Below are 57671 nucleotides of genomic sequence, written 5' to 3'. Positions count from 1 at the left end.
AGTGAACCCACTGTCAGGGCTCGCCCCCGGCATGTTCCGCGAGATTTTCCGTGGCCCGGCCCCAACCCTGCCAGGTGAGGAACCTGCGCCGCCCCCCACGCCACGATCCGAACGGGACCGGCCGGCCTATTCGCGCTCTCCGGGGGAGGATCGCTGAGCGCGGCGGGCGCGGTGCTGCACTCTGGCAGACCTCGGACGTGAAAACCTGTTGGCCAATTGTGCGATGACACCCTATATGGCGGCGCATGAAACTCAGTGATTTTGACTTTGATCTCCCCGATGAGCTGATCGCCACCCGACCGGCGGTTCCCCGCACCTCCGCCCGTCTGCTCGTCGCGCAAGGCGCGCAGATCACCGATGCCACTGTGGCCGATCTGGGCCAATGGCTGCGTCCGGGGGACCGGTTGGTGCTGAACGACACCAAGGTGATCCCCGCAAGGCTCAGCGGTTTGCGCCATCGCGACACCGCCCAGGGACCAATGGCCGCCAAGGTGGAGGTGACCCTGCTGGAGCCCGCCGCCAATGGCAGCTGGAGCGCGCTGTTGAAGCCGCTGAAAAAGGTCAAGATCGGCGAGGAGATCGTCTTCTCCGATCAGCTGTCTGCTCGGCTGGAACGCGTTGAGGACGGGCAGGGCCATTTGGTGTTCAATTGTGTGGGCGCAGATTTCGATGCCGCCCTGGCAGAGGCGGGCGCGATGCCGCTGCCACCTTATATCGCGGCCAAACGGCCTGCAGATGATCAGGACAAAACGGATTACCAGACGGTCTGGGCGGAAAACTCCGGAGCGGTGGCGGCGCCTACAGCGTCGTTGCATTTTGACGAACCGCTGCTGGCCGCGTTGCAGGCGCAGGGGGTCAGCTTCAGCTTTGTGACCCTGCATGTTGGCGCGGGCACCTTTCTGCCCGTAAAGGTCGATGACGTCACCCAACACAAGATGCACTCCGAATGGGGCCGGGTCAGCGCAACGGCGGCGGCCGAGATTGCGGCGACCAAAGCCGCCGGGGGACGGGTGATCCCGGTGGGCACAACCGCCCTGCGCCTGATTGAAAGCGCAGCCGCCGAAACAGGGGCCATCGCCCCCTGGGAGGGTGATACTGATATTTTCATCTATCCAGGCTTCCACTTTCATGTGGCGGATGGGTTGATGACCAATTTCCACCTGCCGAAATCGACCCTGATGATGCTGGTGTCGGCACTGATGGGCGCGGACTGCATTCGCAGCATCTATGCCCATGCGGTGCAGGAAAAATATCGGTTCTTCTCTTATGGGGATGCGTCGCTTTTGATCCCTCCTTTGGCGGAAGTTTGACAGAATCCACCTGGCACATCTGTCAGGTCTGAGAAACCGGATGGTGTCCGGGTCCGGTCCGGCCGCAGTTTCTGCGTGCTGGGCCCTTTGGTCTTTGGGCTGTTGGTTTTTGGGCTGTGCGATTTGGCTTGTGTGCCGGTACGCTGTTTGGGTTCGGGCCAGAGTTGAGTTGATATTCGGTCCGCATAAGACTGGGATTAGGCCGATGTACACGGATTGAGCGGCACCATCGGATTGACATAACAGGCGTTGGCCAGACCCAGAGCGGCAACCAGCGTCACCGAGGCATTGAGACAAACACATAGGAGACACGCGCAATGTGGCAGGTTCTTTCAAGCGCATGGGCGCTGTTGCTGGGCATGGGCATGCTGATGGTGGGCAATGGCCTGCAGGGCACGCTGCTGGGGGTGCGCGGCGATCTGGAAGGGTTCAGCACCTTTGAGATGTCCTGTGTGATGTCGGCCTATTTCATCGGCTTTCTGGGGGGATCGAAACTGGCCCCGGAGATGATCCGCCGGGTCGGCCATGTGCGGGTTTTTGCGGCGCTGGCCTCTTTCATTTCGGCGGTGATGATCCTCTATCCGGCGGTGGCCAGCCCCTGGGCCTGGGTGCTGGGACGTATTGTCATCGGGTTCTGTTTCTCGGGCGTGTATGTCACCGCGGAAAGCTGGCTGAACAACGCTTCTGACAATGCCAACCGCGGCAAAGCGCTGTCGCTCTATATGATTGTGCAGATGGTGGGGATCGTCTCCGCCCAGGGCCTGTTTCTGGTGGCGGATCCCGGTGGTTATGAAACCTTCGTCATTGCCTCGGTCGTGGTGTCTGTCTCCTTTGCTCCGATTTTGCTGTCGATTTCGCCAACGCCTGCGTTTGACACGACCAAGCCGATGCCTCTGGGCAATCTGTTGCAGGCCTCGCCATTGGGCTGTGTGGGGATGTTCCTGCTGGGCGGCGTGTTCTCTGCACAATTTGGCATGAGCGCGGTTTATGCGGCTTCTGCCGGGCTGAGCCTGACCCAGATTTCGATCTTTGTGGCGACCTTCTATGTGGGCGCTTTGGTCCTGCAATATCCGCTGGGCTGGTTTTCCGACCGGATGGACCGCCGGATCCTGATCCTGTTTGGTGCCACCAGTGGTGGTGCCGCGGCGGTTGTTGCCATGCTGATGGGCGGCAATTTCCTGCTGTTGCTGGTTGCGGCCTTTGTGATCGGTGGCATGACCAACCCGCTTTATTCGCTGCTGATTGCCCACACCAATGACTATCTCGAACATGATGATATGCCGGCCGCATCGGGTGGTCTGGTGTTCATCAACGGGCTTGGTGCGGTTGCAGGGCCGCTGATCACTGGCTGGATGATGAGCGACTCGGTCTTTGGCGCGCCTGGCTTCTTCTTGTTCATGGCGATCCTGCTGCTGGCACTGGGGGCTTACGCGGCCTACCGCACCACGCAGCGTCCGGCGATTCCCAGCGAAGAGACCGGAATCATGTCGCCCATGTTGCCCACCTCTTCGCCGGTTGCGGTGGAGTTTGCGCAGGAATATGCGATCGAGACCGACATCGAAGAGCAGGAAGCTGCCAATGAAGCGACCACAGATGCTGCCTGATTGCGCTAACCCGGTGGTTTTATGACCAAAAGCTCACGAAAATGTCGGGACTGACGTAAAACGTGACGGGCTTGCCCTTGTCACGCGGCGCCAAAAATTGCCTCACTTGACCTGTGGAAGGACAAATGGAGACAGACCTATGGCGGGTCCCGACGACATCCTGAATTTCTGGCTCAATGAGGTGGGCGAGAAAGGGTGGTATCTGCAAGACGAGGCCCTGGATGCAGACATCCGGGCGCGGTTTGAGACAACCTGGCAATTGGCGCGCGAGGGCGGCTGTGATTACTGGCGCACGGGGCCGCGTGGCGTGCTGGCGTTCATCATTCTGACCGATCAGCTGCCGCGCAATATGTTCCGCAATGCGGCAGAGGCCTTCGCCAGCGACGGGCAGGCACTGTCGGCGGCAAAATGCGCGATCAACAAATCCTGGGATCTGAAGATCGACGAGCCTCAGCGGCAGTTTTTCTATCTGCCGTTGATGCATTCGGAAAACCTCTGCGATCAGGAGCGTTGCGTGCGCCTGATGCTGGAGCGGATGCCAAAGAACGGTGCCTCAAACCTGCTGCACGCGCGTGCCCATCGCGAAGTGATCCGCCAGTTTGGGCGTTTCCCCTATCGCAACGAGGCACTGGCGCGCAACAGCACTGCGCCCGAGTTGGATTACGTGATGGCCGGTGGTTATGGCAGCACTGTGCGGCAGTTGGAAGTGGTCGCCTAAGCGCTGCAATCGGGTCTTTTGACCAGACGTGATAAAGAGAACCGCACGGGGCCGGATGCGCTCTGTGCGGTTCTTTTGATTTTGTTGACGGGTTTGGCGCTAGGGTGCGGTCGCGGTGAAGACGCCTGCAGATGGGGGATGCGTGGCTTGTCAGATCGGTCCTTGATTGTGCCTATGATGTGATCAAGGATCAGGCCTGTGAGCGGCGTCATGAGCAAAACCAGGGGCAGGGCGCTGTGCCGCAGCACTGTAAGATTGCAGTGCAGATAAAAATAGTTTAACGGTGAACTAATTTTCAGAGATCCTGTTGAAGGCGAGGAAACAGCATGGCCGCACAAACCTATGACCTGATCGTAATCGGCGCCGGACCCGGCGGCTATGTGGCGGCGATCCGCGCCGCTCAGCTGGGTCTGAAGACCTGCATCGTCGAGCGCGAACATATGGGGGGCATCTGCCTCAACTGGGGCTGCATCCCGACGAAAGCGATGCTGCGCTCCTCCGAGGTGTTCCACCTGATGGAACGCGCCAAGGAGTTCGGTCTCAAGGCTGACAACATCAGCTATGATCTGGATGCGGTGGTGAAACGCTCGCGCGGGGTGGCCAAGCAGCTGTCGTCCGGCATTGGTCATCTGATGAAGAAGAACAAGATCGATGTGGTGATGGGGGAGGCAACGATCCCCGCCAAGGGCCAGGTCAGCGTCAAGACCGACAAGGGCACCACCGAGCTGAGCGCCAAGAACATCGTTCTGGCCACCGGCGCACGGGCACGCGAACTGCCCGGCCTGGAGGCAGACGGCAATCTGGTCTGGACCTATAAACATGCGCTGCAACCGGTGCGGATGCCAAAGCGCTTGCTGGTCATTGGATCGGGCGCCATCGGTATCGAATTTGCCAGCTTCTACAACACGTTGGGCGCGGACACGACCGTTGTTGAGGTTATGGACCGGGTGCTGCCTGTTGAGGACGCGGAAATCTCCGCCTTCGCCAAGAAGCAATTCGTCAAACAGGGCATGAAGATCATGGAAAAAGCCATGGTCAAACAGTTGGACCGTGCGCCCACCGCCGATGGTGGCACTGTCACCGCCCATATCGAGGTTGGCGGCAAGATCCAGAAACAGGAATTCGACACCGTGATTTCTGCCGTTGGGATCGTCGGCAATGTCGAAGGACTGGGGCTGGAGGCGCTTGGCGTCACTATTGATCGGACCCATGTGGTCACAGATGCCTACTGTCGCACGGGCGTTGATGGGCTCTATGCGATTGGCGATATCGCCGGGGCACCTTGGCTTGCGCACAAGGCTTCGCACGAAGGGGTCATGGTGGCCGAGCTGATCGCGGGCAAATCGGTGCATCCCGTCAAACCGGAAAGCATCGCAGGCTGCACTTACTGCCATCCGCAGGTGGCTTCGGTCGGCTATAGCGAAGCAAAAGCCAAAGAGCTGGGCTATGACATCAAAGTGGGCCGCTTCCCGTTCATCGGCAACGGCAAGGCGATTGCCCTTGGCGAGCAGGAAGGGATGGTGAAGACCGTGTTTGACGCCAAGACCGGCGAGCTGCTGGGGGCCCATATGGTCGGCGCAGAAGTGACCGAGATGATCCAGGGCTATGTGGTTGGCCGTCAGCTGGAAACCACCGAAGAGGATCTGATGCACACCGTGTTCCCGCATCCGACCCTGTCGGAAATGATGCATGAAAGCGTGTTGGACGCCTTTGACCGCGTGATCCACATGTAAGCCTGCCAGACTGGTAGATCATTCAGACAGTCAGACAGATATGCCCGGGGCCAAAAGCTCCGGGCTTTTTTGTGCCTCGCCGAAATTGCAGCTGGTCGCGCTTGCATACGTCCCTGATCTCACAAGACCTCGGTTTTACATGACCCAGATCCGTGTAGGGCCAGATCCGCATCAGGCCAGATCCGCATCAGGCCAGGTCCACATCGGGCCAGTCACTGGGCCTGCTGCGCTGTCTGGTGAATTTTGCTGCGCAGGCACTGGCGCTTTGTGACGCGCCGCAGTATGAAGCGCGCTTGCGCCGCAGCGCAGAGGGCAGGTGCCTTGGGTCGCCGCTGTTTCAGCCCCAATGACCAACGCTGACACTTAGGTTCAGACATGTGCGTTCAGATATGCGGGTTTTATAAGAGCCCGCAGTTTGGGGTTTGACACCACAGTGGGCTTTGGAAATGGGGAGGCGGGTGAGCCGAGCGATGCCTCTGTCTTCCCTGCTGCGGAGTTGCAAAGACTGCGAAAGAATGAGGATCGCATCTATGACGTCTCAGCCTATCACCCGTTGGAGCGTGGTTCTGATCATCTGGGCCGCTGGCCTTGGCGCGGGGGCGCAATACGGCAAGATCAGCATTGTGTTTGATCAACTCGCTGCGCTCTATCCGCAGGCGGGCAACAGTCTCAGCCTGACGATGTCGATGGTTGGCCTTTTGGGTATCCTGATGGGCGTTGTGGCCGGTGGTTTTGTGGCCTCTTTCGGCTATCGGCGCAGCCTGGTCTGGGCGCTGTGGATTGGCGCGGCGATGTCGCTGCTGCAGGCGTTGCATTTGCCTTACGGCGTGTTCCTGGCCACCCGCCTGATCGAAGGACTGTCGCATCTGGGTATCGTTGTGGCCGCACCGACGTTGATCCCGCAGATCTGCAGCCCGAACCACCGTGGCACGGCGCTGTCGATGTGGAGCACATTCTTTGGCGTCTCTTTTGCGTTGTTGGCCTGGTTGGGCTTGCCGCTGGTTGGAGTGGTGGGCGTCACTGGTCTGTTTGCCGCCCACGGCGTGATCATGGGCGTGCTGGCGCTGGTGCTGGGTCACGTGCTGAAATCGGTGCAGGTGCCGCCGCGCTTGCCGTTGCCACCGCTGGCGGAGCTGCCTGCGCTGCATCTGCAGATTTATTCCTCCGCGGCGAAGATTGCGCCTGCTGCAGGTTGGATTTTCTACACCAGCTGTTTTGTGGCCCTGTTGACCGTGCTGCCGCCCTTCCTGGATGAGACCGTGCGCGTCGCGGTGATCGGTGCGATGCCCCTGATCAGCATTGCGACCTCGATGACCATCGGTGTTTGGCTGCTGCGCAAGGTGACAGCGGTGCAGGTGGTGCAGCTGGGCTTTGCCCTGTCGGCGCTGGCGGGGCTGTGGCTCTGGATGATGCCGAGTGCACCGCTGGCGTGTTTTGCTTTGGCTGCGGCCTTCGGTCTGGTACAGGGTGCGAGCTTTGCCGCCGTGCCGCAGCTGAATGATGCAGCCGCAGATCAGGCGCAATCCAATGGCGCCATGAGCCAGGCAGGCAATCTGGGCAACTCCGCCGGGACGCCACTGATGGTCGCGGCCATCGCACTGGCGGGTTATGACGGTCTGATGGCGGTGATGTTGGTGCTGTTTTTCGGCGGCTTTGCAGCCCATGCGGTGCTGGGTCGCCTGCGGCTGCGTCAGCAACAGACCGCCAATTGAGCGCGTTCCCTTTACGTTCTCATTTTTCTGTTGGAGACTCGGGCGGGACTGCCTATTTGTAGAGGCGAGTAGCGCCAATTGGCGCCGCTAGGACGTTTGGGGGCATTATGGCTGAACTGAAATCAATCGAGGTGCGCGGCGCGCGTGAGCACAACCTGAAGGGCATCGACGTGGATATTCCGCGCGATCAGCTGGTGGTGATCACTGGCCTGTCCGGTTCGGGCAAATCCTCCCTCGCTTTTGACACCATCTATGCCGAAGGGCAGCGCCGCTATGTGGAGAGCCTGTCGGCCTATGCCCGCCAGTTCCTCGACATGATGGAAAAGCCGGATGTGGATCACATCAGCGGTCTGTCCCCGGCGATTTCCATCGAACAGAAAACCACGTCGAAAAACCCACGCTCGACGGTTGGCACGGTCACCGAGATTTACGATTACCTGCGCCTGTTGTTTGCCCGCGCAGGCACGCCCTATTCACCCACCACAGGCCTGCCCATCGAAGCCCAGCAAGTGCAGGATATGGTCGACCGTGTGATGACCCTGGAGGAGGGCACCCGCGGCTACCTGCTGGCGCCAATCGTGCGCGACCGCAAAGGCGAATACCGCAAGGAATTCCTGGAGCTGCGCAAACAAGGCTTCCAGCGGGTCAAGGTCGATGGTGAATTCTACGAGCTGGACGAGCCGCCAACATTGGACAAGAAGTTCCGCCATGACATCGATGTCGTGGTCGACCGCATCGTGGTGCGCGAAGGCCTGGAAACCCGTCTGGCCGACAGTTTGCGCACTGCGCTGGACCTCGCCGATGGCATTGCAATTCTGGAAACCGCCCCACGCGAAGGCGATCCGGAGCGCATCACCTTCAGTGAAAATTTTGCCTGCCCGGTCAGTGGTTTCACCATTCCCGAAATTGAACCCCGGCTGTTTTCGTTCAACGCGCCATTTGGGGCCTGCCCGGATTGCGACGGTCTGGGGGTGGAGCTGTTCTTTGACGAACGGCTGGTGGTCCCCGATCAGAACCTGAAGATCTACGACGGTGCGCTCGCCCCCTGGCGCAAAGGCAAATCGCCTTATTTCCTCCAGACCATAGAGGCCATCGCCAAACACTACCAGTTCGATAAGAACACCAAGTGGAAAGACCTGCCAAAGAAAGTGCAGCAGGTGTTTCTCTATGGCTCGGGCGAAGAAGAAATCATGTTCCGCTATGACGAAGGCGGTCGTGTCTATCAGGTGGAGCGTGTGTTTGAGGGGGTGATCCCCAATATGGAACGGCGTTACCGCGAGACCGATTCCAACTGGATCCGCGAAGAATTCGAACGCTACCAGAACAACCGCTCCTGCGGCAGCTGTGATGGCTATCGTCTGCGCGAAGAGGCGCTGGCAGTGAAGATCGCGGGTCTGCATGTGGGGCAGGTGGTGCAGATGTCGATCCGCGCGGCCCTGGCCTGGATCGAAGATGTGCCAAACCATCTGTCGACGCAAAAACAGGAAATCGCCCGCGCCATCGTGAAGGAAATCCGCGAGCGTCTGGGGTTCTTGAACAATGTTGGGCTGGAATACCTGACGCTGAGCCGAAATGCGGGCACGCTGTCGGGCGGCGAAAGCCAGCGGATCCGGCTTGCCTCGCAGATCGGTTCGGGGCTGACAGGGGTGCTTTATGTGTTGGATGAGCCGTCAATCGGGCTGCACCAACGTGACAATGACCGGCTGTTGGACACGCTGAAAAACCTGCGCGATCAGGGCAATACGGTGATCGTGGTGGAACATGACGAGGATGCGATCCGCGAGGCGGATTATGTCTTTGACATCGGGCCGGGCGCTGGGGTGCATGGCGGCCAGGTGGTGAGCCACGGCACGCCCAAGCAGATCGCAGATGATACGGGGTCGATCACCGGGCAATATCTTTCGGGCACCCGTGAAATCGCCGTGCCGAGCACCCGGCGCAAAGGCAATCGCAAATCGGTGAAAGTGGTGAAAGCCACTGGCAACAACCTGAAAAACGTCACTGCCGAATTCCCTCTGGGCAAATTCCTCTGCGTGACCGGCGTGTCGGGCGGCGGCAAATCCACGCTGACCATCGAGACCCTGTTCAAAACCGCGTCGATGCGGCTCAATGGTGCGCGCCAGACACCGGCGCCATGCGAAACCATCAAGGGGCTGGAGCATCTGGACAAGGTGATCGACATTGATCAGCGCCCCATCGGCCGGACGCCGCGCTCCAACCCGGCCACCTACACCGGTGCCTTCACGCCGATCCGGGAGTGGTTTGCCGGACTGCCGGAGGCCAAGACCCGCGGCTACAAACCAGGGCGGTTCTCCTTCAACGTCAAAGGCGGGCGCTGCGAGGCTTGCCAGGGCGATGGGGTGATCAAGATCGAGATGCACTTCCTGCCGGATGTCTATGTGGAGTGCGAGACCTGCAAAGGGGCGCGCTACAATCGCGAGACGCTGGAGACCCAATTCAAAGGCAAGAGCATCGCGGATGTTCTGGATATGACCGTGGAGGACGCGCAGCAGTTCTTCAGCGCGGTGCCGTCCATTCGCGACAAGATGGATGCGCTGATGCGGGTGGGTCTTGGCTATATCAAAGTGGGCCAACAGGCGACGACCCTATCGGGCGGCGAAGCGCAGCGGGTGAAGCTGTCGAAGGAATTGGCCAAACGGTCGACCGGCCGGACGCTCTATATCCTGGATGAGCCCACAACGGGCCTGCATTTCGAGGATGTGCGCAAGCTGCTGGAAGTACTGCATGAATTGGTCGATCAGGGCAATTCCGTGGTGGTGATCGAACACAACCTCGATGTGGTGAAAACGGCTGATTGGATCATCGACATTGGCCCTGAGGGCGGTGATGGCGGCGGCGAGATCGTTGCTGCGGGCACGCCAGAAGATGTCGCAGCCGAGCCGCGCAGCCACACCGGGCGCTATCTGAAAGATATGCTGGCCCCAAAGAAAGTGGCAGCTGAGTAAGCCGCGCCAAGACGCGCAGCCGCTGCGTGTGGCAGTTGTGCGCGCGGGCTGCGAAGGCTGATTGTGAGTGTGTGTCAGGCTTGGGGGCGCTGCCCCCCTTGGCCTGCGGCCAATTCACCCCGGAGTATTTGAGGAAAGATGACAGGGCGAGCTGGTGCTGACTGGCGTTGCAGGATCGGTCCCGCGCGCCGGAGTAAACTGGTATTGCGTTTGCTGGTGTTTGCGCGCTTACGCACGGGTGATTGGCGCGGATCTATTCAATCCGCGCCAGTATAAGATCATGTGTTTTTTTTGGTATCCGCCGCCGCCGAAGCGTGTAGATCAGCGGTCGTGGCGGCTGCTGTTGACGAAACGCGGCAGCATGGCGCTGAAATCCTTGCCTGCGCCGCCTTCTTCTTCGACGAAGAGCGCATAAAGCGCCTGCGCCAGGGCACCCATTGGGGTGTCTGCATCCACGCTGTCGGCGGCCTGCTGCGACAAGCGCAGATCCTTGAGCATCAGCTCGGAGGCGAAGCCGGGGGTGTAGTCATTGTCCGCAGGCGATTGCGGGCCCACGCCCGGCGCGGGGCAATAGGCGTTCATCGACCAGCTGTAGCCTGACGAGGTGGAGACCACATCGAACATTTTCTGTCGGTCGAGACCAAGCTTGTCCGCCAGCGCAAAGGCTTCGCAGGTGCCGATCATGGTGATGCCGAGGATCATGTTGTTGCAGATCTTGGCCGCCTGTCCGGCGCCGGCGTCGCCGCAATGCACAGCCTTTTGGCCCATGATGTCAAATAGCGGTTCTGCGGCCGCAAATGCGGCGGTGCTGCCGCCTGCCATGAAGGTGAGAGTGCCGCCCGCAGCACCGCCAATGCCGCCCGAAACAGGCGCATCCACCCATTGCAACCCTGCCTCTGTGCAGTCCTGCGCCACGCTGCGGGCGCTGTTCACATCAACGGTGGAGCAATCCACCAGCGTCGCGCCTTTGGCCATCGCGGGCACCAGTTCGGCGGCGACACTGCGCAGAATGTCGCCATTGGGCAGCATGGTGATGACGACTTCGGCACCTTCTGCGGCAGCTTTGGCGGAGGCGGCCATAGTGACGCCCTCTACCGCAACATCCGCGCTGTCAAATCCGGTGACGGTGTGACCGGCGCGCGCCAGATTGCTGGCCATGGGGCCGCCCATATTGCCGAGCCCGATAAATCCGATGTTCATTCAGTTGTCCTCCTCAAATCGCAATGTCTCGGCTCCAAGGGGCTGCAACAGCGCCTGAACCGCCTGGGCCGGGACATCGTGATCGTCATACTGCCATTTCGGGCTTTTGTCCTTGTCGATGATGAGCGCGCGGATGCCTTCCAGGAAATCACCCTGTTGCATCGCCCGGTGCGTAAATCGGTATTCCAGTTCAAGCGCCGCGCGGATGCTGAGCGGGGCCGCGCGCAGCTGGTGCAGCAGCTCCACGGTGCAGGCCAGGGACAGGGGCGCGTTGACGGTGAGCGCGGTGAGCGTGTCCTGCGCAAAGCTGCTGGTATCCGCGCGCAGCGCAGCGAGGATATCGCCGTAGCTGCCGCCCGCAAACAGGCGATCGATGTCGGGCTGCTGGGCCTGCAGACGGCTCTCGCCTGCTGGGCTGCTGGCCTCGCTCAGGGCGTCAATCTGACCGCTGGTTTCCAGTTCTGCGATCAGGTCGGGCCATTGGTCCTGCGTGATGAACAGATCGGCAAAGCCCGCGTAGATCGCATCGGCCGCGCGCATCCGTGCCCCGGTGAGACCAAGATACTCGCCAAGGCGTCCGCTGGCCATCGCCAGCATCAAGGTGCCGCCCACATCGGGGATCAGACCGATGCTGACCTCGGGCATGGCGATGCGGGTGCTGTCACAGACCACCCGGTGGCTGCCGTGACAGCCAAGGCCGACACCGCCGCCCATGACGAACCCTTGCAGGAAGCTCACCACCGGTTTGGGGTATTCGAAGATCCGGGCGTTCATCCGGTATTCATCGCGCCAGAAGGTCTGCCCGTAGGCGAAATCACCAGAGGTGCCCGTTTGATACAGCTCGGCAATGTCGCCGCCGGCGCAGAAGGCTTTGTCGCCTGAGGCATCCATGACCACCAGATCGACGCTGTCATCCTTGGCCCATTGCTTCAATGCGGCATCAACTGCCAGACACATGTCATAGCTCAGCGCATTCAACGCCTTGGGACGGGTGAGGGTGATGCGACCGGCGCGGCCGACCTGGCGGATAGAGATATCATCCATGGTCAGGCTCAACGGTGCTCGGCCAGCATCTGGCGGGCGGTGATCAAGCGCATGATTTCATTGGTCCCTTCGAGGATCTGATGCACCCGCAGATCGCGAACCAGTTTCTCGATGCCATAGTCGGCCAGATAGCCATAGCCGCCGTGCAGCTGCAGGCATTGATCGACAACCTTGGACCCGGATTCGGTGACAAATTTCTTGGCCATGGCGCAATGTTTGGTGGCATCTGGAGCGCCCTGATCCAGTTTCCAGGCCGCTTGGCGCAGGAAAACACGGGCGGCTTGCAGTTCGATTTCCATATCCGCCAGGCGGAATTGCAAGCCCTGGAACTGATCGATGGACTGGCCGAATGCCTTGCGCTCGGACATGTATTGCAGCGTCATATTGATCGCCATCTGCGCGGCCCCCAACGAGCAGGCCGCGATATTCAGGCGGCCACCGTCCAGCCCCATCATGGCGTATTTGAACCCGGCGCCTTCTTCGCCAACCAGGTTTTCAGACGGGATTGCGCAGTCATCGAACTGTACCTGCGCGGTGGGTTGGCTTTTCCAGCCCATTTTGTCTTCGAGCCCGCCGAAGGACAGACCTGCTGTGCCATCTTCGACATAGACCGTCGAGATGCCTTTGGGGCCATCCTCGCCGGTGCGCACCATGCAGACATAGGCATCGGAGTATCCGCCGCCGGAAATAAACGCCTTTGTACCGTTCAGCGTGTAGCCCGTGTTGGTGCGGCTGGCGCGGGTTTTCAGGGCCGCCGCATCCGAACCAGATCCCGGTTCGGTCAGGCAGTAACTGAGCACAGTGTTCAGTGACAGAACATCCGGCATGATGCGGGATTTCATCTCATCGCTGGCAAAACTGTCCAGCATTTTGGCGCACATGTTGTGGATCGACAAAAAGGCCGCAACAGAGGGGCAGGCCATCGAGAGCGCTTCGAACACCAATGTGGCATCAAGACGTGAGAGGCCCGCGCCGCCGCCGTCTTCGCTGACGTACAGTCCGCCAAATCCCAGCTCTCCGACCTGGGGCCAGAGCGATTTGGGGATGGTGCCGTCAGCCTCCCATTGGCGGGCAAAGGGGGCGATATGCTCTTGGCCAAACCCATAGGCCATATCGAAAATGGCGGTCTGTTCCTCGGTCAACGCAAAATCCACGGCATGTCCTCCCTCGTGTAGACGCGGCCCGAACGATGCAGACCGCACGGGTCGTGATAATTGAACGATTGTTTCTTTCTTAGCGCTCTCGCCGCGACAGAGCAAGCGGCAGCCATGCAAATCGGCAGTGCAGGAATGCTGTGACGTCGGGGGCAACACTTACAGCGTGCAGAAACCCGTGGCTGCCGGTCACAGGTGAACCGTTTCTTAGGCTTTTTCGATCAATCTGTCGGAAATTTGTTACAACCCGGCTGGATTGCCAGCCCGTCAGGTGAAGGGTCAGCCCCCATGAACAAGCCGTTGCGCAAAGATCTGCTTGATATCGCGATTGATTGGAAAACCGCACATCCTGATCTTGCGCGGGACACATATCGCAACATTATTGTCACCGCTGAAAAGGCAATCCAAAACGGCGATTTCGCCTTGGCGGAAAAACTATACACGGAACTTGTCGAAGCTATCCCAAATGCTGCGGTGTTGTGGGCGCAATTGGCACAGGTTTACTGGGTCACGAAGCGGTTTGATCAGGCAGTGAAAGCGATATTGGGCGCCGTCAAACTCGAACCTCTAAACCCGGCTTGGTATACCGCTGTCGGAACGATCCTTATGGAGGCGAAACGGGTGGTTGATGCCAAAGCGTTTTTTGAGACGGCGCATCAACTGGATCCAGAGGACGCTTCGACCCTTGTGCGTATGATGCGGCTCAAGTTGGATTTTTGCGACTGGTCGATTTACGAGGACACAAAAAACGTTGAACGCGTGCTTGGCAACGCCGTGGCGAAGGGCGATCAATTCACACCTTTCCTGTTTTCCGACAATCCAACTTTGCTGAAACGCCGCGCGGTCGCGGCAGCAAAGAGGATGACCAAGGTAGCACCGACAGTAGTGAGATTTGAAAGAGACAGTGCTGAAAACCGGAAGATCCGGATTGGATATTTCTCCAATGACTTCTTTCACCATGCCACGATGCAATTGCTCAGACGGGTTCTTGAACTCCATGATCGCGATAAATTCGAGATTTTTGTTTATGACTACACCGCGACACACGACCCAGATTTGACGGAGTTCGTGAAAAAGAACTCGGATCAGTATCTCTCCGTTAAAGATAAAACCGATTTCGAGGTGGCGGAGATTGCGCGCGCTGACAAAATCGATGCCGCCTTGGATTTGAAGGGGTATACAACTGGGGGGCGGATGCGGATTTTTGCCAACCGTGCGGCGCCGGTTCAGGTGTCCTATCTTGGTTATCCGGGGACAACCGGTTTAAAGGCAATCGATTATTTTCTGGCCGATCCGCTGACCATCCCCGCGGAGGCACGCAAGCACATGTCAGAGAAAATCCTGTATATGCCGCAGTGCTATCAGCCCAATGACAACACAAGACCCTTGCCCAAGAAAAAGTTTACCCGCGCTCAGCTCGGTTTGCCGGAAGACGCAATTGTTTTTGGCAGTTTCAACAACCCAAACAAGGTTGGCCCGGAAGAGTTTGATGTCTGGATGAAGCTGCTGAAGGCAGTTCCAGACAGCGTTTTGTGGTTCCTCGCAGATCGAGAAGAAATTCAAGTCAACATCAAGCAGGAAGCGGAAAAGCGCGGGGTTGGAGCGGACAGAGTGATTTTTGCCCCGAGATGCGCGACGGAAGACCATTTTGAGCGGATCACGCTGGTCGACATCTTCCTTGATACGTTTGCGTGTAACGCACACACGACGGCCAGTGAAACGCTGTGGGCTGGCGTGCCTGTTGTCACCAAGACGGGCCAACAGTTTGCGGCGCGGGTTGCGACCAGTATTGTGCACGCCATCGGGTGCCCGGAACTGGCCTGCGATAGCAAAGAGGCATATTTCGAGCTGGCGCTGAAACTGGCGACCGATCGAGAGGCGCTGGCTGCCATCAAACAGAAGCTGAGCGACAATGTGTTTGCCACGCCGCTTTATGATAGTGAGCAGTACACACGCGATTTCGAAGCGCTGCTGACCAAGGCGGTGCGCCACTATGATGCGGGCAAGAAGCCGGAGCATATGGGGCTCTGACCTCTACACGCGGATTATCAGTGGTCGGTGCTAAATCAAGCGGTTCTCGGGATCGGGAGCCGCTTATCCTGCGGCCGATGCATAGCCGCGATGAACACGCCTAGTTGGGCGCCACCCGACTGTTGACCACTGCTCCGACGCGATGGGACAGCCGATGTTCGCTGTACCCAGCGTGAGGTCTCTCTTAAGGCGGCTAAATCGCTCAGGCCCCACCAGCACATTCTGATCGGCCCCAGCGCAGGGAGATCTGGCGGCAAAGATCCCCCCAACGCTCGTTGCTTATAACAAGCGGATTTTGGTGCCGATTTCGACCAGGTCGTAGAGCTCCTCGACGTGCTGATTGTAGAGCCCGATACAGCCAGAGCTGCTTTGGCGGCCAATCTTGCGGGTGTCGTGGGTTCCGTGCACCAGATAGGCGGGCCAGGTCAGATACATCGCCCGTGTGCCGAGCGGGTTGCCGGGTTCGCCCCCGTTCATACGGATGGGCAAACTCGGGTCGCGTTCGCGCATTGATGCGGTCGGCGTCCAGCTGGGGTTTTCGCGTTTGCGCACGATTTCGGAATAGCCCCGTTTGGTCAGCTCTTCGCTCATCGGGACGGAGGAGGGGAACAGCCGATAGGTTTCGCCATCCCCGCCCCAATAGTGCAATGCTCGGGAGTCGATGTCGGCCAGGATGCAGCCAACGCCCAATTCGTCGAAATGCGCGCGCCAGTCCTGTTGTTGGAACGAGGAAATATTGCGCTTCACAGGCACTTGGTCGCTGATGGGGCGTTCGGTTTGTGGGAACGCATCATCGGATTGTGCCCGCAGCACGGTTGGGGTGGCAAGGGTTGCGCCCAATCCAAGAAGTGTGGTGCGGCGGGTCAGTTTGGCCTTGTGCATGGGAAACCTCGGTCAGCTGCTCGTTGCTTTTGGCGTGCAACTTAAGCGCGGTGGAGCGGTTTCCCAAGAGGCTGATCGGGGGTTTCAGGCCACCTCACAAGGTTGTGTAGCGGGCACTGTTGTGTACGGACACTGTCGTGTAGCGCGCATTCACGGGATCCAAGACCTGCAATGCCTGCCGCATAAGACTGCGCGCGGCCCAAGACAATCCGCCCCACACTGTACTGGATCCATTGGGGGCGCGATCGCAAGGCATCGGCCGCGCAGCAGATTGTATCTTCGCGCTCAGGTCGGCTGATGGATCAGCGCGCGGGCCTGGGCGAACGAAAGCAGGCGTTTGCTGTCCTCGTCCCACAGATGCAGCCGTGCATTGGCAAAGCTCTCACGGATGGTCATCCGGTTGCTCTGCGCCAGCTCGTCGTGATCGCGCAGCACCTCTGGCAGGCGATAGAACGGAATGCGGCTGTAGAGGTGGTGGACATGGTGGATGCCGATATTGGCGCTCAGCCATTGCAGGACCGGTGGCAGCACATAGTGTGAGCTGCCGTGCAGCGCCGCGTCATGCAGCTGCCAGGCGTCTTCCTGTTCCCAGGTGGTGGTCTCAAACTGATGCTGGACGTAAAACAGCCACAAACCAGCTGTCGCCGCGATCAGCGTTGCGGGCACAAAAATCAGCAGCACTGGCATCAGCCCACCGATGTACCAGATCACCGCCACCGCAATCAGGATGGACAGGTTGGTGCCCATCGCGCTGGCCCAATAGCGTTTCTGCCCCATCAGGCCAAAGGGGATACGGTTTTGCAGAAAGAACAGATACCCGGGTCCAAGCACAAACAGCACGATGGGATGACGGTACAGACGGTACATCAACCGACCCCAGCGGCCTTCGGCGTAGTATTCGGCCACCGTCATGGTGTGAATGTCGCCCATACCGCGTTTGCCAAGATGGCCGTGGCTGCTGTGGTGAATGGAATGGGTGCGGCGCCAGACATCATAGGGGGTGAGCGTCAGAACCCCGATGATCCGCCCGGTCCAGTCGCTGAGATGGCGGTTCTGAAAGAACGAGCCATGGCCGCAATCATGCTGGATTGTGAACAGCCGCAAGAGGAAGGCCGCGATCGGCAGGCTCAGCGCCAGTGTCAACCAGTAGCTCACCGACAGGGACCACCAGGCCAGCGCCCAAAACGCAACAAACGGCACCACGGTGACAGCCAATTCAAAGCTGCTGCGCAGGGTGCTGGGATCGCGGTATTGCGCCAGCACTTTGGTCCATTCGCGGGCGCTGCGGCCCGAGAGACCTGGCGCGTCGGATTGGCTGGATGCGCCGGAGGTGGGGGCTACGCCGGATTGGGCGCGTGCGGAAACAGGGGCTGTTGCTTGCGCGGTCTGCGACTTGGGGGACATATCTTCTGTGCTCATCGACCTGACATCTTTGTTCTTATCCTTGCCGGATAAAGCAACGAGCCAACGGAGCAAGCAAAATTACCGCGACACAACGTCGGATCCGGCTTTTTTCAGTCACTTTCTGTTATTTTACCGCCATCGCGACAAAAGCGGTCTGCAAAACGCAACATGGCCCCGGCGGGTGCCAAGGCCATGCGTGCGTTAAGCTGCGGTGAGCTGAGGGTCAGTCCATCGCCTTAAAGTTGAACTCGCCACCTTCCTTGATGCCCGACGGCCAGCGCGAGGTCACGGTCTTGGTGCGGGTGTAGAACTTGAAGCTGTCCGGGCCATGCTGGTTCAGATCGCCAAACATGGATTTCTTCCAGCCACCAAAGGTGTGATAGGCCAGCGGCACAGGGATTGGCACGTTGATGCCGACCATGCCGATGTTGACCCGGCTTGCGAAATCGCGCGCGGTGTCGCCATCGCGGGTGAAGATCGCGGTGCCGTTGCCGTACTCGTGGTCCATTGCCAGCTTCAGCGCCTCTTCGTAGGTGCCAGCGCGGACGGTGGACAGAACGGGGCCAAAGATTTCCTGCTTGTAGATGTCCATGTCGGGTGTGACGTGGTCAAACAGGTGCGGGCCAACGAAGAAGCCGTCTTCATAGCCCTGCAGTTTGAAGTCGCGGTTGTCGACCACCAGGGTTGCGCCCTGTTCGACACCGGAGTTGATCAGGCCGAGAATGCGGTCTTTGGCAGCTGCGGTCACCACTGGGCCCAGATCGACGTCGTCTCCGGCGGTGTAGGGGCCGACCTTCAGCTTTTCGATGCGCGGGATCAGCTTTTCGATCAGCCGGTCTGCGGTTTCTTCGCCCACCGGAACGGCCACGGAAATCGCCATGCAGCGTTCGCCTGCGGCGCCGAAACCGGCCCCAACCAGCGCGTCAGCGGCCTGGTCCATGTCGGCGTCAGGCATCACGATCAGATGGTTTTTGGCGCCACCAAAGCACTGCGCGCGTTTGCCGTTGGCTGTCGCACGGGAGTAGATGTACTGGGCAATCGGGGTGGAACCCACAAAGGACACGCCCTGGATGATTTCGCTGTCCAGGATAGTGTCCACGGCTTCTTTGTCGCCGTTGATGACCTGGAACACACCGGCAGGCAGGCCCGCCTCGACGAACAGCTCGGCCAGCATCAGCGGAACGGATGGGTCGCGCTCGGACGGTTTCAGGACCACAGCGTTGCCGCAGGCCAGGGCAGGGCCCACGTGCCACAGCGGCATCATTGCGGGGAAGTTGAAGGGCATGATGGAGCCGACAACACCCAGCGGCTGGCGCATGGAATACATGTCGATGCCGGGGCCTGCGCTGTCGGTGAATTCACCCTTCAGCATCTGTGGCGCACCGATGCAGTATTCGATCACTTCCAGACCGCGCTGCAGATCGCCTTTGGCGTCCGGGATGGTCTTGCCGTGTTCGCGCGACAGCGCTTCGGCCAGCTTGTCCATGTCGCGGTTCATCAGCGCGACCATTTTCATCATCACGCGGGCGCGCTTTTGCGGGTTGGTGGCGCCCCATGCAGGCTGAGCAGCGGCCGCTTTTTCGATGGCGTCGGTGGTTTCCGCCGCGCTGGCCATGGCGCATTTGTACTGGGATTCGCCCGTTGCCGGGTTGAACACGTCGTCGCTGCGGCCCGAGGTGCCCGCAACAATCTGACCGTTGATAAAGTGACCGAGTTCTTGCATCGGATCCTCCTCTTTTTGCAGTTGGCGTCATCCTAGGCTTGCAAAAATGATCCCAAAAGAGGAAAGATCCCAAAGAGGCTTTGCAGGAACGCAAAGGGTTAACAGCACCTTAACGAGGGGCTGTAACACGATGAGGAGAACAGGCTCATGGATCCACAGTGGGATGATATGCGGGTGTTTCTGGCGGTCGCGCGGGAAAGCAGCCTGTCGGGGGCGGGCCGGGCGCTGAAGATGGATCCGGCCACGGTGGGACGGCGGATTTCACGGTTTGAAGAGGCTTTGGAGACGCCGTTGTTCGTGAAATCCCCGCAAGGCTACGCGCTGAGCGCCGCAGGGGACCGGCTGTTGAGCCATGCCGAGGCGGCAGAGCAGGCGATGCGCGCAGGCCAGGAGGCCTTGGTCGGGCCCAGCGACACTCTGTCGGGACAGATCCGCATTGGGGCGCCGGATGGCAGCGCCAACTACCTGTTGCCCCAGGTCTGCGCCCGCATCAGCGAAGACAATCCTGATCTTGATATTCAGATCGTGGCCCTGCCACGGGTGATCAACCTGTCGCGCCGCGAGGCGGATATGGCGGTCACGGTCAGTGCGCCCACGGCGGGCCAGTTGTTGGTGCAGAAAATCACCGACTATAAATTGCACCTTGTCGGATCACGTCATTATCTGCGCGACCATCCACCCATCGAGAAGCTGGAGGATCTGAAACGGCACAAGATGATCGGCTATATTCCCGACATGATCTTCGACCGCGAGTTGGATTACCTCAATGATCTGGGTGTGGAACGCGTCGCGCTGGCCTCCAATTCGGTATCGGTGCAGATCAAAATGGCCGCCGAAGGCACAGCGCTTTGTGTAGCGCATGATTTCACCCTGCCGTCGCACCGCTCCCTGCGCAAAGTGCTGACTGACAAGATCAGCCTGACCCGCAGTTTTTATCTGGTGCGCCATCAGGGCGATCAGCGCAGCGACCGGCTCAATCGATTTGCGCAGGCTTTGCTGAAGGGGCTGCGCGATGAGGTGACCCGGCTGGAAGGCTTGACTTGAACCAGCGATCCCGCAACCCTCAGGAGACGCAAGTTATTATAACAACTGAGGAGCGCCCATGCTGATTCAATTCATTCTGAAGTCAAAGGCAAGCTCTGGTGTGGTCACAATCGCGCCCAATGCAACCATTTCACAGGCCGCGGAACTGCTGGCAGACCATAAAATCGGCACCGTCGTTGTCTCCGAAAACGGTGAAACCGCCGATGGCATCCTGTCGGAGCGCGACATTGTGCGGGAACTGGCGCGCAGCGGATCGTCCTGCATGGAGGGGGCGGTGTCAGATTACATGACCCGCAAACTGGTGACCTGCACCAGCCAGTCCAATGTGGAACAGGTGCTGAAAGACATGACAGAGGGCCGGTTCCGGCACATGCCGGTGGTGGAAGATGACAAGCTGATCGGCCTGGTGTCACTGGGGGATGTGGTCAAGGCGCAGCTGGCCGAAGTGGCGATGGAAAAGAATGCGCTGGAAGGGATGATCATGGGGCACTGATTGCCCCAGGAGATACCACACCGGTTTTGATCGCTCACACCCGCTGAGCGATCTTTCCCCGTCGCGATCTTCCCCTGTCGCATAGTGTGTCTGAACAGCGCTATCCGGCCAAACCCGCAGGTGCCTGCAGGGGTGACGTCGCGACCGATGGGATGACGCGAGAATATTCGGTATTTTCACGCTCTTGCGCGGCGGGCAAAAAACATGTTTGCCTGCGCGCAACCAACCAGCAGGCAGGAGGGGCCTTATGCGTATTGGCTTGTACCCCGGGACATTCGATCCCATCACCTTGGGGCATATCGACATCATTCGCCGGGCCAGTGCTTTGGTCGACAAGCTGGTGATCGGCGTTGCGATCAACCGCGACAAGGGGCCGTTGTTCTCCTTGGAAGAGCGGGTTGCCATGATCGAAGCGGAATGCGCCAAGCTGAGCGAACAGACCGGCACCGAGATTGTCGCCCATCCGTTTGAGAACCTGTTGATCGATTGCGCCCGCGATGTCGGCGCGCAGATCATCGTGCGCGGCCTGCGGGCGGTTGCCGATTTCGAATATGAATTCCAGATGGTTGGCATGAACCGCGCGCTCGACAGTTCGGTGGAAACCGTGTTTTTGATGGCCGAAGCGCGCCATCAGGCGATTGCCTCCAAACTGGTCAAGGAGATCGCGCGTCTTGGTGGGGATGTGTCGAAATTTGTCCCGCCGATGGTCGAAGAAGAATTGATCAAGCGGCTGAAAGGCTGAACACCGGATCCCCGGCGCACGTCGCCGGGTCCACCTGCTAGGTCTCAGATTGGCGGCGGCTTGTGGTGGGCCTCAGGCGCTTTGGATCAGGCGGGATTGTGGCGCGCTTTGCGCCTCAGCGGTTTTGCAGCGGTCACCGTTGTGTCTTTAGATGGATGCGTCTGTAGATGATTTCGCCTGTAGATGGTTGCGCCTGGTGATGTCTGGACCGTGACCAGCGCGGCCCTCACCGCCAGAAGGCCAGCCAATCAATCAGCTCAAACAGGCGCTTGCCCAGAAACAGCATGTGATCGGGGCCAAACAGCGTCACATCAACAGCGATCGCCACCAGCAGGAGACCGCCGAGCCAAAGAGAAATCTGATTGGTCATGTTGGGGATCCAAAACGTGAAACGCCCGATCAGATATGCCTGACCGAGCGTTTGAAAACAAGTCTGTGTGCGGGGCTTAGCCCAGGCGACCCATGGCCACGGCCACATCGGCCATACGCACCGAGAAGGCCCATTCGTTGTCATACCAGGCCAGAACGCGGACCAGCTGCTCTTCAACGACGCGGGTCTGATCTGGCGCAAAGATGGAGCTGTGTTCGGTGTGGTTGAAATCCACAGACACCAGCGGCGCAGGCTCATACCCCAGAACACGCGACATGGACCCCTTGGCGGCTTCGCTCATGATCGCATTGATCTCGGTCACAGATGTCTTCTTGGAGGCGCGGAAGGTCAGGTCCACGGCTGACACATTCGGTGTCGGCACGCGGATCGCGGAGCCGTCCAGACGACCTTTGAGGTTTGGCAGCACCTCTCCCAGTGCCTTGGCAGCGCCAGTGGAGGTCGGGATCATCGCCATGGCAGCAGCGCGGGCGCGGTACAGATCGCTGTGGCGGCGGTCCAGGGTTGGCTGGTCGCCGGTGTAGGCGTGGATTGTCGTCATGATGCCGCTGTCGATGCCCACGGTTTCATCCAGGACCTTGGCGAGCGGAGCCAGGCAGTTGGTGGTGCAGGATCCGTTAGAGACCATGACATCCCCGGCGCGCAGCTGGTCATCATTGACGCCAAACACGATGGTCTTGTCGACGTTTTTGCCCGGTGCCGAAAGCAGAACTTTCTTGGCGCCCTGCGCCAGATGCGCCTTGGCTTTTTCGCCGTCGTTGAACTTGCCGGTGCATTCCAGAACGATGTCACAGCCGCTCCAGTCCAGCTCGTCCATATTGTAGGTCGAGAACATCTGCATGTCGCCGCGGCCCAGGTTCATGGTGCCTTCGCCCAATGTCACCTCATTGGGGAAACGCCCGTGGACGCTGTCGTATTTCAGCAGATGTGCAGCCGTTTCCAGCGGGCCTGTCGCATTGACCTTGACCACTTCGATATCTTCCCGGCCAGAGGCCGCGATATGCGCCAGGGTGCAGCGCCCGATGCGGCCGAACCCGTTGATCCCGACTTTGATGGTCATATGCGTTTCTCCAAAACCAGCAGACTTGTCCTCGCTATAGCGCCCAAATCACAGCCGCAAAAGTGCGAAAAGGTATATAAAACCCTTGTGTTAGCGCAAAAATGCGATGGTGGCGGTAACGAAAATGACTGATGGCGATAACGAAAATCGCCGCGTGGCAGTCCCTCTGGCAAAAGCGGCAGATCCCACGGGGGATGCGCCTGTCATGTCGGGTTGTGCTGGGCAGGTGAATGGGTAGGGTGGAGCCAGAGCAAGAATGGCAGATGCGAAAGAGAGATCACAATGAGCGGTTTACTGGCCCTGATGGACGATGTGGCAGCCCTGGCGAAGGTTGCGGCCACATCCATCGATGATGTCGCCGCCGCTGCCGGTAAGGCGGGGGCCAAGACCGCTGGCGTCATCATCGACGATGCGGCCGTAACGCCCAAATATGTGCAGGGCTTTGCGCCTGCCCGTGAACTGCCGATCATCTGGCGCATCGCCCGCGGATCATTTTTCAACAAGCTGGTGTTGCTGCTGCCGGTGGCCATGCTGTTGGCCAATTTTGCCCCCTGGCTGATCACCCCTCTGTTGATGCTGGGCGGCAGCTACCTGTGTTTCGAAGGCGCGGAGAAGATCTTTCACGTGCTGTTTCCCCACGCCAGCCATGCCATCGACGAGGACATGAGCGTCAAGGACCCAGGCCACCTGGAAGAGCAGAAGATCAAGGGCGCGATCAAGACCGATTTCATTCTGTCGGCCGAGATCATGACCATCTCGCTGGCCGCCATCGAGGCCCCGAATGTCTGGATGCAGGCAGCCACACTGGCCGTGGTTGCCATTGGCGTCACCGTCGCGGTCTATGGCTCCGTCGCGCTGATCGTGAAGATGGACGATGTGGGGCTTTACCTCACCAAAAACGCGCCGACCCCCATTGGTCGCGGTCTGGGGCGCGGGTTGGTCCGGTTCATGCCGGTGCTCTTGTGGACGCTGTCGGTGATCGGCACCGCCGCGATGTTGTGGGTTGGGGGCTCGATCATGATCCACGGGCTGGAGGAGTTGGGCGTGGGCGCGCCGGGGCATCTGATCCACGACTGGGCCTATGCCGTCGGCCACGCCGTGCCTGCCGCTTGGGAAGGCTTTGCCGAATGGACCGCCAAAGCTGCAATGGATGGAGTGCTGGGCCTCGCCTACGGCCTCGCGCTGATCCCGCTTGCGACGAAGATTGTGGGTCCGGTGATTGCGGCAGTTTCGGGGAAAAATGCTGCGCATTGATCGCCCACCGGTGACTGGAGCGATGTCTGTTGTGAGCCCTTTGCTGTCATTGCCGATCAGGCTGCATGCTGCAATCGCACATTATCTGTCGCAGCCCTCACCTGTCGTTCACATTACCTATCGTTGCTGCGGAGCAGCTTCACCAGTCCAGCGATTCGTCTGCTTTAGAGCATTTCCAACATGCTTATGACCAACTTGTGGAAAAAGACCCCGCGCCTGTCGCAGGCGCAATGACGGCCAGCAGTCCAAAGCAAGACCTAGCGGGGCAAGGTCGTCGCTGCGCTGCACATAGGAAACTCAACTCTCAACGACTGTACGTTAGCGGATCCACCCCGCCGCTAATCGATGAGCGATAGTAGGTTTTACTTGGCTAGGTGCACTACCGAAGTTAGCGTTACTTGAACACACAGCAACACCCGAGCTCGAAAGGCTCACTACGGTAGTAATTTAGCCAAAAATAATAGAGACGAATCCGCAATGCCAGAAAATTTCCAAGCCGACAATCTAAGAACCGAAAGTGATGTGGAACAAAAGATAATTTGGCCTCTTTTGACTTCGCAAGCTCCTCACGGCTTGGCGCTGCCGGAAGATGGAATTTTCACGAAAGTTAGCATCAAGAGTATCACAATAGGTAAGGGAAAATCGAAAAAGAACTACTACCCCGATTACGTTTTTGTACATGCAGGTATTCCTCTTTTGGTGATCGAAGCCAAAGCGGTAGGCGAAGACCTTGAGGAAGCGATGCGTGAGGCAAGACTATATTCGTCAGAATTGAACGCGCGATATAGTGCGCAGGTCGATCCTGTACAGCATGTTATTGCATGCAATGGAGAAAGACTGATTGCCGGTCGCGCAAACACAGAGTCTCCGGAGTTTGACATATTAGCAAAAAATTTCAGTCAAGCGGATGTCGATTTTTCAGCCTTCTTGGAAGCGTATGGCCACAATCAAATGTCCAAACGGGGCGAGGCGGTACTAAAAAAATCAGACCCAAACGATATTGGAAGCCGCGAAAAATGGTGGGAGGAATCGCCGCGCAAAGCGAGGAGGTAGGGCTAAACTCCTTCGGAACTACTATAAAAACAGATTTCAGAGGTGTCTTTGATCCTGCGAACATTGAAGAGCGCAATGTGGTTGCATCCGAATGCTATATTCCGTCCAAACGCCGCGAACGCTATGTAGATTCCATTGATAGAACGTTTCGGGCGATTGTTCCCCCATCCGAGAACAATACAACTACTATTGAAGATACATCTGAGCCGGAGCAGATTATCAAAAAGCTCAGGCAGGGCGACAAGCTAACGAACCAAGTAATGCTATTGGTTGGTGCTGCTGGTTCCGGAAAAACCACTTTCGTTGATCATTTGAGAGTAAAAGCCCTCCCAAATGATGTGAAAAGAAGTACACGCTGGATTCATTTGAATATGAATCAAGCTCCGGTTTCAAAGGAAGAGATCTACAACTGGCTTCGCGTAGAGATAATAGAAAGAATACGAAGTGTAGAGAGTGATATCGCCTTCGACGAACTTGAGACGCTTCGAAAAATTTTTAGAACTGACGTGGAGACCTTTCGAAAGGGCGTGGGAAGGCTCTACGAACATGATAAGACGAAATACAATGAGAAGCTTGCGGAAATACTCACCGGATGTGTCGAGAACGCGCATTATCGAGCGCAATCATATTGTAAGTATGTTTCGAGCCGACACTCGGCATTAGTCGTGATCGTTTTAGATAACTGTGACAAGCGTCTCTTAGAAGAGCAACTATTAATGTTTGAGGCGGCTCAGTGGCTAAGGAATGAATTTAACGCCATGGTATTTTTACCATTGCGAGAGGAGACCTATGACAGGAATCTAAACTTACCTCCTTTAGATACAGCGCTCAAGGATTTGGCCTTCCGTATTGAGTCACCCAGGTTCGATTTGATACTTAGATCACGGGTTGATTATGCTATCTCCAAGCTTAAAGAAAATCCGGAAGAGAAATTTTCCTACGACCTCCCGAACTCTATGAAAGCCACATACACCGCGGCTGATAAGGTGTCGTACCTAAACTCTATTCTGAAGTTAGTGTTCGACTCAAATTCAAATATTAGGCGTCTGTTAATTGGGTTGGCAGGGCGCAACATGCGGCGGGCAATGGAAATATTCCTGGAGTTCTGCTCAAGTGGACATATTTCAGAAGATCACATCGTAAAGATGGTGCAATCGAAAGGGTCTTATTCCCTTCCGATATCTCTCGTAAGTAGGGTAGTTTTGAGGTCAAAGAAGAGATACTATGACAGCGACTATTCGTATGTTGTCAATCTCTTCTCCTCCGAAATTGACGATGACAGACCTAGCTACTTTTCAAGAATTGCGATTCTAAGATTCCTCGCAAATGTCGCGCACGTCGGAAAGGGAGCAAGAAAGGATGGCTACACACGAGGTAGGGACCTACTCGATGACTTGCGCAAAATCGGCATTGATGAAGGTGTATTAACCAGAGAAATTAATTATCTGGCGCGACATTTCTGTATTGTCAGCGAAGACTTTAGAATGGTTGGGTTAACACTAGATGACCTGATAACAATCAGTCCAGCGGGCAGGACGCATTTGTACATGCTAGGAAACCCTCACTATCTAGCTGCAGTTTCTGAAGACACGTGGTTTCGCCAAGAGGCTGTCGCTCGGTCAGTCGTAGATCGAAGCTACAATCCAAGGTTGCACTTCGACAATCGGAGTTCACTTATGAATGCAAAAACAGCTGTGAATTTCTTGAAGAGTGAGAGGGACACACTAAGCCAAGATTTGGATTTGGTTTTTTCTGATAGCGACATTGGTGAGCTTTTGGCCGTCAATTCTCTCGTTAAAACCATCAAAGAGCGCGAAGGCCAGCTAGCCGGATCTTGGGCAGGATTGGATGAACGCTATCCGCCCGGAACAATGGCGAAAGGAGTAGTGGTTAATATAAAGCAATTTGGAATATTTGTTCGACTGGAGGATTCCTTTACTGGGCTATTGCACACTAGCAAATGCAATGATGAGGATGCCGCGAAGGCAATTGGAGATGAAATAGAAGTGAGGGTACTGGATGTGGATGTATTTGAAAGAAAGATTTCCTTGACGAGTTTTGACTATAGTTAATAATCAGAGGGAGGGGAGGAGGATTGAGCTCATAATATTTTGAATTTTTTATTCAGCATAACTTTGGAAAACTTTAATTTTTCGAATGCACCCAGTAGGGGGAAGACTGCACCCAGACTTTCGGCCGTGGTTAGCGAGGAAAGAAAGTAGCTGCAGAGAAGCGTTGCTACAACCGTACCCTTCGCTCACGCTTTGCGCCGAATATTGCAAAATGCTGGGCTAGAATCCGACCTGCGGCGCTGTGGATCCGGAACTGCCTGTGGCGCTGCCTGAATGTCGGTTTCCTACGTTTCGCCCTGACTGTTTCGCACCTGCAGAGAAGGTCAAGTTCCTGCTTGTCCCCCCGAAACCCGCGCAGCCGCAGCGGAAACCAAGCGGGTGCAGCGAACGGCAGCAGGGTCCGCACAGCAGCCATTCCAAAACAAAAAGGGCACCCGATTGGGTGCCCTTCGTGTTTCAACCGTATGGGACGTTGGCTTAGCCCAACAGCTCTTTCACCTTTGCCACGGTGCCAGCGGCGGTGATGCCGAATTTCTCGAACAGCTCACCCGCCGGGGCGGAGGCGCCGAAGCGGTCCATGCCGACGAATGCGGCTTTCTTCTCCTGGCCGCGCTCACCCAAGAGCCAGCGGTCCCAGCCACCGTCGCGGACAGCGGCTTCGATGCCCACGCGAACCGGACCTGCGGGCAGGACCTTGCGACGATAGGCTTCGTCCTGGGCGGCAAACAGCTCCATGCAGGGCATGGACACAACGCGGGTGCCGATGCCTTCGGCTTCCAGCTGGGCCTTTGCCTCCATCGCGACCGACACCTCAGAGCCCGTGGCGATCAGGATGACCTGACGCTTACCTTCGGCTTCTGCCAGCACATAGGCGCCTTTGGCGGTGAGGTTGTTCAGTTTGTGCTCGGTGCGCACAGTCGGCAGGTTCTGACGGGTCAGCGTCATGACCGAGGGGGTTTCTTTCTCGGTCAGGGCGATTTCCCAGGCCTCTGCGGTTTCCACCGCATCTGCGGGACGGAACACATTGGTGTTCGGGGTCGCGCGACAGATCGCCAGATGCTCCACCGGCTGGTGGGTCGGGCCATCTTCGCCAACGCCGATGGAATCGTGGGTCATCACGAAGACTGTCGGCAGTTTCGAGAGGGCCGCCAGACGCATTGCTGGGCGAGCGTAGTCGGTGAAACAGAAGAAGGTGCCGCCATAGGGGCGGATGCCGCCGTGCAGCGCCATGCCGTTCATCGCGGAGGCCATACCGTGTTCCCGGATCCCCCAGTAGATGTAGCGACCCTTGCGATTGTCCGTGTCAAAGACGCCGAGATCGCCGGTCTTGGTGTTGTTGGAGCCGGTCAGGTCGGCAGAGCCACCGACGGTTTCAGGCATCAGCGGGTTGATCACCGCAAGTGCCATTTCCGATGCTTTGCGGGTGGCGACTTTCGGTTGATCTTCGCTGACCTGTTTCTTCAGTGCTTTGACCGCAGCAGAGAGCTTCTTGGGGGCTTCCAGCGCATAGGCGCGGTTGAAACGGTCCTGTTTCTGCTGGGATGTTTCGGCAAAGCGGGCTTCCCATTCGGCGCGTGCCTCGGCACCGCGCTGGCCGATGGCTTCCCACTGGGCTTTGATGTCTGCGGGCACTTCAAACGGGCCACCGGTCCAGCCATAGGCGTCTTTTGCGGCTTTCAGCTGGTCTGCATCGGTCAGCGCGCCGTGACCTTTGGAGGTGTCCTGCGCTGCGTGACCCAAAGCGATATGGGTCTTGCAGGCAATCATGGAGGGCTTTTTGGTCTTTTTCGCGGCTTCGATCGCGGCATCAATGGCTTTGGGGTCGTGACCGTCGATTTCCTGCACATGCCAGCCCGACGCCTTGAAGCGCTGAACCTGGTTGGTGCGATCCGACAGCTCGACCGTGCCGTCGATGGTGATGTTGTTGTTGTCCCACAGAACAATCAGCTTGCCGAGCGAGTGGCGCCCGGCGAGACCGATGGCCTCCTGGCTGACGCCTTCCATCAGGCAGCCGTCGCCTGCGATCACATAAGTGTGGTGATCCACCAGTTTGCGACCGTATTGGGCGCGCTGCAGCTCTTCTGCCATCGCAAAACCAACGGCATTGGCAATGCCCTGGCCCAGGGGGCCGGTGGTGGTTTCAACGGCGTCGATCAGGAAGTTTTCTGGATGACCCGCGGTCAATGCGCCCATCTGGCGGAAGTTCTTGATCTGCTCCAGCGTGACCTGTTTGTCGCCCATCAGATAGAGCAGACCATAAATCAACATCGATCCGTGACCGGCGGACAGGATGAAACGGTCCCGGTCGGGCCACTGCGGTGCGGCCACGTCAAATTTCATGTGCTTTTCAAACAGCACGGTTGCGACATCGGCCATGCCGATGGGCATGCCGGTATGGCCCGAATTGGCCGCAGCAACAGCGTCGAGCGCAAGGGCACGGATAGCCGCGGCCTTGGTCCAATGTTCGGGGTTGGCGGTGCGCAGGGCGGTCAGATCCACTGGAATTTTCCTCTGGGTTTTGGGCAGACTACGCGCTCAATAACGATGAAATGACAAAGATCAAGCATTTGCGCAGTATCTTGCGCGAAGGAAATGCTGCAAGTGCTTGAAAGCAAACAGGGGGTAATTTATCCCTGCATAAACTAAACTGAGCATGTGGTGCTTTGGTCGGTGTGATTCGCGCTTGACGCGAGCCAGGGTGGATTTCCGGATCTGCCAGATCCCGACGGGCGCCAGGGCGCAGACCGGATCGATCCGGCACGCCGCGCAGCATATTGTCACGAGGTCGCGAAGGGACAGGCATGGAGCAGATCGAAGAGTTGCAGGGACGGATTCTGGCTGCAATGGATCGCATTGGTGCAGGTGCCAACGCCTTGCAGGCCACGGCGCGCAGTGCCACCGAAGCACAGGCAAAAGCGCAGGCAGAGGCCCAGACCCAAACCGCTGCCCTGCAGGACAGTCTCACCCGTGATCTGGAGGAAGAACGCCTCGCCAATGCCCAGCTGGAAGAGCGGGTGAAAGTGCTGCGTGCCCAACTGGTCGAGGCCGAGCAAGCCGCCGCTGCGGCGCCCGCCGCCACGGATGATGTCGGCGAAGTGGCCGCTTTGCAGGCCGAGGTCGAACTGCTGCGCAATGAGGTTGGCAACACCGCCGAGCGGGACGCGCTGAAGGCAGAGGGCGATGTGCTCAAGGCGGAAGTGGCCCGTCTAAAGCAGGAGCTGGAGATCCAGGGCAACGAAGCGGCCTCCGCCCGCGAGGTGCTGCAGGACGAATTGGACGAAGCCCGTGCCAGTGTCGCGCAACTGCGCGCCGATGCAGAGGCCCAGGCGGTTGAAGCGGCTGCGCAGGAACCCGCGAGCGATGTGGGGGCAGATCAGTCTCAACTCGAAGATCAGGTCGCCGCGCTGACAGGCGAGGTGGAGACACTGCGCCAGGAACTGTCACAGTCGCAAGCGGCGCTTGTCGCCGCCGAAGCTGCCGCCGAAAGCGCTGCAGAGACCGCAGCTGCAGTGGCCAGTGCCGCGACAGACGCAGCGGCAGTTCAAGACACGCCAACTCAACAAGCACCAAGTCAAGAAGATCTCCAGGCCCAGAACGAGACATTGGTGCGCCTGGATCATGCCCATCAGGAACTCAGCGCGACGGTCGAACAGCTGCGCGCGTCCAATGCGGCGCTGCGTGAAGCCAACAGCGCGGGCATTGGCGATCCGGATCTGATCAACGCCGCCCTGCAATCCGAGGTTGAGGCTCTGCAAGCAAACCTGAGCAGCGAAAAAGCCCATGTCAGTGCGATCCTGGCGAAGTTGGAGCCGCTCTTGGCCGCAGCCGGTGATGCGCCAGCGGATGTGGCTGCGGCCGGTGTGGATGAAACTTCCGTCGCGGCACCTGCAGATGCCCCCTCTGCCTGGGCTGATCCTTCAGATGCGACGGATGGTGGGGCCGAGGATACAGACAATACACCGCAGGCATCTGCGGAACTCGAAACACCCGGGGATCTTGTTGGCACTGCCGAGCAGCTGGACATCGCTGATGTGACGCCAGAACCAGCCCCCAGCGCGGAGCCTTTGAGTATGGCTGAACCTCTCATGGACGTTGACCCAGCCGCTGCGCCGGCGCCCGAAATCCAGCCAGCTGCAGGTGCTGACCCCACGGCTGCTGAGGCGCTGAGCACAACCATGCCCACCGCGCGCACTGCGCAACCACTGCCAGAGGGAGAAGATCTCTGATGCCCGAAGTGACAATCCATATCGGTGGGCGCGGCTTTGAAGTGTCCTGCCAGGTCGGCGAAGAAAGCTATCTGCACGCAGCGGCCAAAATGCTCGATGACGAGGCGCAGGTGCTGTCTGATCAGATCGGCCGGATGCCCGAAGCACGGATGCTGTTGATGGCGGGTCTGATGCTGGCGGACAAAACCGCAGCGGTCGAAGATCGGATCAAAGAGGTCGAGGCCGAGCTGGCAGAGCGCACCGCTGAATTGGCCGAGCTGCGCGCCGCACCGGCACCAGAGCCCGAACGTATCGAAGTGCCGGTGGTGCCGCCTCTGGTGACAGAAACGCTGGCAGAGCTTGCCGCGCGCAGCGAGGCCTTGGCCCAGCAGATGGAAGAGACAACGACACAGAGTTGAGCGAGCATCGGCTAGGTGCTCAACACGCCAAACAAAAACACCCTGCGAGCGATCGCAGGGTGTTTTTTGTTTCAGACCAGCGCGCTTAGATTGGCGCGGTTAAATTGGCGCGCCTAGGTTTGCGGAACTGGAAACCGCGGATCAGCCGTTGGCTTCGCGGATTTTGTCAGCAGCGGCCTTGTCGAAGGCGACGCCGTTTTCTTCGAACATACCATCCAGTTCGCCCGACAGCGTCATCTCGGTGATGATGTCGCAGCCGCCAACGAACTCTCCCTTGACGTAGAGCTGTGGGATGGTCGGCCAATCGGAGTAGTCTTTGATGCCCTGGCGGATTTCTTCGTCTGCCAGCACGTTCACATCGGCATAGCTCAACCCGATGTAGTTCAACACGCCCGCCACACGCGAGGAAAAGCCACACTGGGGCATGTCCTTAGTGCCCTTCATGAACAGGACCACGTCATTGGCTTTTACCAAATCGTCGATACGGGATTTTACGTCAGTCATTTTGCGTTTCCTCTCGGGCTTTAATCCGATTTCGGTTGGTTTGGATATACGGCAGTCGCTTGCGATTTGAAAGACCCACGATGCGGCGAGGTCTGTTTGGTGGGCCTGCCAAGGTCAGAGTTCGGGGCAGGGCGGCGGATGTGTCTGGAACAAGACAGACCGCTTTATCCGGTCAAAGTGTCAGCGATTGGGGTTGGTCAGGTTTATAGGAGGGGGCCGATGGGGCAGGGCGATGGATGGGGCCGATGGGGCAGGGTGATGGATGGGGTCGACGGGTCAGGATCGCAGAACAGCTGTCATCTCCCGCTCTTCTTTGTGTCTGTGCCACTTGCCTCTAACGCGTCTGCGGATTGATCTGTCAGGGCGGCGGACTGGTCTGTTGCCAGACCCTTGGGGACAAAAAATCGCGCATATTCATCGGGATCTTTGGGCACTTTCCAGGTGCGCATAGCGCCCCCGCCCATGCCGGACTGATAATCAGACCGCAGGGTATGATACCGGGGGTCGTCATCTTCCTCCACAAAGGGGCTGCGGCTTTGATTGACCCAGGCAACGACACCGGCGAGCACAATAACACCGATCACCAGAACGGCCATCAACCCGTCATTGGCCAGCAGTTCTGTCATCGAAACAGCCCCCTGTGATGGTTGCTGTGCCCGTCGGATTGCCTGTTAGTTTGCCTGTCGCGCCCCGTGTCCGCATAACGCCATCTGCGCTGCGGCAACCGGCGATGCGCAGATCAAACCCCTGAATGCCACAGCACGTGACAGTGACATCCGGCGGTAAAATCAAACGGGTCAGAACGCGCATCGCCATGCCGGTGTTATTCCGGTGCCTTGGTGGTCAGAGCCAAGGCGTGCAGTTCCCCGTCGGACCCGTCCATCTTGCCCTTCAACGCAGCATAGACCGCGCGCTGCTGCTGGACCCGGTTCTTTCCGCGAAAACTTTCATCGATCACCATGGCGGACATATGGACCCCATCATGGCCACCGACCTGGATTTCCGCATCGGGAAAACTCTCACGCAGCAGCTCTTCGATTTCATGGGCTTGCATCGGCATCCAGCATATTTCCTTATGTTCTAGCTGCTGAAAATGTAGGTCGCCACCAAGGGTGCTGCAAGCAGGATTAGCGCCGGTGCGCCACATAAGGGGCCAGTGTCGCCACAAATTCCGGTACGCTGGCCAACGCGTCCTGCACCTCACCCTCTTCAAAGTCCCAGATGGAGGTCGCATCCGCCACGGCCAGCGTGTTGATCAACCCGGCACAGTGCTGGCGCACCGGATCGGGCAGGGGCAGCAGCAGGGCCTCTCGCAGGATCAGCAAGGCTTCGTGAATCGGCCGCACCACTCGCAGGGCATGGGTCATGTGCTGCAGCAGATCGGGATCGTCGCGCCAGGTTTCGCCGTCAAACAAATGTTGCGTGACCCGTTGGCCCGCACCGGCGCAGGAATAGGCCACACAGCCGCCGAACCCTTGTTGGGATAGCCCCTGGTGGATGCGGCAGTCGAAACAGGTCTCTGACAGGTTCGGGCAGGGCGTGTCCGTGTCCTTCAGGATGGCAAAATCTTCGGTTTCGGCAAAGGGATAGGCCACACAGCACAGGGCCGCACAGCGGCTGCAATCGGCGTCCAGCTCGGGCAAGTGCAAGTCCGGCAACTGCGAGTTCGGCAAATGCAGGTCTGTCATGGCGCAGTCACGCTGATGGATGGTGTGACCGACAAAAGCAAAACGGGCAGGACAGCGTTTCTGTCCCACCCGTCTGCAATGTCATATGAGCAGGTCGCGCTCATGGCGCAGATCACGCCACCGCAGCGGCAAAGCTGGAGCGGAACACTTCGCTCAGATCGCTCAGCGCAGCGTCAGAGCCACCCATCCGGACCGTATCGCCGCCAAATTTGCCAACTGTGGTGATGCTGACACCGGCCTGGCCTGCTGCCATCATCAGTGCTTCGGCCTGATCGAAGTTGCAGGCGATCAGATAGCGCCCCTGATCCTCGCCAAAGAGCGTCTGGGTGTCGCCAGCATCCAGTTGAACGCCAACGCCCGCGGTTTCGGCCATTTCAAACGCGGCCAGCGCCAGGCCGCCGTCGGACAGGTCGGTGCAGGCCTTGATGAAGTCGCGATTGGCGCGGATGAATTCACCGTTGCGCTTTTCCAGTTCCAGATCCACTGCCGGCGCATCGCCGTCTTCGCGGTTGAACACCTCTGCCAGCAGCGCGGATTGACCCAGATGGCCCACGGTATCGCCCACCAGCAGTGCCACGTGACCTTCACGCGCTTCGCCGACAATGGCTTCTTCGCCAGCGGCAATCAGGCCAACGGCGCCAATGGTCGGGGTCGGCAAGATCGCCTGGCCATCGGTTTCGTTGTACAGAGACACGTTGCCCGACACGATGGGCATATCCAGTGCTTCAACTGCGGCTCCGATGCCTTTGATTGCGCCGACAAATTGGCCCATGATCTCTGGCTTTTCAGGGTTGCCGAAGTTCAGGTTGTCGGTGGTGGCCAAGGGTTTTGCACCGATGGCGGTGAGGTTGCGATAGGCTTCTGCCACCGCTTGCTTGCCGCCTTCGAACGGGTTGGCCTTCACATAGCGCGGGGTCACATCGGAGGTGAACGCGAGCTGTTTGTCGGTGCCGTGGACCCGCACGATGCCAGAGCCTGCGCCCGGACGGCGCGCCGTGTCGCCCATGACGGTGGTGTCATATTGTTCATAGACCCACTGTTTGCCCGCATAGTTCGGGCTCGCCAGCAGCGCGCGCAGCCCGTCGATCGGGTCGATCGTCGGCACATCCGCATCTGTCAGGGCCTCTGGCACCGGGGTTTCGACCCAGGGTCTGTCATATTCCGGCGCGGTAGAGGACAGCTTGGACAGAACCAGATCGGCCTTCACTTCACCGTTGTGCATGATCAGGAAGCGGTCTTCGGCGATGGTTTCACCGACGATCGCGAAATCCAGATCCCATTTCTCGAACACGGCGCGCGCTTCGGCTTCGAGTTCGGGCTTCAACACCATCAGCATCCGCTCTTGGGATTCCGACAGCATCATTTCATAGGCGGTCATGTTCTCTTCGCGCTGCGGCACGTTTTCGAGATCCAGACGCACGCCCAGCCCACCTTTGTCGCCCATTTCAACCGCAGAACAGGTCAGCCCGGCGGCCCCCATATCCTGGATCGAGATCACCGCTCCGGTCTGCATCAGTTCCAGCGTGGCTTCCATCAGGCGTTTTTCTGTGAAGGGATCACCAACCTGAACCGTGGGGCGTTTTTCTTCGATGGTGTCGTCAAACTCGGCCGAGGCCATGGTGGCGCCACCAACCCCGTCGCGACCGGTTTCGGCACCAAGATAGACCACCGGCATGCCAACGCCCGACGCGGCAGAATAGAAAATGCCATCTGTTTTGGCCAGACCGGCTGCAAAGGCGTTCACCAAGCAGTTGCCGTTGTAGGCGGGGTGGAAACGGACCTCACCGCCGACGCAAGGCACGCCAAAGCAGTTGCCGTAGCCGCCAATGCCCTCGACCACGCCATTGACCAGCTGTCGGGTCTTATGGTGGGCCGGTTCGCCAAAGGACAGCGCGTTCATCGACGCAATGGGGCGCGCGCCCATGGTGAAGACGTCGCGCAGAATGCCGCCAACACCGGTGGCCGCGCCCTGATAGGGTTCGATGTAGGATGGGTGGTTGTGGCTTTCCATTTTGAAAACCACCGCATCACCATCGCCAATATCAACGATGCCTGCGTTTTCGCCGGGGCCACAGATCACCTGTGGACCGTCGGTCGGCAGGGTGCGCAGCCATTTCTTGGAGGATTTGTAGGAACAGTGTTCGTTCCACATGGCCGAGAAAATACCCAGCTCGGTGAAGGTCGGCTCCCGCCCGATGATTTCCAGGATCAGATCATATTCATCGGGCTTCAGCCCGTGATTGGCAATCAGTTCAGGCGTGATGGCAGGTTCCTGCATCCCTTTGTCGTCCCCCAATGGCTGCGATTGCGCGCCTTGTAGGGCAAGCAGGGCCGAGGGGGAAGAAAAAAGCGCATTTTGTCATGTTGGGCGCTGCACAGACCAGATTTCGTGTCCAGGCTCGCAGCCGTAGGTGCGTTTGCGGTCCGGCGCAATTTTGCTGCCAAATAAGGATGCGGATTGCCCGGTGCGGTTCACCTCTGCTTAAGAGTTTGCGCTTTAGAAAAGCGGCAGGGTGCCGTGCTGCACTGTGACGGCCTCCGGCAATTTGCGCCCACTTTGATATGACGCCCTATAATATGTGTCAGCAGGGCAATGACTTAGCAGGAGGGCGCCACCTGCAAAGTCCCATGTCGACGCCGCGAAATCCAGTTCGCGGCAGGCGCAAAAAAAAGGCCGAGCACTAAGCTCGGCCGAAGTCCAACAGGGAGGTATGAAGACCGCAGTGTTGCTGTCTTCATGAGCTGATTTAGGGGCGCTGTGTCGCCCGATCAAGTATATTCAGCCTTAGAAAATAGCATTGCTGCCATGCGTTTTTTGCATGGCTACAATTTGCCAAGCTCTTTCATGTGTTTGCGATGGGCGATGATCTCGTTCTGCACAAAGTCGCGGAACGCCGAAATCCGCCGCGAATGGCGCAATTCTTCGGGGTAGGCGAGGTAGACCGGAACCGGGTTGGTGTCCTCATCCGACAGCACCGGCACCAGATCCGGGAAGTCTTCGGTCACGTAATCGGGCAGCACACCGATGCCCAAATCGTGCAGAACGCCCTGCAACACGCCGAAATAGTTGTTCACTGTCAGCAATGATGACGGATTGTGGGTCATCAGTTTCTGCACCAGAACCGCAGCCGAGCCGACCTGCGCCGAACGGGGATTTTGACAGATCAACCGATGTGCTCCGATGTCTTCGGCCACTTCCGGCATCCCGTGACGTTCCACATAGGAGCGCGAGGCGTAGAGTTTCATCTGCACCGTCATCAACCGCTTGCGGATTAGATCGGCCTGACTGGGTTCTTTCATGCGGATGGCAACATCGGCCTCGCGCATGGGCAGGTCCAGAACCCGTTCCTCCAGCATCAGGTCGATCTTTAGGTCCGGATATTGTTCATAGAGTTTGGTCAGGCGGGGCGCGAGCCACAGCGTGCCGAATCCAAAGGTGGTGGTGACCCGCAGTTCGCCAAACACCTCTTCCTCGCTGTCGCGGATCCGCGCAGACGCCGCCTCAAGCCGTTTGGACATGGATTTGGTGGCATCAAACAGCAGTTCGCCCTGTTCGGTGAGAATCAGTCCCCGCGCATGGCGGTGAAACAGGGTGGAGCTGAGGCTCTCTTCGAGCGCCCGGATCTGCCGGCTGACCGCGGATTGTGACAAATTCAGCTTGTCCCCCGCGTGGGTCAAACTGCCTGCATCTGCCACTGCGTGAAATATTCTTAGCTTGTCCCAGTCCATACCCGTCACTTTCGATGCCTCGCTTTGACCCTATATGAAATGTATCGACATTTTCAATTTCATTGGTGCTGCGAAACGCAATGAGACCAATGCCGGGAAAACGACGAGGGCAAAAAACAGTATACAGGTCAGCAATTGTGACCTATTATTTCAGGGTATGCAGCAAGCTAGTCGAGGCTGGGGAGGCCAAGAATGAGCACGCAGAAGATCTCGCTGAATGACAAGTTTGATCTGACCAAATCGCAGGTCATGTTGAACGGAACCCAGGCGCTGGTGCGTCTGATGTTGATGCAAAAACACCGCGATCGCCAGGCAGGGTTGAACACCGCAGGGCTGGTCACCGGATACCGCGGCTCGCCGCTCGGTGCGGTCGACATGCAGATGAAACGGGCGGAAAAACACCTTACCGCCAGCGATGTCACCTTCCAATACGGGCTGAACGAAGATCTCGCCGTGACCGCTCTGTGGGGCGCGCAGCAGGCTGAGGTGCGCGGCGAAGGCAAATATGACGGTGTCTTTGGTCTGTGGTACGGCAAGGGGCCGGGGGTGGACCGCTCTGGCGATGCCATCCGTCACGCCAATATGGCTGGATCCTCCAAATACGGCGGCGTCGTGATGGCGATGGGCGATGACCACACGGGCGAAAGCTCGACCGTGCTGCATCAGTCCGAATGGGCGCTGATGGATTGCTACCTGCCGATTGTCAGCCCGGCTGGGGTGCAGGAAATTCTCGACTATGGCATCTATGGCATTGGTCTGAGCCGGTTTTCCGGCCTCTGGACTGGGCTGAAGACGATGAAAGACACGATTGAGGTCACATCTGTGGTGGATGGCAACCCTGATCGGATGTCTTTGGTCACACCAGAATTCGATATGCCTGCAGATGGGCTGAACATCCGTCTGGATGACGACCGGTTCCGCCAGGAAAACCGCATCATCGACTACAAACGCTTTGCGGCAGAGGCCTACAGCCACGCCAATAAGATGGACAAGCGGATGTGGGGCAAGCCGGGTGCCAAGATCGGCTTTGTCGCTGCTGGCAAGAACTGGCTCGATCTGGTGCATGCGATGTCACTCTTGAACATCGATGAAACCATGGCCGAACGGTTGGGGATCACCACCTATAAGGTGGGTCAGACCTGGCCGCTGGACATGAAAGGGTTCAACGAATGGGCCGATGGGCTCGACCTGATTGTTGTGGTCGAAGAAAAGCGCAAGCTGATCGAGATCCAGATCAAAGAAGCCATCTTTGATGACCGCCGCGGCCGCCGTGTCTATGGCTGGTACAAGGGCGGCGCGGGCGCGATGCACCGCGAGGAGCTGTTCCCGACGAAATACGCGCTTGATCCGATTATGATCGCTGAAAAACTGGGGCAGATCCTGATCGAAGAAGGGCGCGAGACCGAGGCCATCCGTGCGGGTATGACCGCGCTGGAGGATGCAAAACGCTCTGACAATGCAGAGGAAATCGCCGCCCGCCTGCCATATTTCTGCTCGGGCTGTCCGCACAACTCCTCCACCAAATTGCCTGATGGCTCGCGCGCCTATGCCGGTATCGGCTGCCACTTCATGGTGCAGTGGATGGACCGTGAAACCACTGGCTTCACCCATATGGGGGGCGAGGGCGTGAACTGGGTCGGGGAGGCACCGTTCTCGAACCGCACCCATGTGTTCCAGAACCTCGGCGACGGCACCTACAACCACTCCGGTGTGCAGGCGATCCGCGCGGCATTGGCCGAAGGCACCAACATCACCTTCAAGATCCTCTACAACGACGCTGTCGCCATGACCGGCGGGCAGGAGGCAGAGGGCGGCCTGAGTGCGCAGCAGATTGCCCATGAGTTGACGGCCATGGGCGTCAAAACCATCGCCGTGGTCTACGACGAAAAAGAGGACGTCAACGCCAGCCTGTTCCCAGCAGGTATGCGGATGCATGAACGGGCCGAGTTGATGACCGTGCAGAAGGAGTTCGAACAGGTCGCAGGCGTTTCTGCCATCATCTATGTGCAGACCTGTGCGGCTGAAAAACGCCGCCGCCGCAAAAAGGGCCTGTTCCCGGATCCTGACCAGCGCGTGTTCATCAACTTCGACGTCTGCGAAGGTTGTGGCGACTGCGGGGTGCAGTCCAACTGTGTCTCTGTGGTGCCCAAGGAAACGGAACTTGGCCGCAAGCGCGCAATTGATCAATCCTCCTGCAACAAGGATTTCAGCTGCGTCAAAGGGTTCTGCCCGTCCTTCCTCACCATCGAAGGCGCAAAGATCCGCAAGGAACCGACCGCCGCATTGGACCTGCCGGATCTGCCGACACCGGAGCTGCCGACCATCCAGGGCACTCATAATGTTGTGATCACTGGCGTCGGCGGCACGGGGGTTGTCACCATCGGTGCGGTGCTGGCACAGGCCGCGCAGATTGATGGCAAGGGCGCAGGCATGATGGAAATGGCTGGCCTTGCCCAGAAGGGCGGCGCAGTCCATATCCATTGCCGCATCGCCAACAAACCCGAGGATATCAGCGCAATCCGTGTGTCCACAGGTGAATGTGATGCCCTGATCGGCGGGGATCTGGTGGTGTCAGCCGGGGCGAAAACCATCGGCCTGATGAAAACCGGCAAGACCGGCGCCGTGGTCAACAGCCACGAGATCATCACCGGTGATTTCACCCGCAACACCGAATTCCAGATCCCAAGTGACCGCCTGCAAGTGGCGTTGGAAGCACGGTTGCGGGATCGTCTGGATCTGTTTGACGCCTCGGACCTCGCCCGCGTCAGCATGGGAGATTCGATCTTTTCGAACATGATGGTCTTTGGCGCGGCTTGGCAGCGCGGTCTGTTGCCGATCTCGCTGAAGGCGATCCAGCAGGCCATCACGCTCAATGGCGCAGCGGTGGAGCGCAACCTGCGCGCCTTTGACATCGGTCGCTGGGCGGTGCTCTACCCACAGGAGGCCGCGCGTCTGATGGCGCCCAATGTGGTCGAACTGCCCAAGTCGCTGGAGGAGAAAATCGCCTTCCGCAAGGCGCAGTTGGTCGACTATCAGGGTCCACGCCTGGCCAAGCGCTATGGCAAACTGCTCGCCGGTATTTCGGACAAGGCGCTGAAGGAAGCGGTCGCAAAGGGCTATCACAAGCTGTTGTCCTACAAGGACGAATACGAGGTCGCCCGCCTGTTGCTGTCGAGCCGGGAAAAGGCAGAAGCCGAATTCGAAGGCGATCTGAAGATCTCCTACAATCTCGCGCCGCCCATGCTCACTGGGAAGGACCCGAACGGGCGACCCAAGAAACGCAAGTTTGGCCCGGGCCTGGAGCGTTGGCTGCGTCTTCTGGCGAAGTTCAAAACGCTGCGTGGCACCCCGCTGGATGTGTTCGGCTACACCGCCGAGCGGCGGATGGAGCGGGCGCTGATCGCGCAATATGAGGCCGACATGAAGGAATGGCTGCCCAAAGCAGCGCCAGAAATCATGGAGCCACTGATCGCACTGGCAGAGCTACCTTTGGACATTCGCGGCTTTGGCCCGGTGAAAGAAGACAACGCCGCCAAGGCCGCAAAACGGCGCGAAGAGATCTTGGCACTGCTGCGCCAAGGTGGCGAACCGATGAAGACCGCGGCGCAGTAAGCCCTGCAGTGAACATCGGCGATAGACACTGGCGATAAACACTGCCAGCCAACACCAGTCTTTTGCAGGGCGCTCTCTCATCAGGGCGCCCTGTTTTTATGGTCGGGCGGAACACCGCAGGCTGTCACACCTTTGTCATGGATCTGTCGCATGGATCGCTCCGGGTCTAGACAGATCCTGCGAGACCAGATCCTGCGAGACAAGACGGAGACGCCACCATGCAGGCACAGCGCCATCTCACCCGCGACATTTCCTACGCGCATTCCGCCTCAACCCGTGCCGGGCGCGCGATGATCCGGCTGATGGAAAACACAACCGGCCGTCTCAGCCTTATCCGGCGGGCCGCAGGGTATGAGCAGGAGATCGCCGCCGGGCGCAGTTTCTGGAGCGTGATGGCCGACCGCTACGGGCTGACACTTGATATCGTGGGCGGCGCGCTGTGCAATATTCCTGCGGACCAACCCGCGGTCCTGATCGCAAACCATCCCTACGGCATTCTGGATGGGCTGATGATGGGCCATATTCTGGCTGAGACGCGCGGCGATTTCCGCATCCTTGCCCATCAGGTGTTCCGCCGGGCAGAAGATCTCAACAAGGTGATCCTCCCCGTTGATTTCGCCGAAACCAAAGAGGCGATGCGCACCAATCTGATGACCCGCAAGACCGCTCTCGAGTACCTCGGGCAGGGCGGTGCCATTGGTATTTTTCCGGGCGGGACGGTGTCCACGGGGGTGACGCCCTTTGCGCATCCTATGGATCCAGGCTGGCGGGGTTTTACGGCCCGGATGATCGCCAAATCAGAGGCGGTTGTGGTGCCGGTGTTTTTCGACGGCCATACCTCGCGTCTGTTTCAGATTGCCAGCCATATGCACGCGACATTGCGCATGGGTTTGTTGATCCAGGAGTTCAAAAAACGCGTCGACACACCGGTCCGCGTGGTCATCGGCGAGCCGATCGGGCGCGATGTTCTCGATCCGCTTGCGGGTGAGACAAAAGCAATGATGGATTTCCTGCGCAAAGCAACGTATGAGCTATCTCCGACGTCGCTCAAATCCGTGGCATACGGGTATGAGTTCGAGCACAAACACCGCGTCTAAGCGGGCAACGAGAGAGACAGATGGCTGTAGGTATCTTCGATTCCGGCCTGGGCGGGCTGACCGTTCTGGATGCCGCGCAACGGCGGCTTCCCGATGTGGAGTTTCTCTACTTCGGCGATAACGCGCGCGCGCCTTACGGGGTGCGAGATGCTGAGGATGTGTTTCAACTGACCAACGACGCCGTCCATCAAATGTGGGCGCGTGGCTGTGATCTGGTCATTCTGGCCTGCAACACCGCCTCTGCAGCGGCACTGCGCCGGATGCAAGAAGCGGGCGTGCCCGAGGGCAAACGGGTGCTGGGTGTCTTTGTGCCCCTGATCGAGGCGCTCACCGAACGGCAGTGGGGGGACAATTCCCCGCCACGGGAAGTGGCCACCAAACATGTCGCGCTCTTTGCGACACCGGCCACGGTGGCAAGCCGCGCGTTTCAACGGGAACTGGCGTTTCGCGCCATCGGCGTTGACGTAGAGGCGCAGTCCTGCGGCGGTCTGGTGGATGCCATCGAAGATGGCGACATGATCCTGGCGGAAGCCCTGGTCAAAAGCCATGTGGACGCGCTGCTGCGCAAAATGCCCAAGCCCGAGGCCGCGATCCTGGGCTGCACGCATTATCCGCTGATGGAAGAGGCGTTTCAGGCAGCGCTCGGCCCGGATGTGACCGTGTTCAGCCAGGGCAATCTGGTGGCGGATAGCTTGGCCGATTATCTCACCCGGCACCCACAGATGCTGGGTTCTGGCGAGGGCGGATATCTCACCACCGGTGATGCCAGCCGCGTCAGCACCCGCGCGACGCAATTTTTGCGACGAGAAATCACCTTTCAATCCGCCTGATTGAGGCGCGCGGCGATTGGCATGGCTTTGTCCGCTTTTTGACCTGTGACAAAGCCCGCCCGCTGCAGATCTGATAGTCTGCCTGGCATGACACCCGTGCCACACCCTGATTTACCCCGAGTATGAAGAGGTCCGATATGACCCATAAAGTGGCTATTCTTGGCGCATCCGGCTACACGGGCGCCGAACTCGTCCGTTTGATTGCCCAGCACCCTTCCCTGACCATCGCAGCCCTGTCGGCAGAGCGCAAAGCGGGCCTGGCTATGGCGGATGTGTTCCCGCATCTGCGGCATCTCGATCTGCCAACCCTCTGTAAGATTGGCGAAATTGATTTCACTGACATCGATCTGTGTTTCTGCGCCCTGCCGCATAAAACCAGCCAAGAGGTGATTGCAGCCCTGCCTGCGGATCTGAAAATCGTTGATCTGTCCGCGGACTTCCGGCTGCGCGACCCGGCGGAATACGAAAAATGGTACGGCAATGCCCATTCCGCGGTCCACATGCAGGGCGAAGCGGTCTACGGGTTGACTGAATTCTACCGCGAAGAGATCAAGGCCGCTCGGCTTGTGGCCGGGACCGGCTGCAACGCGGCGACCGGGCAGTTTGCGCTGCGCCCGCTGATCAGCGCGGGGGTCATTGATCTCGACGACATCATCCTTGATCTGAAATGCGCGGTTTCTGGCGCGGGGCGGAGCCTGAAGGAAAACCTGCTACATGCCGAGCTGAGCGAGGGCTATCATGCTTATGCATTGGGCAGCACCCACCGGCATCTGGGCGAGTTTGATCAGGAATTCAGCAAGATCGCTGGCCGTCCGGTGAAGGTTCAGTTCACCCCGCATCTGCTGCCCGCAAACCGCGGCATTCTGGCAACCGTCTATGTCAAAGGCGACGCTCAGACGATCTATGATACCTTTGCCAAGGCCTATGCCGACGAACCTTTCATCGCGCTGCTGCCGTTTGGCGAGGCCCCATCGACCCACCATGTGCGGGGCTCCAACTTCTGCCATATCGGCGTGGTGCAGGATCGCCTCGACGGGCGCGCCATTGTGGTTGCAGCGCTCGATAACCTGACAAAAGGTAGCAGTGGCCAGGCCTTGCAGAACGCAAACCTGATGTTAGGTGAGGATGAAACCGCCGGATTGATGATGGCGCCCCTGTTCCCCTAGGGCGCCACATCCCGATACCAGGTGCTGACTGGCCGCCGTGCCAAGACGCTCCCAGACGACGCAAAGAGGCCCCGATGAAGTCGCTGAAGAAACAACGCAGGATCCAGGTCATCATGCTGGCCACCGCAGCCTTGGTGGTGTCCACAGCGCTCATCGGGTATGCGATGCGCGAAGGGATCAATTTCTTCCGCTCGCCCAGTCAGGTCGTGGCCGAACCGCCCGTCGAAACGGAAGTGTTCCGGATCGGTGGTCTGGTTGAAGAGGGCAGCATCGTGCGCGGGCAGGGCGAAACCGTGCGCTTCTCCGTCACCGATGGCGGGGCCAGCGTGCCTGTCGCCTTCACCGGGGTTCTGCCTGATCTCTTCACCGAAAACGAAGGGATGGTTGGCACTGGTCGTTACATCAACGGTGTCTTCCAGGCGACTGAAATTCTTGCAAAACACGATGAAACCTACATGCCGAAAGAGGTCGTGGACGCGTTGAAGGAACAAGGCGTCTACAAAGGCTCTGACGAGAGCTGACCCTGGGATTGCCCGGCCCTGATCAGGGCCGGCTCACGCACTCCACAACTCATTGGTTTCAAATCGCAGTGGCCAGTGTTGCCACCCCTGCGCGCGCCCTGGTCGGGGGGCGCTCATTTTTGTCTGACATCCTCATGGTCTGAACTTTTGTCACAAAAGGATCCGACCATGCAGGATATCAAAGCCATTGCCGAAGAGATTGTCGCCCGCGAAGGCGGGTTCGTGAACGACCCCGACGATCCCGGTGGGGTGACCAACCATGGCGTCACCATCGGCACCATGCGCCGTCTTGGTCTGGACCTGACCGGGGATGGCCGGGTCGATGCCCAGGATGTGGCCCGCATCAGCCAGGCGCAGGCGGTCGACCTCTACGTCAAATATTACTTCGATCAGCCAAGGCTCGGGGCGTTGCCGGATATTCTGCAGCCATCGGTGTTTGATATGTACGTGAACGCAGGGGACAACGCGGTGCGCATCCTGCAGCGACTGCTGTGTCAGATGGGTTATGCGGTGGATGTTGATGGGCGGATCGGCCCGCAAACATCGGGTGCGGCACGCAAAGCTGCGGAGGTTGGCCGCGTCGCGCTGCGGGATGCCTATGGGGTGGCGCGGCGCAATTACTACTTCGCGATCGCAGACCGGCGTCCAGCCAGCCGCAAATACGCCCGCACTCGACGCGGTGGCAAAGGCGGCTGGATCACCCGGGCCGAGGCGTTCATGTCGCCGACCTATCACCTGTCGCAGCAGGAATTTGACGCGCGGGTGACGTCATGGGGATGATCACGGGTGTGTTGCAGGATTTGATCCAGGGGCTGTTTGGCCGGGACCGCAATCTGGTGGTCGAAACGATGGAGGTGTTTCGCGAAAACGCCGAGGCAGCGGGGCAGCGCCGCCACGACCATCAGTCCGCTGCCCTGGCACAGTTTGCCGCCGAATTCACCCAGCCCCGCAAAGGGCGGTTTGACCGCTTTGTCGATGGGCTCAACCGGTTGCCACGGCCGATGCTCGCGCTTGGCACGCTGGCGCTGCTGGGCGCTGCGATGGTCGATCCCCTGTGGTTTGCCGCGCGGATGCAGGGCTTGGCCTTGGTCCCAGAGCCCTTGTGGTGGCTGCTGGGGGTTATCGTGACATTCTATTTTGGTGCGCGTCAGCAATTGAAACATCAGGAGTTTCAACAGGATATCGCCGGCCACCTGTTCGAGGCACCACAAGTGGCCCGCCGGGTCCGCAGCCTGACGCAGCATGACGATGCGCCAGAACAGGACCAGCTGGTTGAGATTGATCCAGACCCGCTCCCAGAGGCAAACCCTGCGCTGCAGGCCTGGATGCAGCGCAAAAACAGGGGCGGGCAATGATGGGTTTTATCGCGTCTGCTCATCTTTGGCGCGAACGCAGCGGCGGTGTTCACCCGCTTTCACTGCGGCGTGAGGACGCGCCGATTGCGATTGGCCCGCCTTCTGGTTCGGCATATAAACGCAGCATGATTACAGAACTCGGTCATTTCGCCCTGATCCTCGCGTTTGTTATTGCCATGGTCCAGATGGTGGTGCCCCTGATTGGTGCGCATTACCGCTGGCCGGGTTGGATGGCGATTGCGGTTCCGGCTGCGCAGGCACAATTCCTGTTCACGGCGTTTTCCTTCGGCGCCCTCACATGGGCCTTTGTGACCTCTGATTTCTCGTTGCGGCTGGTGACGCTGAACAGCCATTCGGCGAAGCCGATGCTCTATAAAATAAGCGGCACATGGGGCAACCACGAAGGCTCCATGCTGCTATGGGTGCTGATCGTTGCGCTGTTTGGTGCGCTGGCATCGGTGTTTGGCAACGGTTTGCCACCAACGCTGAAGGCGCGGGTGCTGGCGGTGCAGGCCTCGATCGGGGTGGCGTTTTTTGCGTTTATCCTGTTCACGTCGAACCCGTTTCTGCGGCTTTCTGTGCCACCGTTCGACGGCCAGGATCTGAACCCGCTGCTGCAGGACCCTGGCCTCGCGTTCCACCCTCCGTTTCTATACCTCGGCTATGTCGGGCTCTCGATGGCCTTCTCCTTTGCCGTGGCGGCCCTGATCGAAGGCCGCGTGGATGCCGCCTGGGGCCGCTGGGTGCGGCCCTGGACCCTGGCGGCCTGGGTCTTTCTGACCATCGGCATCGCGCTTGGCTCCTGGTGGGCCTATTACGAATTGGGTTGGGGTGGGTTCTGGTTCTGGGACCCGGTGGAAAACGCCTCCTTTATGCCCTGGCTCCTGGCTGCTGCGCTGTTGCATTCCGCTATTGTGGTTGAAAAACGCGAAAGCCTCAAAAGCTGGACCATCCTGTTGGCGATCCTGGCTTTTGGCTTCTCACTGATTGGCACATTCATCGTCCGCTCTGGTCTTTTGACGTCGGTGCATGCCTTTGCCAATGATCCGGAACGCGGTGTGTTCATTCTGATCATTCTGGCGGTCTTCACCGGTGGTGCGCTGACACTGTTCGCGCTACGGGCCCAGGCGATGCAGGCCAAAGGTGTCTTTGGCGTTGTCAGCCGGGAGACCGCGCTGGTGGCCAACAACATCCTGCTCGCGGTCAGCTGTTTTGTGGTGTTTTTCGGCACGCTCTGGCCGGTCGTTGCGGAAATGGCCTTTGACCGCAAATTGAGCGTCGGGCCTCCGTTTTTCGATGCGGCCTTTACCCCCTTCATGGTGGTGCTTGGGTTGATCCTGCCGGTTGGATCGATGCTGCCGTGGAAACGCGGCGTGCTGGGGCGTACGGCCTGGCGGCTGCGATTTGTCTTTGTCTTGGTGATTGCGCTTGGGGTGTTGGCCTGGGCCATCCAAACCGGTCGCTCTGGCCTGGGTCCGATTGGTTTGTTCCTGGGTGCCTGGGTGGTGTTTGGCGCGGCGGCTGATCTGTGGATACGCGCTGGCGCGTCCGATCGGTTTGGCCGTCTGCTGCGCCTGCCACGGGCGGATTGGGGCAAGGCTGTTGCCCACGCGGGTCTTGGCGTCACCATGTTTGCCGTGGCCGGGCTGACCGCCTGGCAGGCGGAGGACATTCGCGTTGCCGAGATCGACAAACCCTTTGCTGTTGGTCCCTACACCTTGGAGCTGAAGGATGTGCGCCGCGTCACAGGGCCCAACTATCTCAGCACCATGGCGGATATCGAGGTCACCAAAGCAGGCAAATTCATCGCCGTGCTGAACCCGGAAAAACGCGACTATCCCGTGGCACAGATGCCCACCACGGAGGCTGCGATTGATTACCGGTTCTTGCGCGATCTCTATGTGGTGATCGGCGATCAGCAATCAAACGGCGGCTGGACCGTGCGCACCTACATCAAGCCGCTCGCAAACTGGATCTGGCTTGGCAGCGCGCTGATGGCTTTGGGCGGGTTCCTCAGCCTCAGTGATCGCCGGTTCAGAGTGGCGGCGGGCGCGCGTCGGCGTCCTTCATCCGGGGTGCCTGCAGAATGATCCGCAAAACGCTCTCTTCCCTGGTGTTGGCAGCAACTGTTGGCTTTGTGGCGCTGCCACATCCTGTGTTTGCCGTTCAGCCGGACGAAATCCTGGAGGATCCCGCGCTGGAGGCCCGGGCGAGACTGCTGTCCAAGGACCTGCGCTGCCTGGTGTGCCGCAACGAAAGCATCGATGAAAGCAACGCGGATTTGGCCCGTGACCTGCGCTTGCTGGTGCGGGAACGGCTCGTGGCGGGGGACAGCGATGAAGAGGCGATGGCCTTTATCGTGGACCGCTATGGCGAATATGTGCTGCTGAATCCCAAGGTCACAGGTGCCAACTGGCTGTTGTATGCGGCGGGGCCGGGGATGTTGCTGCTGGCGCTGATGATGGCCGGGTTCTACCTGCGGGGCCGCAGCGCCGCGGCAGAGCAGGAGGCCGCGGCTGGCGACGCGCTCACCGCGCAGGAAAAAGCCCAGTTGGACCGCATCCTGAAAGACTGACCCGATGCAGGCCTTTGTCGTGCGGCGGATTTTTCGCGGGGTTACGCGGCGTTTGCCTTTTCCTGTGGCCTTGCATAAGCAACTCTGCAGCGACCACCAAACATGAGGGACGGCAATGGACTACAAGGAAATTCAGTATGCGCTGTCGGATGGCCTGGCCATTGTCACGCTGAACCGTCCTGAAAAGATGAATGCGCTGACAGGGTTGATGCGCGCGGAGATCACCCATGCGCTGCAACAGGCCGTTCGGGATGCACGCGCTGTTGTGATCACTGGCGCGGGTAGTGCGTTTTGCTCCGGACAGGATCTGTCGGACGCGGGCCATCGCGGCAAACTGGATCTGGAGCGGACGCTGCGGGATGAATACACGCCCATGCTGGAGGCGATTTACAATTGCCCGGTGCCGACGCTTGCCGCGGTGAACGGTCCTGCAGCTGGGGCTGGGGCCAATCTGGCGCTGGCGGCGGATGTGGTGATTGCCAGCGATCAGGCGTTTTTCATGCAGGCGTTTTCGCGCATTGGCCTGATCCCGGATGCGGGTGGGACCTGGTTCTTGCCTCGGCAGATGGGTCTGGCCAAAGCGATGGGGGCCGCGCTGTTTGCCGATCGGATCACCGCCCAGCAGGCCAGCGACTGGGGCATGATCTGGGAAGCGGTCGAGCACAGCGCCTTTGACGCCCATTGGCGTGACCGCGCGGCCTATCTGGCCAATGGCCCGACGCAGGCCTTTGCGGCGATCAAGACTGCGATCCGCCAGAGCTATGGCAATTCACTGCCCGAACAGCTGTCGGAGGAGGCGCATCTGCAAGGGGGATGCGGCAAGACCCGTGATTTCATGGAGGGCGTGACGGCTTTCATGGAAAAACGGCCCGCCAAATTCGAAGGCCGCTGACAGGCTCGCCTCTGGCGGGGGGTGGCAGCGGCGTGGCAGGGCCCGTAAACTGCGCCAAATCGCAACGTCAAAGCCGCCGAAATTTCGGCGGCTTTTGTAGTGGTTCCGGAGGATCACACAGGGGCGCCGCCGGATACGGGCCCAGTGCTGAGCCGCCAGGCAGGGTGAGCAGTTATGCAGGGCGAGCGATCAGGGTCACGTGGTCTTCGATGTTGAAATCGCCACCCGCGTTCACCAGCCGCACGACTTCCTCGCCATTGGCGACCAGAAAGGCATCGGTGCCGCCAGTGTTGTTGTCGCGGGTCACCACCTCGAGATCGGGATCGGGTTCCCCCTCCAGATAGTAGTAGATCAGACGATCATCAGTGCCGGTGAAATCGGTGATGGTGGCCTGATCGCTTTCATCTTCCAGCCAGATGCCGGTTTCGAAACTGTCCGCGCCGTCGCCGCCGGTCACGGTGTCATCAATGCCGAAGATGATCCCATCATCACCAGCACCGGCGTTGATCGTGTCGCCTGCGGTATCAGTGTCGCGGGTGATGTCATAGTCCAGCAGTTGATCGACCTCTTCCACGCTGCTGGCAGTCAGTCGGCCCTGCACGAAATCTTCGTAGCGGCCGAGATCAAAAATGCCGGAACCAATGATGAGATCATCGCCCTGACCGCCCACCAAATGATCGCTGCCGCGCCCGTCGACGAGCGTGTCGTCATCCGCGCCGCCGTGTGAAAAATCATCACCAACGCCGCCCATCAACCGGTCGTTGCCCGCATCGCCGAACAGGTTGTCATCGCCGTCACCGCCGTCGATGTCGTCATTGCCATCGTTGCCTTCGATGCGGTCATCGCCGCCGCGGGCATCGACGCTGTCATTGCCGTCGTCTGCCATGATCGCCTCGGCTGCGCCGGTGCCAAACAGGAGGTCGTTGCCGGAGGTGCCGAGGAATTCGGGTTCAATGCTGTTGCCCGCCGTGTCGGTTGGCCCGCTCGCTGCGCTGTCATCGCTGGTGTCGTCGTCACTATCGGTCAGGACCAAACCAGCCGGCATCCCAATGCCCAGCAAAGAAATCAGAGCGATCATGCCGCACTCCCGTCAAAGAATATCTTAATGTTGTGTTAACGCGGTACTGCGGCGGAAGTGTGGCGGTCAAAGGAATATGAAAATACTGCTAAAATTGCGGGAAACAGGGTTAATTTTCCCTGTTTCTGGAAACAGTTTTCGGTATTGGGCCGCATTGTTGCAGGCGTGGTTTGAACCTTATGGGTGTGTCCCTGCATCGCACCCGGTTTGTGGGAACAAAAAAGCCCCCTGCTGGGTCAGCAGGGGGCAATTGGTTCGCGTGCTGTGCGTGCTGGACGATCCAGCACTGTTGCGATCAGCGGTTTTCGATATCCACGTAGTCGCGCGCGGTTTCACCCAGATACAGCTGACGCGGGCGGCCAATTTTGTTCTGTGGATCTGCGATCATTTCCTTCCACTGCGAAATCCAGCCAACGGTGCGCGACAGCGCGAAGATTGGCGTGAACATCGAGGTCGGGAAGCCCATGGCCTCCAGAATGATGCCGGAATAGAAATCGACATTCGGGAACAGTTTCTTTTCGATGAAGTATTCATCGTTCAGCGCGGTCTGTTCCAGTTCCTTGGCGACCTGCAGGAGTGGGTTGTTTTCAACGCCGAGCAGTTCCAGAACCTCATCCGCCGATTGCTTCAGCACTTTGGCGCGCGGGTCGGTGTTCTTGTAGACCCGGTGGCCAAAGCCCATCAGGCGGAACGGATCGTTCTTGTCCTTGGCGCGGGCGATGAACTCAGGGATGCGGTCAACAGTGCCGATTTCCTTGAGCATTTCCAGACATGCCTGGTTCGCACCACCATGTGCCGGCCCCCAGAGGCAGGCAATACCAGCGGCGATACAGGCGAACGGGTTGGCACCGGACGAGGACGCCAGACGCACTGTCGAGGTGGAGGCGTTCTGTTCGTGATCGGCGTGCAGGATGAAGATCCGGTCCATGGCGCGGGCCAGGATCGGGTCAACATGGTATTCTTCGGCCGGGACCGAGAAACACATGTGCAGGAAGTTCGCTGCATAATCCAGATCGTTGCGCGGATACACAAACGGCTGGCCGATGGAATATTTGTAGGCCATCGCTGCGATGGTGGGCAGTTTGGCGATCAGGCGGACGGCCGCCACTTCGCGCTGCCAGGGATCGTTGATGTCGGTGGAGTCGTGATAGAAGGCGGACATCGCCCCCACAACGCCGACCAGCGTGGCCATCGGATGCGCATCGCGACGGAACCCACGGAAGAAGTTGAGCATCTGCTCATGCACCATCGTGTGGCGGGTTACGCGGGTTTCGAAGTCTTCCAGCTGTGCCGCGGTTGGCAGTTCGCCGTACAGCAGCAGATAGCAGACTTCCAGGTGGTGGGATTTGGACGCCAGCTGGTCAATCGGATATCCACGGTGCAGCAACTCGCCTTTGCCACCATCGATATAGGTGATTGTGCTGTCGCAGCTGGCGGTCGAGGTAAAGCCCGGGTCATAGGTGAACACACCCGCCTGAGCGTAGAGTTTGCGGATATCCAGAACATCAGGCCCGGCGCTTGGCGAGAACATGGGAAGCTCGTAAGTTTCGCCATTCAGACTCAGCTGGGCGGTTTTCTGTGTATCGGTCATAGATGTCCCTTCCTGATACAGGCACTTAGGCGGGTATTATCCAGCTCTGTGCAGGCAGCACCTGCACGTATTAGGTGCAGGTGAGGTCATAGCGTGTCCGGCTTACTTGGAGGTTAATGGCCCCGGCGGGCACCTCTGCAGTTCATCCAGTCACATCGGTGAGCCGGGCCAGTGTTTCATCCCGGCCCAGAATCAGCATCATGTCGAAAACTGAAGGGGTTACCGCACGTCCGGCAAGCACAGCCCGCAGGGGACCGGCCAATTTGCCAAACTTTGTACCCTGTGCATCTGCGAACGCAGTCAGACAGGCCTCCAGATCGTCTCGCGTCCAGCTAGCATTTTGCAACTGCGGCGTCAATTCTTCCAGTATACCGTCGGATACAGATGACAGCGCTTTTGTGGCTTTCTCGTCGCGCTCAATCGGGCGTTTGGTCAGGATAAAGTGTGCTTTTTCAGTCAGTTCAGGGAATGTCTTCGCCCGATCTTTCAGGCAGTACATTGCGCGTTCAATATTTTCTGACTGTGCGTCACTTAGCGGTGTCTGACCCGCAGCGATCAAAAACGCCTGCAGTTCATTCCGCAACGCAGCATCATCTGCCGCCGCGATATGCTGGCCACAGAGGTTTTCCAGTTTCTTGGTGTCAAAGCGCGCCGGGCTCTTGCCGATCCCATCGAGATTAAACCACTCTTTGGCCTGCGCGTCCGTAAAATATTCGTCATCCCCATGGCTCCAGCCCAGGCGCGCGAGATAGTTGCGCATGCCTGCCGCAGGGTAGCCCATGATCTGGTATTCCTGCGCGCCCAAAGCCCCGTGCCGTTTGGACAATTTCTTGCCATCGGGGCCGTGGATCAGTGGGATATGGGCCCAGACCGGGACGTCCCAGCCCATCGCGTTATAAATCATCATTTGGCGGGCGGCGTTGTTCAGATGGTCGTCGCCGCGGATCACATGGGTGACGCCCATGTCATGGTCATCGACCACAACCGCCAGCATGTAGACCGGCGTGCCGTCCGAGCGCAGCAGGATCATGTCGTCCAACTGGTCATTGCGGATGGTGACATCCCCCTGCACCTCGTCGTGGATCACAGTGCTGCCGTCTTGCGGTGCTTTGATGCGGACCACATAAGGCGCATCCGGATGCGCAGACGCGTCGGCATCGCGCCAGGGTGAGCGGTAGAGCGTTGATTTCCCATCCGCTTTGGCCTGTTCGCGGAAGGCCGCGATTTCGTCCTGAGTGGCAAAACACTTGTAGGCCTTGCCCTCTGCCAGCAGTTGATGCGCGACCTCGGCATGGCGCGCGGCACCTTCGAATTGGCTCACAACCTCGCCATCATGGTCCAGACCGAGCCAGGCCATCCCTTGCAGAATGGCTGCGGTGGCTTCGGGTGTTGAGCGCTCGCGGTCGGTGTCTTCGATCCGCAGAAGGAACTTGCCACCCCGACCGCGGGCATAAAGCCAGTTGAACAACGCGGTGCGCGCGCCACCGATGTGCAGAAAGCCAGTTGGAGAGGGGGCGAAACGGGTGACGACCGGTTTGGACATGCGGTGATTTACCTTTTGGAAACCATAAGAGAGCTAGTTTTGACGCCTGTCTACCGAGCCAAGCGGCAAGGAGCAAGCATGGGTCCCATCGAACGGGTTGACCAGGTTCTGCAATCCCAGCGCGGCGATCTGTTTCCCTGGGTGCCGGTGATCTACGGGAGCGGGATCGGGGCTTACTTTGCCTTGCGATCGGAACCCAGCGGGACGCTCCTGGCGGTGATGGCCGCGATGGTTCTGGGCTGTCTGCTGATGATCTGGCTTGCCCGGCGGCGCAGTGCTGATCAGGGTGGAACGGTTGCGGATATCACAGCGGTCCCAGAGGTTGCCGTCATCGGTGCAACGGTCGTGGCGATTGCCCTGTCCGGTTTTTTGGTCGCAAGCGACCGCAGCCATTCCCTTGCCGCGCCGGTGCTGGAGGGGCGCAGCTATGGCGCCATCGAGGGTCGGGTGGTGCTGGTGGATCGCTCCGCAAGTGACAAGTTGCGCATTACGCTAGATGACCTGCGCCTTGATAGGCTGCCGCCTGAGCGCACACCAGAGCGGGTGCGTGTGTCACTGCCCGATGGCGTCGCCGCGCCGCCGATCGGTGCGCGGGTGATGACCACCGCGCATCTGTTGCCACCGCAGGGCCCGGTGGAGCCCGCGGGGTTCGATTTCCGCCGCCATGCCTGGTTTTTGCAATTGGGCGCCGTTGGATACACCCGGGTGCCCGTGCTGCTGATTGCGCGGCCCACCTCGGACCTGTGGATTGACCGGTTGCGCGCTGGCCTGTCAAAGCAGATCCTGTCACGGATGCCAGCGGACACCGGCGGGTTCGCCGTGGCCATCACCACCGGCGACCGGGTTGGCATCCCGCTTGAGGCGCTGTCGGATCTGCGGGCCAGCAATCTGGCGCATCTTTTGGCGATTTCCGGGCTGCATATGGGGTTGCTGACCGCGGTGGTCTTTGGCGGTCTGCGTTTTGCGATTGCGCTGGTTCCGGCCGTTGCATTGCGCTGCGATAGTAAGAAATGGGCCGCATTGGGCGCCTTGCTGGCGGCGACGGTGTATTTGTTTGTCTCGGGCAGCCTGGTCGCCAGCACTCGCGCCTATATCATGGCGGCTGTGATGTTGGTGGCTGTGCTGCTGGACCGGCGGGCGCTGTCGCTGCGGTCCGTGGCGCTGGCGGCAATGATCATCCTGACCCATACGCCAGAGGCGCTGATCAGCGCTGGGTTTCAGATGAGCTTTGCCGCGACCGTGGGTTTGATTGCGGTGTTTTCTGCTCTGCGCGATTGGCAGAGGCGACCACAAAACCGACTGATCCGCGGTCTGACGGGGATCGTCGTCTCCTCCGTCGTTGCGGGGCTGGCGACCGCGCCCTTTGCTGCGGCCCATTTCAATGTGATGTCGCAATATGGATTGATTGCCAATGTGTTGGCGGTCCCTGTGATGGGGGCGTTGGTGGCGCCTGCGGCCGTTCTGGCGCTACTTTTGTCGCCCATTGGGGGCGATTGGATCGGTTTCCTGTTGATGGATCTGGGCATCCGCTGGATCCTGTTGGTGGCGGAGTTTGTGGCTGGCCTCGAGGGAGCGCAGCGGTTGATCCCAATGCCGCCTGCGATGGTGCTGCCGGTGATTTCGCTGGGCGCTTTGCTCTGTATATTGTGGAAAGGGCGCTTGCGGTTGGTCGGGGTGCCAGTCTGCCTGGTGGCTCTGGTGGTGTGGGTGACGGCGCAGCGCCCGTTGGTTTTGGTGGCGCCAGACGGCGGGTTGGTCGGGATCATGACCGAGCAGGAGCGCGCCCTGTCACGGCCGCAGGGCAAGGCGTTTGCCGCCGAACGCTGGGCTGAGAATGATGCCAGCGCTGTGCCACAGGACATTGCGGCTGGGTTGTGGCCGGTTCACGCAACTGAAGGGCAGGTTGGTCAACTGCCGAGCCGCAGCATGGTGACGGCGCTGCCATCTGGTGGGCGTCTCATCCATCTGATGGGAAAACGCGCGGCCGCGGACTGGCAGATCTGCGACCTGGGCGATGTGGTGGTTTCTGATAAGGAACTGGCGCTGAAAGGCGACTGTCAGATTGTGGACCAGCCCGCATTGGAAGCGAGCGGCAGCCTCGCGTTGTTGCCCGATGGCAAATGGATCAGTACGCGAGAGTATGTGGGGGCGCGTCTTTGGACCGGCGCACCCGCGCTGCGGTTTAGGCCGCAACACTGAGATCTACGAAGAAGGCTGCGCGACCAGCCAGGGTATCAGCCCCCTGATTAGTCTGAATGACTGGCATCTAAGAGCGATCTCTGTGAGCAGCCAGTTTGAGGGACCTATGTGACAGGCCTGTCTGACGCGCCTGAAACGCTTGCCTATCGCGATATGCGGGGTGAGGTTGCCCTCAATAGCTGCGGATCAGACCGACCAAGCGGCCCTGTACCTTCACCATATCCTGGGGGTAGTGGCGGGTTTCATAGGCCGGGTTTGCCGCCTCCAGTGAAATTGTGGTGCCTTTGCGGTAGATCCGTTTCAATGTGGCCTCTTGCCCATCTACCAGGGCCACAACCACGTCGCCGTCATCTGCGACAGCTGTTTCCCGGATCACCACGATGTCGCCGTCGTTGATGCCCGCTTCAATCATCGAGTCGCCGTTGACCTCCAGCGCGAAATGTTGCCCCTGGGCGGACAGCATGGAGGCCGGCACAGCAACCTGATGCGACACCTGGTTAATCGCTTCAATCGGGACACCTGCTGCGATGCGGCCCATGACAGGCAGTTCCATCGCGGCGATCGTTGCGGCGGCTGGGACATCGGACAGATCTGCGGATGGACCAGCGGCGCTTTCAGCTGCGGCTGCCTGTGCGGTCGCGTTATCAGGGGTCTGCAGGCTTTCTGGCAGGCGGATCACCTCAATCGCGCGGGCGCGATGGGCAAGGCGGCGGATGAACCCCCGCTCTTCCAAGGCGGTGATCAGTCGGTGGATGCCGGATTTGGACCGCAGATCCAGCGCAACTTTCATTTCATCGAAACTGGGGGGCACACCGTCCTTTTGCAGGCGGGTGTTAATGAAATCGAGCAAATCCAACTGCTTCTTCGTCAGCATGATTGACCTTTCCTTTGCCTCAGTTTCGCTTTGTTCTACTCATGTTCCCGTTTTGTGTCAAGTCGGTTGTCGCTAACAAGCGATATGTCCGGTGTAGGTAACATGCGATCTGTCCGGTTTTATCATGTCTCCGAAAGGAGGCGTTATGAAGCGGACAGAAGTGTTACAGGAAGTTCGACTTATGAAGTTCGAAGACGTGTATTCGC

The 57671-nt window shown here is 59.1% G+C and carries 46 protein-coding genes (1 of these 46 running past the window's edge); 27 read left to right on the top strand and 19 right to left on the bottom strand.

Features of this window, described 5'->3' with window-relative positions; translation table 11 throughout:
- The 7 genes from Q0C28_RS01320 to uvrA form a co-directional block, all read left to right on the top strand.
- On the top strand, positions 1-157 hold the 3' end of the coding sequence (locus Q0C28_RS01320; protein ID WP_293572844.1) for an AsmA-like C-terminal region-containing protein. 3608 nt of this gene lie to the left of the window's left edge; 157 of the gene's 3765 nt are visible here — the last part of the coding sequence; the start codon falls outside the window, past its left edge; the stop codon is at positions 155-157.
- 88 nt (positions 158-245) lie between these two features.
- On the top strand, positions 246-1310 hold the full coding sequence (gene queA / locus Q0C28_RS01315) for a tRNA preQ1(34) S-adenosylmethionine ribosyltransferase-isomerase QueA (RefSeq protein ID WP_293572843.1): 1065 nt from the start codon (positions 246-248) through the stop codon (positions 1308-1310).
- Between the two features lie 317 nt (positions 1311-1627).
- On the top strand, positions 1628-2914 hold the full coding sequence (locus Q0C28_RS01310; RefSeq protein WP_293572842.1) for an MFS transporter: 1287 nt from the start codon (positions 1628-1630) through the stop codon (positions 2912-2914).
- 139 nt (positions 2915-3053) lie between these two features.
- A complete protein-coding gene (locus Q0C28_RS01305; RefSeq protein ID WP_293572841.1) occupies positions 3054-3632 on the top strand; it encodes a DUF924 family protein in 579 nt (192 codons plus the stop codon).
- A 326-nt stretch (positions 3633-3958) separates the two neighbouring features.
- Positions 3959-5365, top strand: coding sequence for a dihydrolipoyl dehydrogenase (lpdA, locus tag Q0C28_RS01300; RefSeq protein ID WP_293572840.1), 1407 nt, complete (start codon positions 3959-3961; stop codon positions 5363-5365).
- A gap of 530 nt (positions 5366-5895) precedes the next feature.
- A complete protein-coding gene (locus Q0C28_RS01295; protein ID WP_293572839.1) occupies positions 5896-7077 on the top strand; it encodes an MFS transporter in 1182 nt (393 codons plus the stop codon).
- Between the two features lie 107 nt (positions 7078-7184).
- Positions 7185-10043: an excinuclease ABC subunit UvrA gene (uvrA, locus tag Q0C28_RS01290; RefSeq protein WP_293572838.1), complete on the top strand. Its 2859-nt coding sequence runs from the start codon at positions 7185-7187 to the stop codon at positions 10041-10043.
- A gap of 321 nt (positions 10044-10364) precedes the next feature.
- Here uvrA and mmsB read toward each other — a convergent pair whose 3' ends face one another.
- The 3 genes from mmsB to Q0C28_RS01275 are packed head-to-tail and all read right to left on the bottom strand — an operon-like array spanning position 10365 to position 13441.
- Positions 10365-11243 (bottom strand): 3-hydroxyisobutyrate dehydrogenase, encoded by an 879-nt coding sequence (gene mmsB, locus Q0C28_RS01285; protein ID WP_293572837.1) that lies wholly within the window; start codon positions 11241-11243, stop codon positions 10365-10367.
- Positions 11244-12287 (bottom strand): enoyl-CoA hydratase/isomerase family protein, encoded by a 1044-nt coding sequence (locus Q0C28_RS01280; protein WP_293572836.1) that lies wholly within the window; start codon positions 12285-12287, stop codon positions 11244-11246.
- An 8-nt stretch (positions 12288-12295) separates the two neighbouring features.
- Complete coding sequence (locus Q0C28_RS01275; protein WP_293572835.1) at positions 12296-13441, bottom strand: acyl-CoA dehydrogenase family protein; 1146 nt, start codon at positions 13439-13441, stop codon at positions 12296-12298.
- A 288-nt stretch (positions 13442-13729) separates the two neighbouring features.
- Between Q0C28_RS01275 and Q0C28_RS01270 the strand changes: the two genes are divergently transcribed.
- On the top strand, positions 13730-15472 hold the full coding sequence (locus Q0C28_RS01270) for a tetratricopeptide repeat protein (protein ID WP_366934217.1): 1743 nt from the start codon (positions 13730-13732) through the stop codon (positions 15470-15472).
- Positions 15473-15751: 279 nt separating this feature from the next.
- Here Q0C28_RS01270 and Q0C28_RS01265 read toward each other — a convergent pair whose 3' ends face one another.
- The 3 genes from Q0C28_RS01265 to Q0C28_RS01255 all read right to left on the bottom strand — a co-directional run bounded on the left by Q0C28_RS01265 (position 15752) and on the right by Q0C28_RS01255 (position 19481).
- Complete coding sequence (locus Q0C28_RS01265) at positions 15752-16354, bottom strand: L,D-transpeptidase (RefSeq protein ID WP_293572833.1); 603 nt, start codon at positions 16352-16354, stop codon at positions 15752-15754.
- 285 nt (positions 16355-16639) lie between these two features.
- Positions 16640-17773: a fatty acid desaturase gene (locus Q0C28_RS01260; RefSeq protein WP_293572832.1), complete on the bottom strand. Its 1134-nt coding sequence runs from the start codon at positions 17771-17773 to the stop codon at positions 16640-16642.
- Positions 17774-17981: 208 nt separating this feature from the next.
- The gene (locus Q0C28_RS01255; protein ID WP_293572831.1) at positions 17982-19481 is read right to left on the bottom strand and encodes a CoA-acylating methylmalonate-semialdehyde dehydrogenase; all 1500 of its coding nucleotides are present in this window, start codon (positions 19479-19481) and stop codon (positions 17982-17984) included.
- A 147-nt stretch (positions 19482-19628) separates the two neighbouring features.
- On the opposite strand from Q0C28_RS01255, the gene Q0C28_RS01250 reads away from it, so the two are divergent.
- The 3 genes from Q0C28_RS01250 (at position 19629) to coaD (ending at position 21760) form a co-directional block, all read left to right on the top strand.
- A complete protein-coding gene (locus Q0C28_RS01250; RefSeq protein ID WP_293572830.1) occupies positions 19629-20525 on the top strand; it encodes a LysR family transcriptional regulator in 897 nt (298 codons plus the stop codon).
- 58 nt (positions 20526-20583) lie between these two features.
- Complete coding sequence (locus Q0C28_RS01245) at positions 20584-21018, top strand: CBS domain-containing protein (protein WP_293572829.1); 435 nt, start codon at positions 20584-20586, stop codon at positions 21016-21018.
- A 247-nt stretch (positions 21019-21265) separates the two neighbouring features.
- Positions 21266-21760: a pantetheine-phosphate adenylyltransferase gene (coaD, locus tag Q0C28_RS01240; protein ID WP_293572828.1), complete on the top strand. Its 495-nt coding sequence runs from the start codon at positions 21266-21268 to the stop codon at positions 21758-21760.
- 226 nt (positions 21761-21986) lie between these two features.
- On the opposite strand, the gene Q0C28_RS01235 is transcribed toward coaD, so the two are convergent.
- Positions 21987-22130 (bottom strand): hypothetical protein, encoded by a 144-nt coding sequence (locus Q0C28_RS01235; protein ID WP_293572827.1) that lies wholly within the window; start codon positions 22128-22130, stop codon positions 21987-21989.
- A 76-nt stretch (positions 22131-22206) separates the two neighbouring features.
- Positions 22207-23208 carry a type I glyceraldehyde-3-phosphate dehydrogenase gene (gap, locus tag Q0C28_RS01230; RefSeq protein ID WP_293572826.1) on the bottom strand — a complete coding sequence of 334 codons (1002 nt, stop codon included), beginning with the start codon at positions 23206-23208 and terminating at the stop codon, positions 22207-22209.
- A 282-nt stretch (positions 23209-23490) separates the two neighbouring features.
- Between gap and Q0C28_RS01225 the strand changes: the two genes are divergently transcribed.
- The 3 genes from Q0C28_RS01225 to Q0C28_RS01215 all read left to right on the top strand — a co-directional run bounded on the left by Q0C28_RS01225 (position 23491) and on the right by Q0C28_RS01215 (position 27587).
- Entirely contained in the window at positions 23491-24462 is a 972-nt protein-coding gene (locus Q0C28_RS01225; RefSeq protein ID WP_293572825.1) for a DUF808 domain-containing protein, read from the top strand.
- A gap of 477 nt (positions 24463-24939) precedes the next feature.
- On the top strand, positions 24940-25515 hold the full coding sequence (locus Q0C28_RS01220) for a type I restriction enzyme HsdR N-terminal domain-containing protein (protein WP_293572824.1): 576 nt from the start codon (positions 24940-24942) through the stop codon (positions 25513-25515).
- Positions 25479-27587 (top strand): S1 RNA-binding domain-containing protein, encoded by a 2109-nt coding sequence (locus Q0C28_RS01215; RefSeq protein ID WP_293572823.1) that lies wholly within the window; start codon positions 25479-25481, stop codon positions 27585-27587. The genes Q0C28_RS01220 and Q0C28_RS01215 overlap by 37 nt, the downstream gene beginning before the upstream one ends.
- A gap of 477 nt (positions 27588-28064) precedes the next feature.
- Here the strand turns inward: Q0C28_RS01215 and tkt are convergent, their stop codons facing one another.
- Entirely contained in the window at positions 28065-30086 is a 2022-nt protein-coding gene (gene tkt / locus Q0C28_RS01210) for a transketolase (protein WP_293572822.1), read from the bottom strand.
- Positions 30087-30388: 302 nt separating this feature from the next.
- On the opposite strand from tkt, the gene Q0C28_RS01205 reads away from it, so the two are divergent.
- The gene (locus tag Q0C28_RS01205) at positions 30389-31813 is read left to right on the top strand and encodes a hypothetical protein (protein WP_293572821.1); all 1425 of its coding nucleotides are present in this window, start codon (positions 30389-30391) and stop codon (positions 31811-31813) included.
- Positions 31813-32211, top strand: a complete 399-nt coding sequence (locus Q0C28_RS01200) for a cell division protein ZapA (protein WP_293572820.1) — start codon at positions 31813-31815, stop codon at positions 32209-32211. The genes Q0C28_RS01205 and Q0C28_RS01200 overlap by 1 nt, the downstream gene beginning before the upstream one ends.
- Before the next feature lie 141 nt (positions 32212-32352).
- Here the strand turns inward: Q0C28_RS01200 and grxD are convergent, their stop codons facing one another.
- The 6 genes from grxD to Q0C28_RS01170 all read right to left on the bottom strand — a co-directional run bounded on the left by grxD (position 32353) and on the right by Q0C28_RS01170 (position 38132).
- Positions 32353-32715 carry a Grx4 family monothiol glutaredoxin gene (gene grxD, locus Q0C28_RS01195; protein WP_293572819.1) on the bottom strand — a complete coding sequence of 121 codons (363 nt, stop codon included), beginning with the start codon at positions 32713-32715 and terminating at the stop codon, positions 32353-32355.
- A 296-nt stretch (positions 32716-33011) separates the two neighbouring features.
- Positions 33012-33341, bottom strand: coding sequence for a hypothetical protein (locus Q0C28_RS01190; RefSeq protein ID WP_293572818.1), 330 nt, complete (start codon positions 33339-33341; stop codon positions 33012-33014).
- Positions 33342-33538: 197 nt separating this feature from the next.
- A complete protein-coding gene (locus Q0C28_RS01185) occupies positions 33539-33775 on the bottom strand; it encodes a BolA/IbaG family iron-sulfur metabolism protein (protein WP_293572817.1) in 237 nt (78 codons plus the stop codon).
- Between the two features lie 67 nt (positions 33776-33842).
- Positions 33843-34403 carry a hypothetical protein gene (locus Q0C28_RS01180; RefSeq protein ID WP_293572816.1) on the bottom strand — a complete coding sequence of 187 codons (561 nt, stop codon included), beginning with the start codon at positions 34401-34403 and terminating at the stop codon, positions 33843-33845.
- Positions 34404-34515: 112 nt separating this feature from the next.
- On the bottom strand, positions 34516-36681 hold the full coding sequence (purL, locus tag Q0C28_RS01175) for a phosphoribosylformylglycinamidine synthase subunit PurL (RefSeq protein WP_293572815.1): 2166 nt from the start codon (positions 36679-36681) through the stop codon (positions 34516-34518).
- Positions 36682-37226: 545 nt separating this feature from the next.
- Positions 37227-38132, bottom strand: a complete 906-nt coding sequence (locus Q0C28_RS01170; RefSeq protein ID WP_293572814.1) for a LysR family transcriptional regulator — start codon at positions 38130-38132, stop codon at positions 37227-37229.
- Positions 38133-38324: 192 nt separating this feature from the next.
- On the opposite strand from Q0C28_RS01170, the gene Q0C28_RS01165 reads away from it, so the two are divergent.
- The 10 genes from Q0C28_RS01165 to Q0C28_RS01120 all read left to right on the top strand — a co-directional run bounded on the left by Q0C28_RS01165 (position 38325) and on the right by Q0C28_RS01120 (position 50180).
- Complete coding sequence (locus tag Q0C28_RS01165) at positions 38325-41744, top strand: indolepyruvate ferredoxin oxidoreductase family protein (protein WP_293572813.1); 3420 nt, start codon at positions 38325-38327, stop codon at positions 41742-41744.
- A gap of 218 nt (positions 41745-41962) precedes the next feature.
- Positions 41963-42841, top strand: a complete 879-nt coding sequence (locus tag Q0C28_RS01160; RefSeq protein WP_293572812.1) for a lysophospholipid acyltransferase family protein — start codon at positions 41963-41965, stop codon at positions 42839-42841.
- 20 nt (positions 42842-42861) lie between these two features.
- On the top strand, positions 42862-43671 hold the full coding sequence (locus Q0C28_RS01155) for an aspartate/glutamate racemase family protein (RefSeq protein WP_293572811.1): 810 nt from the start codon (positions 42862-42864) through the stop codon (positions 43669-43671).
- Positions 43672-43808: 137 nt separating this feature from the next.
- Positions 43809-44837, top strand: coding sequence for an N-acetyl-gamma-glutamyl-phosphate reductase (gene argC, locus Q0C28_RS01150; protein ID WP_293572810.1), 1029 nt, complete (start codon positions 43809-43811; stop codon positions 44835-44837).
- 74 nt (positions 44838-44911) lie between these two features.
- Positions 44912-45358, top strand: coding sequence for a cytochrome c maturation protein CcmE (ccmE, locus tag Q0C28_RS01145; protein WP_293572809.1), 447 nt, complete (start codon positions 44912-44914; stop codon positions 45356-45358).
- Positions 45359-45526: 168 nt separating this feature from the next.
- The gene (locus Q0C28_RS01140) at positions 45527-46138 is read left to right on the top strand and encodes a holin-associated N-acetylmuramidase (protein WP_293572808.1); all 612 of its coding nucleotides are present in this window, start codon (positions 45527-45529) and stop codon (positions 46136-46138) included.
- Positions 46129-46713, top strand: a complete 585-nt coding sequence (locus Q0C28_RS01135; protein ID WP_293572807.1) for a holin family protein — start codon at positions 46129-46131, stop codon at positions 46711-46713. The genes Q0C28_RS01140 and Q0C28_RS01135 overlap by 10 nt, the downstream gene beginning before the upstream one ends.
- 125 nt (positions 46714-46838) lie before the next feature.
- A complete protein-coding gene (locus Q0C28_RS01130) occupies positions 46839-48803 on the top strand; it encodes a heme lyase CcmF/NrfE family subunit (protein WP_293572863.1) in 1965 nt (654 codons plus the stop codon).
- Positions 48800-49288 (top strand): cytochrome c-type biogenesis protein, encoded by a 489-nt coding sequence (locus tag Q0C28_RS01125; RefSeq protein WP_293572806.1) that lies wholly within the window; start codon positions 48800-48802, stop codon positions 49286-49288. Before Q0C28_RS01130 ends, Q0C28_RS01125 begins: the two co-directional genes overlap by 4 nt.
- Positions 49289-49403: 115 nt before the next feature.
- Positions 49404-50180 carry an enoyl-CoA hydratase-related protein gene (locus Q0C28_RS01120; RefSeq protein WP_293572805.1) on the top strand — a complete coding sequence of 259 codons (777 nt, stop codon included), beginning with the start codon at positions 49404-49406 and terminating at the stop codon, positions 50178-50180.
- Positions 50181-50352: 172 nt separating this feature from the next.
- Here Q0C28_RS01120 and Q0C28_RS01115 read toward each other — a convergent pair whose 3' ends face one another.
- The 3 genes from Q0C28_RS01115 to gltX all read right to left on the bottom strand — a co-directional run bounded on the left by Q0C28_RS01115 (position 50353) and on the right by gltX (position 54392).
- Positions 50353-51258, bottom strand: coding sequence for a type I secretion protein (locus Q0C28_RS01115; RefSeq protein WP_293572804.1), 906 nt, complete (start codon positions 51256-51258; stop codon positions 50353-50355).
- A gap of 295 nt (positions 51259-51553) precedes the next feature.
- Positions 51554-52849 (bottom strand): citrate synthase, encoded by a 1296-nt coding sequence (locus Q0C28_RS01110; RefSeq protein WP_293572803.1) that lies wholly within the window; start codon positions 52847-52849, stop codon positions 51554-51556.
- Between the two features lie 142 nt (positions 52850-52991).
- Positions 52992-54392 (bottom strand): glutamate--tRNA ligase, encoded by a 1401-nt coding sequence (gltX, locus tag Q0C28_RS01105; protein WP_293572802.1) that lies wholly within the window; start codon positions 54390-54392, stop codon positions 52992-52994.
- A gap of 78 nt (positions 54393-54470) precedes the next feature.
- Between gltX and Q0C28_RS01100 the strand changes: the two genes are divergently transcribed.
- Positions 54471-56591, top strand: a complete 2121-nt coding sequence (locus Q0C28_RS01100; protein ID WP_293572801.1) for a ComEC/Rec2 family competence protein — start codon at positions 54471-54473, stop codon at positions 56589-56591.
- 172 nt (positions 56592-56763) lie between these two features.
- Here Q0C28_RS01100 and lexA read toward each other — a convergent pair whose 3' ends face one another.
- The gene (lexA, locus tag Q0C28_RS01095; protein WP_293572800.1) at positions 56764-57465 is read right to left on the bottom strand and encodes a transcriptional repressor LexA; all 702 of its coding nucleotides are present in this window, start codon (positions 57463-57465) and stop codon (positions 56764-56766) included.
- Between the last annotated feature and the right edge of the window lie 206 nt (positions 57466-57671).

It is taken from the genome of Phaeobacter sp. (assembly GCF_022825805.1).
Classification (GTDB): domain Bacteria; phylum Pseudomonadota; class Alphaproteobacteria; order Rhodobacterales; family Rhodobacteraceae; genus Phaeobacter.
The sequence above is the reverse complement of the archived record's forward strand: the minus strand, read 5'-3'. Positions and strand labels throughout refer to the sequence as shown.

Excerpts from the sequence above, each read along its gene's own strand:
- queA (WP_293572843.1), top strand. The coding sequence starts at position 246 with ATGAAACTCAGTGATTTTGACTTTGATCTCCCCGATGAGCTGATCGCC.
- Q0C28_RS01310 (WP_293572842.1), top strand. The coding sequence starts at position 1,628 with ATGTGGCAGGTTCTTTCAAGCGCATGGGCGCTGTTGCTGGGCATGGGC.
- Q0C28_RS01305 (WP_293572841.1), top strand. The coding sequence starts at position 3,054 with ATGGCGGGTCCCGACGACATCCTGAATTTCTGGCTCAATGAGGTGGGC.
- lpdA (WP_293572840.1), top strand. The coding sequence starts at position 3,959 with ATGGCCGCACAAACCTATGACCTGATCGTAATCGGCGCCGGACCCGGC.
- Q0C28_RS01295 (WP_293572839.1), top strand. The coding sequence starts at position 5,896 with ATGACGTCTCAGCCTATCACCCGTTGGAGCGTGGTTCTGATCATCTGG.
- uvrA (WP_293572838.1), top strand. The coding sequence starts at position 7,185 with ATGGCTGAACTGAAATCAATCGAGGTGCGCGGCGCGCGTGAGCACAAC.
- mmsB (WP_293572837.1), bottom strand. The coding sequence starts at position 11,243 with ATGAACATCGGATTTATCGGGCTCGGCAATATGGGCGGCCCCATGGCC.
- Q0C28_RS01280 (WP_293572836.1), bottom strand. The coding sequence starts at position 12,287 with ATGGATGATATCTCTATCCGCCAGGTCGGCCGCGCCGGTCGCATCACC.
- Q0C28_RS01270 (WP_366934217.1), top strand. The coding sequence starts at position 13,730 with ATGAACAAGCCGTTGCGCAAAGATCTGCTTGATATCGCGATTGATTGG.
- Q0C28_RS01265 (WP_293572833.1), bottom strand. The coding sequence starts at position 16,354 with ATGCACAAGGCCAAACTGACCCGCCGCACCACACTTCTTGGATTGGGC.
- Q0C28_RS01260 (WP_293572832.1), bottom strand. The coding sequence starts at position 17,773 with ATGAGCACAGAAGATATGTCCCCCAAGTCGCAGACCGCGCAAGCAACA.
- Q0C28_RS01255 (WP_293572831.1), bottom strand. The coding sequence starts at position 19,481 with ATGCAAGAACTCGGTCACTTTATCAACGGTCAGATTGTTGCGGGCACC.
- Q0C28_RS01250 (WP_293572830.1), top strand. The coding sequence starts at position 19,629 with ATGGATCCACAGTGGGATGATATGCGGGTGTTTCTGGCGGTCGCGCGG.
- Q0C28_RS01245 (WP_293572829.1), top strand. The coding sequence starts at position 20,584 with ATGCTGATTCAATTCATTCTGAAGTCAAAGGCAAGCTCTGGTGTGGTC.
- coaD (WP_293572828.1), top strand. The coding sequence starts at position 21,266 with ATGCGTATTGGCTTGTACCCCGGGACATTCGATCCCATCACCTTGGGG.
- Q0C28_RS01235 (WP_293572827.1), bottom strand. The coding sequence starts at position 22,130 with ATGACCAATCAGATTTCTCTTTGGCTCGGCGGTCTCCTGCTGGTGGCG.
- gap (WP_293572826.1), bottom strand. The coding sequence starts at position 23,208 with ATGACCATCAAAGTCGGGATCAACGGGTTCGGCCGCATCGGGCGCTGC.
- Q0C28_RS01225 (WP_293572825.1), top strand. The coding sequence starts at position 23,491 with ATGAGCGGTTTACTGGCCCTGATGGACGATGTGGCAGCCCTGGCGAAG.
- Q0C28_RS01220 (WP_293572824.1), top strand. The coding sequence starts at position 24,940 with ATGCCAGAAAATTTCCAAGCCGACAATCTAAGAACCGAAAGTGATGTG.
- Q0C28_RS01215 (WP_293572823.1), top strand. The coding sequence starts at position 25,479 with ATGGTGGGAGGAATCGCCGCGCAAAGCGAGGAGGTAGGGCTAAACTCC.
- Q0C28_RS01205 (WP_293572821.1), top strand. The coding sequence starts at position 30,389 with ATGGAGCAGATCGAAGAGTTGCAGGGACGGATTCTGGCTGCAATGGAT.
- Q0C28_RS01200 (WP_293572820.1), top strand. The coding sequence starts at position 31,813 with ATGCCCGAAGTGACAATCCATATCGGTGGGCGCGGCTTTGAAGTGTCC.
- grxD (WP_293572819.1), bottom strand. The coding sequence starts at position 32,715 with ATGACTGACGTAAAATCCCGTATCGACGATTTGGTAAAAGCCAATGAC.
- Q0C28_RS01190 (WP_293572818.1), bottom strand. The coding sequence starts at position 33,341 with ATGACAGAACTGCTGGCCAATGACGGGTTGATGGCCGTTCTGGTGATC.
- Q0C28_RS01185 (WP_293572817.1), bottom strand. The coding sequence starts at position 33,775 with ATGCCGATGCAAGCCCATGAAATCGAAGAGCTGCTGCGTGAGAGTTTT.
- Q0C28_RS01180 (WP_293572816.1), bottom strand. The coding sequence starts at position 34,403 with ATGACAGACCTGCATTTGCCGAACTCGCAGTTGCCGGACTTGCACTTG.
- purL (WP_293572815.1), bottom strand. The coding sequence starts at position 36,681 with ATGCAGGAACCTGCCATCACGCCTGAACTGATTGCCAATCACGGGCTG.
- Q0C28_RS01170 (WP_293572814.1), bottom strand. The coding sequence starts at position 38,132 with ATGGACTGGGACAAGCTAAGAATATTTCACGCAGTGGCAGATGCAGGC.
- Q0C28_RS01165 (WP_293572813.1), top strand. The coding sequence starts at position 38,325 with ATGAGCACGCAGAAGATCTCGCTGAATGACAAGTTTGATCTGACCAAA.
- Q0C28_RS01160 (WP_293572812.1), top strand. The coding sequence starts at position 41,963 with ATGCAGGCACAGCGCCATCTCACCCGCGACATTTCCTACGCGCATTCC.
- Q0C28_RS01155 (WP_293572811.1), top strand. The coding sequence starts at position 42,862 with ATGGCTGTAGGTATCTTCGATTCCGGCCTGGGCGGGCTGACCGTTCTG.
- argC (WP_293572810.1), top strand. The coding sequence starts at position 43,809 with ATGACCCATAAAGTGGCTATTCTTGGCGCATCCGGCTACACGGGCGCC.
- ccmE (WP_293572809.1), top strand. The coding sequence starts at position 44,912 with ATGAAGTCGCTGAAGAAACAACGCAGGATCCAGGTCATCATGCTGGCC.
- Q0C28_RS01140 (WP_293572808.1), top strand. The coding sequence starts at position 45,527 with ATGCAGGATATCAAAGCCATTGCCGAAGAGATTGTCGCCCGCGAAGGC.
- Q0C28_RS01135 (WP_293572807.1), top strand. The coding sequence starts at position 46,129 with ATGGGGATGATCACGGGTGTGTTGCAGGATTTGATCCAGGGGCTGTTT.
- Q0C28_RS01130 (WP_293572863.1), top strand. The coding sequence starts at position 46,839 with ATGATTACAGAACTCGGTCATTTCGCCCTGATCCTCGCGTTTGTTATT.
- Q0C28_RS01125 (WP_293572806.1), top strand. The coding sequence starts at position 48,800 with ATGATCCGCAAAACGCTCTCTTCCCTGGTGTTGGCAGCAACTGTTGGC.
- Q0C28_RS01120 (WP_293572805.1), top strand. The coding sequence starts at position 49,404 with ATGGACTACAAGGAAATTCAGTATGCGCTGTCGGATGGCCTGGCCATT.
- Q0C28_RS01115 (WP_293572804.1), bottom strand. The coding sequence starts at position 51,258 with ATGATCGCTCTGATTTCTTTGCTGGGCATTGGGATGCCGGCTGGTTTG.
- Q0C28_RS01110 (WP_293572803.1), bottom strand. The coding sequence starts at position 52,849 with ATGACCGATACACAGAAAACCGCCCAGCTGAGTCTGAATGGCGAAACT.
- gltX (WP_293572802.1), bottom strand. The coding sequence starts at position 54,392 with ATGTCCAAACCGGTCGTCACCCGTTTCGCCCCCTCTCCAACTGGCTTT.
- Q0C28_RS01100 (WP_293572801.1), top strand. The coding sequence starts at position 54,471 with ATGGGTCCCATCGAACGGGTTGACCAGGTTCTGCAATCCCAGCGCGGC.
- lexA (WP_293572800.1), bottom strand. The coding sequence starts at position 57,465 with ATGCTGACGAAGAAGCAGTTGGATTTGCTCGATTTCATTAACACCCGC.